The organism is Shinella sp. R2-11 (assembly GCF_055330205.1).
Map to the genome: position 1 here is coordinate 54362 of NZ_JBVAPC010000010.1, position 56482 is coordinate 110843.

The window sequence follows — 56482 nt, forward strand, 5'->3', positions numbered from 1 at the left end:
ATACCGCAGAAGCGGTTGTCGACCAGCACCTCGCCCGGGCCGGGCGACGGCGGCGCATCGACCTCCTCGATACGCAGGTCCTTGGCGGCGTGGAAGCGCAGAGCTTTCATTGAGTTCCTCCTGTCGTTCTTGCGCAGGAGGATCAGCAAGCACCGTGCCAGAACGGCCGATGGAAGAATTTCCAATTATTATCAACGGCTTCCATCAAGGGAAGCCGGATGGCGGCGCGGGATGCAACAGGTGGCGTGCGACAGGTGTTGCAGCTGTTGCGTCAGTTGAGGCGCTTGAGGCGGCGGTGGATGGTGGAGCGGTTGACGCCGAGCTTGCGGGCGAGCGCGGAAACATTGTTGCCGCAGTCCGTGAGAGCCTGGCGCAGGGCGTCCTCGTCGCCGGGCCGGGCGGCGGCCGGTTCGGCGAAAAGGTGATCCGGCAGGCTGTCGGTGCCGATCACGCCGCCCTCCGACAGCGCCGCCGCCACGCGCAACGCATTGGAAAGTTCCCGCAGGTTGCCCGGCCAGTCGTGGGCGAGCAGCACGGCCCGCGCCGCCCTGTCTAGCCGGTAGGATGCGCCGTTCTCCTTCTCGATGCGGGCGAGGAGCTGGTCGACGAGCCAGCCGAGATCCTGCCGCTCCCGCAGCGCCGGCAGGCTGAGCGTCGCCGCGTTGAGGCGATAATAGAGGTCCTGCCGGAAACGGCCCTCCCGCACCAGTTCGGCAAGGTCGCGATGCGAGGCGGAGAGAACCCTGAGGCGCACCGCGCGCGCCTTGAGCGCCCCGACCGGCTGCACCTCGTTCTCCGAGAGCACGCGCAGGAGCCGGCTTTGCAGGGCAAGCGGCATATCGCCGATCTCGTCGAGGAACAGCGTGCCGCCGCTCGCCTCCTCGATCAGGCCGCGCTTGCCCTTCTGGCTGGCGCCGGTAAAGGCGCCCGGCGCATAGCCGAAGAGCTCGGATTCGATGAGGTGCTCGGGGATCGCCGCGCAATTGACCGCGACGAAGGCCCCGCTGCCGCCGCAACCGTCATGGATCGCCCGCGCCAGGAACTCCTTGCCGCTGCCCGTCTCCCCCTGGATGAGGATCGGGATATCACGCGCGGCGAGCTTTGCCGCGCGCGCCTGCACCCGCTCCATCGCGGCATCGCCGTTGCTGAGGTCCCGGAGCGCCCGCGGCAGGCGCGGCTGCGCCGGCACGGCCGAACGAAGATTGACCGCCGGCGCGACGGCGCTCGCAAACAGCACCAGCCCGTTGCGCGCCTGAAGCAGCCGCTCGCCGTTCGACCGACCGCGCATGAAGCGCGGCAGGTCGTCGACGTCGATGTCGAAGACCTGCGAGATCGGCTGGCCGAGGAAATCGCGGGTGGAAAGACCGGCGAGGTTCATCGAACGGGCGAGCGCGCCGAAGCCGCCATGGGTGAGGCCGGTGATGCGGCCGCTACCGTCGAGGGCGATGGCGGCATCGGGATCGACATCGAGGAATTCCGGCGAGCGGGCAAGGCGCAGCACCCAGTCGTTGCGGGTGCGGGTCATGAGATTGGCAAGCTCGATGCGCCGCGCGGTGGAGGCGACGAGATGCAGCGCGAGCTGCTGGCTCGTCTTCACCGTCGGCGAGCGGAGCTGCGAGATGTCGAGCACGGCCGTCAGGCTGCCCAGCGTGTCGAAGACCGGCGCGGCGGTGCAGGTAAGGCCGATATGGCTGGTATCGAAATGGTCGTCCTGATGGATGATGACAGGCTCGCCGGAGACCATGCAGGCCCCGACCGCGCAGGTGCCCGCCCGGCTCTCCGACCATTCCGAGCCGAGATAGAGCCCCGCCTTGCGCAACTGGTTGTCGAAGGTCGGGTCGCCCATGAAATCGACCGTGACGCCGCGCGCATCGGAAAGCAGCAGCACGTAGTTCTGCCCGGCCACCTGATTGAACAGTGCTTCCAGGCCCGAACGGCCGATGCGGATCAGCTCCTCGGCCTGCTCGCGGTGCTCGCGCAGCTTCAGTTCGGGAACGATATAGGCTTCCTGCGCGACGGCCGGATCGAGCTTGTAGTCGTTGAGGCAGCGCAGCCAGGACTGGATGACGGGCGCATCGCGCGGGCTGACCGCGCCCATGCCGACGCGTTCGATCTCCCGTATGTGCGACAGCGTCGACACCATCCAGACATCCTCCCGCGCGCATGGTCGCACAGGAGGGCCCGTCCGGCAATCGCCTCGCTGTCCGTCCTTAGTCGGCCTTCCAGTGCGGATAGGTCGGCGGGAACATCGTCTCGACGGAAGGATGGCCCCAGCTGCGCTCGGGATATTTGGCGACCAGCCCGTCGAACTGCGCCTGCGCCTGTCTCCGCGCCGCCTTGATGTCGATGCCGGCCACCTCGCCGTCGCGCATGGAAAGGCGACCGTCGACGAAGACGGCGCGGGTCACCCGGCCGGTCGCGCCGAAGATCAGCGTTTGCACGGGATCGACGGTCGGCGCGAAGCGTGGATCGGAGAGGTCGAAGATGGCGATATCCGCCTTGGAGCCCGACTGCAGGCGGCCGATATCCGAGCGGCCGAGTGCATCGGCCCCGCCGAGTGTCGCCGCATCGAAGACCTCCGCCGTCGAAAGGCCCGCCTCGCCCGCCGCGATGCGGCCGGTCATCAGCGCGACGGCCATGTTCAGCACCATGTCGGGCGGCGTCGTGTCCGTGCCCATGCCGATGCGGATGCCGAGATCGCGACAGCGGCGGAAGGAGTTGAGATATTCGCCGCCGCGCGCATAGACCAGCGGGCAATGGGCGATGGTCACGCCATGCTTCGCATAAAGGTCGAGGTCCTCCGGCTCGGCCTGCACCGCATGCGGCGCGATCAGCCGCTCGTTGAGAAGGCCGTGGCGCGCCATCCATTGCGGCGCGGTGGTGCCGTGCAGACGGGCGACGGTCTGGCGCTCCATCTTGCCCTGCGCCATATGCAGGCGCACCGGCAGGTTCATCTCGGCGGAAGCCGCCATGGTGCGCTGGAGAAGCGCCAGCGTCGAGGTCTCCACCCGGTCCGGCGCGAGCATGCCCTGCACCAGCCCCTCGTGGCGGCCGGCGATGCGGCCGGCAAAGGCGATGGCGTCCTCCAGCCCCTTGAGCCCGCGCGCCTCGTCGAAGACCGGCTCCAGCACGCCGGGCGCCTCGCAGACCATGCCGCCGGAACGATAGGCCGGGCCGAGCCAGACGCGCAGGCCGAGATCGCCGGCGGCATCCGCCGCGCCCTCGAATTCGGCGACGGTCTCCGCCCATTCGCGATAGAACAGCGAGGCGATGGGCAGCGCTGAGGTGACGCCGCTCAGGAGCAGCTGCGCGAAGGCGAAGCGCTTCTGGAAGACGAGCTGTTCCGGGGTGTACATCTCGTAGGGGCCGCGCTCGACATAGCTGCGCGGCCAGACGCGGCCCGTCGCCCAGCCGGGACCGTAGTCGATGGTCAGGACCGTGGTGTCGATGTCCGACAGGGCGTCGAGATCGACGAAGCCGGGCGAGACCAGCGCATCGCCAAGCGCGATGCGCCGCGCCACCTCGCCGGGAAAGCGCGGGCCGACATAGACGACCTCCTGCCCCTCGATGACGATCTCGCCGTCGGTCAGAAGCCGGTGGCGGCCGTTTTCATGGGCGACGATCCAGCGGGCGGAAAGCGCGGTGCGGCCTTCCGGGCGGCGGCCGAGGACGAGGTCGGAAAGGGTCATGGATCTATCCAGTCTGGCAATCGGATTTCGGACTATTCGATAAGGTCGAGGTCGCGACTGTGCCCCCAGAACATGCGGGGCGTCTCCAGCGCATGGCGCAGGCCGAGGCGGTCGATCATCAGGTCGGCCTCGCGCTGGGCGGCGTCCAGCACCGCGTCCTGGTCGACATGGACCGGCTTGCGGTCACGCAGCAGCACCCTGCCGCCGACGAGGACGGTGTGCACGTCGTTGCCGTTGGCGAAACAGGTGACGCGGTATTCCGGCATATGGGCCGGATAGAGATGCGGCCGGCGCAGGTCGACGAGGATGACGTCGGCCTTCTTGCCCGGCTCCAGCGAGCCGATCTCGCTTTCGAGGCCGACCACACGGGCGGCATCGATGGTGCACATTTCCAGTGCCTTGCCCGGCGGCAGCCAGCTCGGATCGTGGAAATGGGTGCGGTGGTAGTGCATGCATTGCTGCATGTGGCGGAACATGTCGGCCGAGCGGTCCGGCGCGGTCGCATCCGAGCCGATGACCACGTTGACGCCGGCATCGAGAAGTTCCGTCACCGGGCAGCGCGCGAGGATGGCGGCGACGGCGCTCGGATTGTGCACGATGGTCGTACCGGTCTTGGCGCAGATCGCGATCTCCTCCTCGTCCAGCCCGGTCGCATGCGACAGCAGCGTGCGCGGGCCGAGAATGCCGATCTCGCTCGCGATGCGGACGCTGCCGGTGGTGTGGCCGTCCTGCGTGAAGACGAGGCCGCGCTCTTCCGCATATTGCTTGACCGCGCGCGACTGGGCGACGGCCTCTTCGGCACCCGCGGCATCCCGATAGCCGCGATGCAGCGTCGGCGTCAGCAGGGCGACGTGCAGGCGGCCGTCATGGCTGCCGTGCCAGCGATCGACGAGGGTCTTGCAGGTGGCGAACTGCCGGTCGAAGGAAACCGGATAATCCGTCCGCGTCTCACCCTCCCAGCGAGCATAGGTCAGCGGATGCGGCGGGCGCGTCGTGCCGACGGCGACCACCGAGCGCGTGCCGATGCCGAGCACGCCTTCCATATGCGCATCGCCATAGACCGGCTCGTCGGTGCGCATGACGGAATCGCCGCCGCCGAGCAGCGAGACGCCCGTCGTGACGCCGAAGCGCAGGCGCTCCAGCGCGGCGAGTTGCGCCTCCGCAAACCAGAATTCCGGCGTCGAGCCGACCGTATAGGCCCCGCGGCACGCTTGGTACCACGGGTCGCTCTTGCCGCCGCCCAGCGTCTTGATCAGGCCATGGCCCGCATGGGCGTGGGCATCGACGAAGCCCGGCATGATCGCCATGCCGCACGCGTCGATGACCTCGCGGGCCGGATGGGTGGCCTCCACCTCCGCTGTCGGGCCGACGGCGACGATGCGGTCACCGGTGATGGCGACGGCCCCGTCGGCGATGATCCGGCGTTCCGGGTCGATGGCGATGACGGTGCCATTCTTGATGAGGATATCGGCCATGGAGGGTCTCCCTTCAGTCACTCCGCGGCCGTCTGGCGCGAAAGGATACGATCGAGCGAGGGCGCGAGCCGCAGCAGCTCCTTGGTGTAGTCGTGCTGCGGCGCGGTGAACAGCGTCTCCGTATCGGCCAGCTCGACGATCTCGCCCGCCTTCATCACCGCGATGCGGTCGCACATCTGGCGGATCACCGCGAGGTCGTGGCTGATGAACAGCATGGAGAGGCCGGCAAGGTCGCGCAGGTCCTTGAGGAGGTTGAGGAGCTGCGCCTGCACCGAGACGTCGAGCGCCGAGGTCGGCTCGTCGCAGATCAGCAGCGACGGGCGCGGCCCGAGCGCGCGGGCAATGGCGATGCGCTGGCGCTGGCCGCCGGAGAAGGCATGCGAGAAACGCCCGCCCGCATCGGCGGGCAGGCCCACCGCCTCCAGCAGGGTCTTCGCATCCTGCCGCGCCTCTTCCGCATTGGAGGCGAGCTTGTAGAACAGGATCGGCTCGGCAATGGCGGAATTGATGCGCAGGCGCGGGTTCAGCGCCGAATAGGGGTCCTGGAACACCATCTGCAAGGATTGCCGGACGGATTTCTCGCGTCTGGCGCCGAGCGCCGTGCCCTGGAAATCGATGCTGCCGGAACGTTGGGTGACGAGGCCGGCAATGGTGTTGGCGACGGTGGTCTTGCCGCAGCCCGATTCGCCGACAAGGCCGAAGATCTCCCCGCGGCGGACGTCGAAGGAAACGCCCTTCACCGCCCTGAACACGGACGCCTTGCGGCCGGGGATCAGCGAACGCCCGCCATATTCGACGGCAAGGTCGCGCACGGAGAGGACGACATCGTCCCTGCTGCCCGTTTCGCTCTTCGTGCTCTTGCCGCGCACGCTGGCGCGGGCATCGAGCGTCACCTGCGTTTCCTCGCTCGGCACCGGCAGGCGCTCGAGGCGATGCTCGATCGGCGGCACGGCGGCGATCAGCATGCGGGCATAGGGCGCCTGCGGATTGGTCAGCACCTCGCGGGCCGTACCGCTCTCCACCACCGCGCCGTTCTGCATGATGGTGACGCGGTCGGCGATCTCGGCGACGACGCCCATATTGTGCGTGACGAGCAGCACGCCGACGCCGCGTTCGTCGGCAAGGTCGCGGATCAGCTTGAGGATCTGCGCCTGCACGGACACGTCGAGCGCCGTGGTCGGCTCGTCGGCGACGATAAGCTGCGGGTTGCAGGCGAGCGCCGTCGCGATGACAACGCGCTGGCGCTGGCCGCCGGAAAGCTGGTGCGGATAGGAGCCGAGCCGGCGCTCCGGCTCGGGAATGCCAACGGCCTTCATCAGCTCCAGCGCGCGTGCCCTCGCCGCCGAGCGGGAAAGCTTCAGATGGGCGAGCATGCCCTCGCAGAGCTGGCTTTCGACGGTGAAGAGCGGGTTGAGGCTCGTCATCGGGTCCTGGAAGATCGCGCCGACGTCGCGGCCGGGCACGATGCCCTCGGTGCGGCCGGTGCGCAGGTCGATCGGCTTGCCGGCGATCTCGATGGAGCCGGAGGCGATCTTGCCGGGGGCCTGCAACAGGCCCATCAGCGCATTGCCGACCGTGGTCTTGCCGGCGCCGGATTCGCCGACGAGGGCGTGGATCTCGCCCGGGCGGATGAGGAGGTCGATGTCCTTGACGGCGACGAGCGTGTCGCCGGTGGCCAGCGGATATTCGACGCGCAGCTTGCGGATGTCGAGAACGGGGGGCTTTGTTTCGGTCATCTCAGCGGGCCATCAGTTTCGGGTTGAAGCGGTCGCGCAGATAGTCGCCGATCACGTTGACGGCGAGGACGAGGACGACGAGCACCGCCGCCGGCATCACGGCGATCCACCAGAGGCCGGAGAACAGGAACTGGTTGCCGATGCGGATCAGCGTGCCGAGCGAGGGATAGGTCGGCGGCATGCCCGCACCGAGGAAGGAGAGCGTCGCCTCCGTCAGGATCGCGCCGGCAAGGTTGATCGTGGCGATGACCATGACCGAGCTCATGACGTTCGGCAGGATATGCCGGCCCATGATGCGCCCGGAGGGCAGGCCGATGACCTTGGCGGCGCGCACATAGTCGCGCGCCACTTCCACCATGGTCGAGGCGCGCACCGTGCGGGCATATTGCACCCATTCGTTGACGGCGATGGAGAAGATCAGCACCAGCGGCGCCCAGGTCAGCATCGTGTCGGCGCTGAGCTGCGCGCGGGCGATGCCGCTGATGAGGAGCGCGACGAGGATGGTCGGGAAGCTGACGAGCACGTCGGCGATACGCATGACGATGCTGTCGACGATGCCGCCGAAGAAGCCGGCGACAAGGCCGAGGATCACGCCGAGCGCGGCGGAAAACAGCACCGCGCCGAGGCCGATGACCACGGAGATGCGCAGGCCGAACAGGATGACCGAGACGAGGTCGCGGCCCTGGTTGTCCGTGCCGAGCAGGAAGCGCGGATCGCCGCCGTCCATGAAGGAGGGCGGGATCTCCATGTCGATGAGCGAGTAGGAGGAGACATCGCGCGGGTCCATTGGCGCGATCATCGGCGCGAAGAGGACGAGCACGAGCATGACGGCGAGCACGAGGCCGGCGATCATCACGGAAACCGGCGGAAGCCGGCGCATCAGGGATTGCGTGGCCATTATCGTGTCCTCAGGCGCGGATCGATGAAGGTGTAGAGAATGTCGACGATCATGTTGATCATGACGAAGAGGAAGCCGACGAAGAGCAGGTAGGCGGCGAGCACCGGCATGTCGGGATAGCCGACGGCATTGGTAAAGAGCAGGCCCATGCCCGGCCACTGGAACACCGTCTCGGTGACGATGGCGAAGGCGATGAGCTGGCCGATCTGAAGGCCGGTGACGGTGACGACCGGCATCAGCGCGTTGCGCAGCGCAAGGCGGCCGTAGATATAGGCGCGCGGCAGGCCGCGGGCGAAGGCGAAGCGGATATAGTCCGACGACAGCACGTCGATCATCTCCGAGCGCACCAGCCGCATGATCAGCGTGAGCTGGAAGAGCGCCAGCGTGATCGACGGCAGGATCAGCGACTTCAGGCCCGAAAGGGTGAGGAAGCCCGTCTGCCAGAAACCGAGATCGACGAGGTCGCCGCGGCCGGACGAAGGCAGCCAGCGCAGGTTGACCGCGAAGACGAGGATCAGCAGCAGGCCGGTGACGAAGGTGGGCATGGAGATGCCGACGAGCGTTGCCGACTGGGTGAACCGCGACAGGAAGGAATGCGGCTTCAGCGCGCAGAGCACGCCGAGCGGAATGCCGATGCACAGCGCCAGCAGCGTGGCGACGATGACGAGTTCCAGCGTCGCCGGCAGGCGGCTCATCAGGAGGCCGACGACCGGCTGCTGGTAGCGGAAGCTCGTGCCGAGATTGCCGGTCAGCACCTGGCCGACGAAATCGAGGAACTGCGTGACGATGGGCTTGTCGAGGCCGAGCGCCATGCGCAGGGCGTCCTTTTCCGCCTGGGTCGCGCCTTCGCGCACCATGGAGGCGACGGGATCGCCGACGAAGCGGAACATGACGAAGGCGACGGCCGTCACGGCGAGCATCACGAGGATGGCCTGCAGAAGCCTCACGGAAAGAAGTCTGAGCATCGGAATGGTCCTTGAGGGAGCGATCATGCCCTGGGGGCGGAAACCGGGCCGTTGCGCTCCCGCGTCCTCCCGGCCTGTGGCCTGCGGAAAATGGAGCCCGGATGCCGATCGGCCCCGGCCTGCTTTCGCCTGCCGGGACCAGCCTTGGGAGAAGCCGTTACTTCCTGACCTGCGCGAACCACGGGCGAACGTATTCGTCCGGGAACTGCGGGATGTCGACCTTGTCGCTCATGGCCCAGGCGACCGGCTGCTGGTGCAGCGGAATGAACAGCGCCTCGTCATGGGTGATGCGGAAGGCTTCCTTCAGCATGTCGATGCGCTTGGCCTCGTCGAGCTCCACCGAGGCCGAGCGGGCGAGCGCGTCGATGCGCGGGTCCGAAAGGCCGTTCGGATTGGAGCCGCCATAGGTGCCGTCATTGGTGGCGAGCAGCGCCTGGAGAACGCTGTAGCCGTCCATCGCCGGCAGCGAGGCCCAGCCGAGCAGGTAGACATCGAGTTCGCCGTTGTCCATGCGCGGGAAATAGGTCGTCTTGCTTTCGACGTTGAGGTCGACCTTCACGCCGATCTTCGCCCACATGGAGGAGATCGCAAGGCAGATCTGCTCGTCGGCGATATAGCGGTCGTTCGAGCAGGAAAGGCCCGTCTTGAAGCCGTCCGGATAACCGGCCTCGGCCATCAGCGCCTTCGCCTTGTCGACATCGTATTCCAGCGGCACGTCGATGGCGTCGTCATGGCCGGTGACGGCCGGGGCGACCAGCATGGCCGCGACGCGCGACTTGCCGCGCATCAGGCGCTTCTGGATCGTGTTGAGGTCGATGGCGTGCCAGAGCGCCTGCCGCACCTTCTCGTTCAGCATGGGATTCGGCACGCCCGGATCGGCATGTAGTTCCTTCTTGAAGTTCAGCGCCAGCATGATGGTGCGCAGCGAGGGATTCTCCACGACCTTCAGCCCGTCGGTGGAGGCGATGTGGTCGATATCCTGCAGCGGAACCGGCGCGATCATGTCGACCTCGCCGGAAAGCAGCGCGGCGACGCGCGTCGCGTCGGAGGCGATCGGACGGAATTCCACTTCCGTCAGGTTATGCTCGGGCTTGTCCCACCAGTCCTTGTTGACCTCGAAGACCGAGCGGGAATCCGGCTCGTAGCTCTTCAGCCTGAAGGAGCCGGTGCCGTTGGCATGGGCGCTGGCATAGGTGACGACGCCGGTCGCCGTGTTGCCCGGCTTCAGCGCGTCGTGCTCGGCCATCCACGGCTTGCTCATGATGTAGATGGCGGCAAGCTCGTTGAGCAGCAGCGGATAGGGACCGCGCAGGATGAGGTCGACCGTATAGTCGTCCACCTTCTCGACGCCGGTGACGGCGGAGAGGTTCTCGCGGTTGCGCGCGCCGGGATCGATCTGGCGCTCGATGGTGGCCACCACGTCGTCGGCATTGAAGGGCTGGCCTTCATGGAACTTCACGCCCTGGCGCAGCTTGAAGCGCCAGCGGGTCGGCTCGACGATTTCCCAGGACGTGGCGAGCGCCGGCTCGAGCTTCAGGTCCTTGTTGCGGCGGACCAGCGGGTCGAAGACCATGTGCTGGACGCTCTGCGTGAAGCTGTCGACCTGCGCGTTCGGATCGTAGGAGATGACATCGCCCGAGGCCGACCAGCGCAGCGTTTCGGCAAGGGCGGACGTGGAAAGCGGCGCCAGCACGGCAAGCCCCGCCAAAAGGGTCTTCAGATAGGTCTTCACCAGGGTCTCCCGAGTTTGTATGCTTGTTCCCAAAAAATTTGCATACGATTATTCTCAATATGACTGTACATAATATGCGCGCAATATCAAGATACGAAGGTTAGGCTTTGCGCACATGACATGGCGAAATTCGCATGCAATCACTGCGGGAGGAAATTCGATGACGAAGGCTCTGCTGATCGAGAACGGTGTGATCATCACCATGGATGCCGATCGGCGCCTATTCGAGCGCGGCCACGTGCTGGTGGAGGACGGGCGCATAGCCGCGGTCGGCGCGGGCACGGCGGACGGCATGGCGGATGCGCAGCGCATCGACGCCAGGGGCATGGTGGTCATGCCCGGCCTGATCGATACCCACGCCCATGCCGGCCACATGCTGACCAAGAGTCTCGGCGGCGATTCCGAGGACTGGATGACGATCACCGGACGCATCTATGCGGAGGCTACGGACCCGGAATTCTGGGCGGCGGAGGCGGCCCTGTCGGCAGCCGAACGCATAAAGTGCGGCACCACCACCGCCGCGCTGCTCTTCGGCGGCGGCCCGGACATCATGCGCACGGAGGCCCCCGAGGCGGCCGAAGCCCATCTGGCCGAAATCCTTGCCATGGGCGTGCGCGAAGTGCTCGCCGTCGGCCCCAACCGGCCGTCCGCCGCAAGCGTATACCGCGCCTGGCGCGGCGAGGACCATGACGATGTCGTCGTCTCCCCGGATGCGCAGCTCGACGTCAGCGCCGGGCTGATCGACGCCTGGGCCGGCCGCAGCGACCGCATACAACTGGCGGTGTCGCTCCCGGTCTTCAATGCGGCGGAACTGGAAGACGGCGCGGCAATCGACCTTTCGAAAAAAGCGCAATGGCTCGCGCGGGAAAAAGGCGTCCTGCTCGTCCAGGACGGCCACCGCGACGGTTCGATCGCCGCCGCCGACGAGAAAATGGCCCTCTTCGACGGCCGCTCGCTGCTTGCCCATTGCGTCGACCTCACCGATGGGGACAGGGCCGCGCTAAAGCGCACCGGCGCCAAGGTCGCGCACAATCCGAGCGCGCTGATGTCGGTCTCCGGCCGCTGCCCTGCGCCGGAACTGCGGGCGGAAGGCGTCACCGTCTCGCTCGGCACCGACGCCGCCGCGCCGGACCGTTCCTTCGACATGTTCCGCAACATGTTCCAGGCGCACCGCTACCATGCGCGCCATTTCCGCGACGATGCCGTGCTGCCGCCGTCCGAGCTTCTCGAAATGGCGACCATCGAGGGCGCCCGCGCCCTCTCCATGGAAAGCGAGATCGGCTCGCTGGAAGTGGGCAAGCGCGCCGACATCCTGCTCGTCAACATGCGCCAGCCGCATCTCTGGCCGCCGGTCGATCCTGTTCAGCGCCTCGCGCGCTTCGCCAACGGCGCGGACGTGGACACGACCATCGTCGGCGGGCGCATCCTGATGCGCGGGCGCAAACTGGTCGGTCAGGATGAGGACGCCATCCTCGACCGGGCGGAAAAGGCCTTCCGGCTCGCCATGCGGCGCGCCGGCATCGCGTGAAGAAAGGAAACCGGACATGACCGAAGACATCCTCATCCGCAACGCCCGCCCGATGGGCGCCGCGCCGGTGGACCTCCTCATCCGCGGCGGGCGTTTCAGCGCCGCGGGCGATGGCCGTCCCGCCCGGGAAATCGACGCCACGGGCTTCATCGCCCTGCCCGGCCTTGTCGAGGCGCACACCCATCTCGACAAAACGCTGATCGGCATGGACTGGTTCGAAAACCGCATCGGCCCGACCCGCAACGACCGCATCCTCGCCGACCGCAAGGCAAAGCGCGAACTCGGCATCGACGCCCGAAGGCAGTCCGCCCGGCAGATCTTCCAGACGCTGAAGCTCGGCGTCCTTCACATCCGCAGCCATGTCGACGTCGACACGGAAATCGGCATCGCCAATATCGAGGGCGTGCTGGAAACCCGCGAGGCGCTGCGCGATCTCGTGGATGTGCAGATCGTCGCCTTCCCGCAGAGCGGCATGCTGCCGCGCGAGGGCACGTTCGAGCTGATGGACGAAGCGATGAAGGCCGGCGCCGATATCGTCGGCGGCATCGACCCCGCCACCATCGAGCGCGATCCGGTGCGCCATCTCGATGCGATCTTCTCGCTCGCCGAGCGCCACGGGAAGCCCATCGACATCCATCTGCACGAACTCGGCGAACTCGGCGCCTTCTGCCTGGAGCTCATCATCGAGCGCACGCGCGCCCTTTCCATGCAGGGCAAGGTCATGGTCAGCCACGGCTACTGCCTCGGCATGCTGGACGCCGCGCGGCAGAAGGCCCTGATCGAGGCGCTGGCGGCCGAGCGCATCGCGGTGATGACGGTCGGCAGCCCCTCGGCTCCTGCCCTGCCGCTCCGGCTGATGCGGCAGAGCGGCCTCGTCGTCGCCTCCGGCTCGGACGGCATCCAGGGCACCTGGGAACCGTGGGGCAATGGCGACATGCTGGAGCGGGCGAAGTACCTCGCCCAGCGCAACGGCATGACCAACGACGCCGACCTTGCGGAGACCATGCGCATCTGCACCTTCGGCGGCGCCGAGGGCATCAGCCTTTCCGGCTACGGCTTTGCCGAAGGCGACCATGGCGACCTCGTTCTCGTGCCCGCCAGCACCCTTGCCGAGGCCGTGGCCCTGACACCGCACAAGCGCACCGTCATCCGCCGCGGCCGCGTCGTCGTGCGCGACGGCGAGCCGGCCGCGGACCTGCCGGACATCGCCTGACGCGCCCTGCCGCCGCCGATCACGTTTCCGTGCATTCGCCCGCGCCACCGGCCGGGCGGGCGCAAATGGGTGGACATCCCGCTGCGGAAGATGTTTTACGGTGTTTTCCCCAGCGCGGCGGCGGCCCGATTCACGAAACCGGCGGCTGCATACGCCCATCTCAGACCGGACAGCACCATGAACGAGGCACGTCACCCGTACGGAACGTCGGCAACGACTCCCGCCCTTTCGGAGCAGGAAAAGAACGTCATCATCGGCGGCGTCCTTCTCTCCATGCTCCTTGCCGCGCTCGACCAGACGATCGTCGCGCCCGCCATGCCGACCATCGGCCACGCGCTCGGCCATGCGGACTACCTCCCCTGGGTGGTCACGGGCTATCTCCTGACCGCAACGGCCATGGCGCCGCTCTACGGCAAGATCTCGGACGTGCACGGCCGCCGCACGACGATCTTCGCCGCCATCGTCATCTTCCTCATCGGCTCGCTGGTGAGTGCGCTCGCGCCCAATATGCTGACCCTGATCGTCGGCCGCGCCGTGCAGGGCCTTGGCGGCGGCGGCCTCTTCGCGCTCTCGCAGACGGTGATCGGCGACCTCGTGCCGCCGCGCGAGCGCGCCCGCTACGCCGCCTGGATCTCTGGCACCTGGGCGGTCGCCAGCATTGCCGGCCCGCTCCTCGGCGGCACCTTCGCCGAACATCTCCACTGGTCGCTGATCTTCTGGATCAACATTCCGCTCGGCATCGTGGCGCTGGCGATCATCAACAATCCGCTGAAGAAGCTGCCGCGGGTGGCGCGCACGCACAGCATCGACGCGGCGGGCGCGACGCTCCTCGTCGCGGCGACCTCACTGCTCCTTCTGGCGCTCAACTGGGGCGGCAGCACCTATCCCTGGCTTTCGCCTGAAATCCTCGGGCTTCTCGCCTGCTCGGTCGTGCTCTGGGCCCTCTTCGCGCTGCGCCTGCGCCATGCCGCCGAGCCGCTGATCTCGCTGGAGGTCCTTGCCGATCCCGTCGTGCGCTGGGGCACGATCGCCATCTTCCTCGTGCAGGCCGCCAATGTCGGCCTCTCTGTCTACCTTCCGGTCTATGTGCAGTCGGCCCACGGGCTGACGGCCGGCGGCTCGGGCATGGCGATGCTCGGCCTGCTGCTCGGCACCGTCTTCGGCGCCACGACGAGCGGCCGGGCGATCCCGCGCTTTACCCATTACAAGCGGATCGCCCTTGTCGGCGGCGTGCTCAGCCTGATCTGCCTTGCCGTCCTTGCGGCCGTCGCCGGCCGGTCGTCGCTGGTCGTGCTGGAACTGCTGACCATCGGTGTCGGCTTCGGCACCGGCATGACGTTCCCGGTCACCACGGTTTCCGTGCAGAACGCGGTCGACCAGGCGCATCTCGGCGTCGCCACCGGCCTCCTGACCTTCCTGCGCTCGCTCGGCGGCGCCCTCGGCGTCGCGGCGCTGGGCGCCATTGCGCTCGGCAACGGCCTGCCGCTCGGCGGCGAGGGCGTGCAGGCGGCAGCAGCCGGCGCGGCCTCCGCCATGCCCTTCGCCTATATCTTCATCGCCTGCGCCCTTGCCATGGCGCTGTCGCTGGTCGTCTACCACCTCATGCCGGAACGCCCCCTGCGCGGCCGCGCCGAGAGCGAGATAGCCGCGGTCGTCGAATAGGCCCGGCCTCTGACGCTACGCCGGCCGGCCGTCGATGGCCTGCCGGTAGCCGGCGACCAGCCCGGCGGCCGCCCGGCGAAAGGCCTCGGCATCCCCTTGCCCGCGCATCGCCTCGAATCGGTCGATGAGGGCCGTCGCGACGATGACGCCATCCGCGACTTCCGCGACGGCCGCCGCCATATCGGGCGTCTTGACGCCGAAGCCGACGAGGACGGGCAGGCGGCTGACGGTCCGGCAGCGCGCCACCGCATCCGAGATTGCCTCGATGGAGGCGGAAGGCCCGCCTGTCGGCCCGACGACGGGAATGCAATAGAGAAAACCGCCGACGCCCTTGCTGGCGGAAACGAAATCCTCCACCGGCAGCGACGGGGCGGCAAGCGGGATCATCACCAGTCCATGCCTGCCAAGCGCCTTCAGCAGCGGCTCGGCCTCGCGAAGCGGCAGGTCGGCGGCAATGAGGCCGTCGACGCCCGCCGCCGCGGCGCGCGCGGCAAAGGCCTCGTAGCCCATGGCGAGAAGCGGATTGGCATAGCCCATCAGCACGATGGGCGTCGTATCGTCTTCTTCCCGGAAGGCGGCGCAGAGATCCAGCGTGCGGGAGAGATTGCCGCCCGCCGCGAGCGCCCGCCGGTTGGCGGTCTGGATCGTCGCGCCGTCGAGAATGGGGTCCGAATAGGGATGGCCGATCTCCAGGAGATCGATGCCGTTTCCGACAAGCAGCCGCAGCCGCTCGAGGCTTTCGGCAAAATCCGGATCGCAGGCGACGGTGAAGGTGACGAAGGCGCTGCGGCCCTCCGCCTTGAGGCGCCGGAACATGCGGTCGATGCGGTTGGGGGAACGCGCCATGGTCAGCTTTCCGGCCAGATGACGTCGAGGTCCTTGTCGCCGGCGGAAGCCACCATGACGACGACGGCGTCGTTGCGGTCGTAGAGCCGGGCGATCCGCTCGGCGGCCGCCACCGCATGGCCCGCCTCCAGCGAGACGAGGATCCCCTCGCTTTTCGCCAGCCGCAGCACCGCCTGGCGGGCCTCCTCGTCGGTGACGGCGACGGTCTCCACGCGGCCGCGCTCGACGAGATCGGCGATCTCCGGTGCCGAGCCGGGATAGGCAAGTCCCGGCGCAATCGAGGCGGTCGGCAGAATCTGGCCGTGTTCATCCGCCAGCACCAGCGTCTCGGCGCCGTGGAAGATGCCGCGACGCCCCTTGCCGAGCCGCGCGGAATGCGGCGCATCCCCGCCGGACCGGCCGCCGGCCTCGACCGCGACGAGCCGGATCTGCGGATCGCCGACGAAGGCGGAGAAGATGCCGATGGTCGAGGAGCCACCGCCGACCGCCGAGACGATGGCCCGCGGCAGCACGCCGGCCTCGATAAGCTGCAGCCGCGTCTCGCGGCCGATCACCGCCTGGAAGGCGCCGACCATGGCCGGATAGGGATGGGCGCCGATGGGCGCGCCGGCGAGATAGGCCGTCGTCGCGCTGTTGCCCATCCAGTGGCGGATGGCGGCGGAGGTCGCGGCACTCAAGGTCCGGTCGGCATCCTCCACGATCCGGAGATCGGCCCCGAAGGCGCGCATCTTCCGGATCGTCGCGGCGTGCCGCGCCGCATCGCTGCTGCCCATGTAGATGGTGCAGGAAAGCCCGAGCCGGGCGGCGACCGCCGCCGCCGCGACCCCGTTCTGGCCGGAGCCGGTATCCGTGACCACCGAGCCGAGCCCCATGCGCACGGCGAGGAGGCACTGGCCGAGCGCGGAATTGGCGTAGTTGCCGCCATTGAACGTCAGGTCGTCGCGCTTGAGGATGATGCGCGCCCCGCCATTGGCCGAGGCGAGCGTCACCGTCTCGAAGACCGGCGTCGGCCGGCCGACGAAACGCTCCAGCAGATCCTCAAAGGTGCGGCGGAAGGTGGGGTCCGCCCAGGCCTGGTCGAAGGCGGCTTCGAGGCGGTCGAGCACCGGCAGCAGCACCGGCGCCACGAACTGCCCGCCGAACCGGCCGTAGCGCCCCGGCCGCCCTCTTGCCGCGCCCGCCGCCGTCATGCCGTCCCCCTGCCGATGCGGCGCACCAGCACGGCGGAGAGGATGATCGTGCCGGTGATGATGTCCTGCAGGAAGGTCGAGACGCCGAGAATGGTGAGGCCGTTGCCGATGACGGCGATGATCGCCGCGCCGACGACCGTGCCCGGCAGGTTCGCCTCGCCCTCGCGGAAGGCCGTCATGCCGAGGAAGACGGCGGCATAGGCCGTCAGCAGATAGCCGCCCCCGCCCGTCGGGCTCGCGCTGCCGATGCGGGCCGTGAGCAGGATGCCGACCAGCGCCGAGAGAACCGCCGAGACGACGAAGGCCGCCGTCGTGTTGGAGACGATCCGGACGCCCGCCAGCCGCGCCGCCTCGCGGTTTCCGCCGATGGCATAGAGCCGGCGGCCGAATTCCAGCTTGTCGAGCAGGATCCAGACGGTAAGCGCGATGGCGATCAGCCACCAGGTCAGCGTCGGCAGGCCCAGCACGTGCCCGCGCGCCATGTCGCGGAAGCCGGCCGGGATATCGCCGAGCAGCGTCGCACCGTCGGAGACCCAGAAGGTGATGCCGCCGATGATCGTGCCGGTCGCAAGCGTCGCGATGAAGGAAAGCACCTGGAAGCGCGAGACCACATAGCCCGAGACCGCGCCGAAGAGCGCCGCGACCGCCAGCACGAGGAGGCAGGCGAGCGGCGCGGGCACGCCGAGCTTGAAGAGATAGACGACGAAGATGCCGCCGAAGGAGACGATGGAGGCGGTCGAGAGGTCGAACTCGCCGACGGCCATCACCACCGTCGCGCCGATGGCGACGATGGCGAGCAGCGTCATCTGCTGGGTGATATTGACGAGGTTCGACATGGAGCCGAATGCCCCCGGCGAGGCGATGGAGAAGACGACGACGATGGCGATGAGCGCGATGAGCGTTCCGTATTGTCTGACAAGGCCGGTCATGCGGCGGGTTCTCTTCTGGTCTCGTGATGGAATGCGGCGTCGATGATGCGCGGCGGCGCGATGGCCTCGTCCTCCAGCCGCGCCGTGATCTCGCCATTGGCGAAGACGGCGACGCGGTGCGAGAGTGCCAGCAATTCGTCCATGTCGCTGGTCGTCATCAGCACGGCCGCGCCCTCCTCGGCGATACGCCGGACGATGGCGTGGATTTCCGCCTTGGCGCCGACATCGACCCCGCGCGTCGGCTCATCGAGGATGAGGAGACGGATGCGCCCGCCGAACCAGCGGCCGAACAGCAGCTTCTGCTGGTTGCCGCCGGAAAGCGTCAAGGGCAGGGCGAAGGGCGAGCCCATCTTCACCGAAAGCCGCGTGCGGATATCCTCCGCCCGCGCCGCCAGCCGGCTGCGGCTGGTGACCGGCAGCGCCGGATGGGCACGCACCCGCGAAAGATCGCTGATCGCCAGGTTCTCCGCGATGGAGCGGGCCGTCACCAGCCCCTCGTGCCGGCGATCCTCCGGCACATAGGCCCCGCCGTGGCAGATGCGCGCGTGGATATCGCCCGGCTTCAGGACATGGCCGTCGAGGAGGACCGTTCCGCCCTCCGCCCGGCGCGCACCCCAGATCATCTTCATGAAGGACGACCGGCCCGCGCCGACCAGCCCGTAGAGGCCGAGGATTTCGCCTTCGCCGACCGTCAGCGACAGCGTGTTGCCGCGATGCCCGAAAGGCAGGTCGCGAACCTCCAGCACCGGCCTTCCGACGGCGGGCACGGCGGGACGACCGCCGACGATCTCCTCATGGCCGGACATCATGCGCACCAGATCGGCCCGCGTCGTGCCCTGCATAACGCCGGTCCCGGCCGTCGCCCCGTTGCGCAGTACCGTGAAGGTGTCGCAGATCTCGGCCACCTCGTCGAGCCGGTGGGAAATGTAGACGACGGCGACGCCGCGCGCCGCCAGCGCCCGCACCGCCTCGTGCAGCCGCCGCGCCTCGCCTTCGGAAAGCGAGGCCGTCGGCTCGTCCATGACGACCAGCCGCGCCGGCTCGTTCATCAGCGCGCGGATGATCTCGACGAGCTGCTTCTGCCCCGTCGTCAGCCTTCCGGCCGGCATGTTGAGCGGCAGGTCCGGCGCGATCGCCGCCGCCGTCGCCGCCACCGCGCGCCGCATGGCGGCGCGGTCGATGAACGGGCCGCTCTTCGGATAGGCCCGGCCGACGAAGGCGTTCTCGACGGCATCGAACTGCGGCACTAGGCTGAGTTCCTGGTGGATGAAGCGGAAGCCGAGCGCCTCCGCCTCCCGCACGCTGCTGATCGCGATCGCCTCGCCGTCTACGCGGATCTCGCCGGCATCCGGCCGCACGAGGCCGGAGAGCGTCTTGATCAGCGTCGACTTGCCCGCGCCGTTCTCGCCGATGAGGCCATGCACCGAGCCGGCGGCCACGGAAAGGCTCGCCCCGGCCAGCGCCCGCGCGCCGCCGAAGCGTTTTTCGAGGCCCCTGATCTCAAGCAGCATGGCCGGTTATCCCTCTTTACGGGCAGGTCACGCCGAGCGTCTCGGGCGTGATCATGACGGCCGGAACGAAGAGCTCGTCCTTGTCCGCCTTGCCGCCGCCGAGGATCTTCTCGAGCTGCTCGGCGCCGACGGCCGCCATCTTCGGGAAGTCCTGGCGGAAGGTCGCCTTGTAGCGCGTGCAGGACTTGATCATCTCGACCGCCTGCTCGCTGCCGTCGATGCCCATGATGATGAATTTGGCATCCGGCTTTTCCGATTCCGTCGCGAGCTCCGCGCCGACGCCCGGATCGTCCCAGGCCGCCCACACGCCGTTGATCTCGTCGCCGTGCTGGCGAAGGATGTTCTCCATCGCGATGCGGCCGTCGTCGACCGGCCCCGGCACCTTCACGAAATGATCGGCTATGACCTTCACGTCGGGGTTCTTCTTCAGCGCCTCGTCGAGCGCCAGCTCGCGCTGGTGCACGCCCGGATGCGCCGAATGGAAGAATTTTACGATATTGCCCTTGCCGCCGAGCGCCTTGAAGAGCGCGTCGGAAAGCTGGGTGCCGAGATCGAAATTGTTGGAAGTGACATTGACCGCGACATTCGCGTTCTTCGAGCCGTCGAGCGAGATCACCGGGATGCCGGCTTTCGCGGCGAGCGCCACCTGATCCTCGATCTGCGCCGGGTCCGTCGAGACCAGCACGATGGCCGAGGCCTTGGCGTTGATCGTGTCCTCCATGCGCGAGGCGAGCTGGCCGAAATCGCTGCGGGTGTCGATGATGGTGACGCTCCAGCCGCGCTTCTCGCCCTCGGCCTTGAAACTCTGAGCCATCTCGTTGGTCGGCACCGAACTGATATAGGGCGTCAGGATGGTGACGTCGGTGGCGAAGGCCGCCGAGGCGGATGCCATCAACGCCGCGATGGCTGCTGCGAATGCGAATTTCTTCATTGTGGTTCTCCTCTCCGGAAAGGTCGTTTCTTCATTGGGTGCCGTCCGTGCGGATCAGCCCGATGGGGCGAAGCGCGTCGATGGCGTTGCGATAGGCATGGAACATGGCGTCGTAGCGCGCAGCGCGCAGCGGATCGGGCTCGAAGACCCGCTCGACGCTGGTCATCGCCGGCACCGCCTCGGCAATCGAGCCGAAGGCGCCGATGCCGACGGCCGCGAGGATCGCCGCGCCGAGGCAGCCGACATCGACGAAGGCGAAGCGGTGCAGCGGAATGCCGAGGCAATCGGCGCGGATCTGGCTCCAGAGGTCCGAGCGCCCCCCGCCGCCGCCATAGAGCATGTGGTCCGGCCGGAAGCCCGCCGCATCGATGAGCGAGCCCATGGCATGGCGCGCCGCCAATGCCACGCCTTCCAGCACGGCGAGCGCGAAATCCGGCCCGCCGGCCCGGCTGTCGAGGCCGATGAAGGCGCCGCGGATCTCGGAATCCCAGAGCGGTGCGCGCTCGCCTTCGAGATGCGGCAGGAAGAGGATCGGCCGGTCGTCGCGGCTGGCAAGGCCGGCGAGCCGCGGCACGTCGCCCGGCTCCACGCCCGCCGTCGCCGCCCACCAGCGCAGCGAATCCGCCCCGCTCTGCGTCGGCCCGGCATTGACCACCAATCCGTCGATGGTGGCGAAGGTGACGATGCCGGACGCGCCGATGCGCTGCGATCCGGCCAGCGCCAGGATCTCGGAGGTGCCGCTGACATACATGCCCTGCCCCGGCCGGCAGACGCCGCAGCCGAAGAGATTGCCCCAGGCATCCATCGTGCCCGTCACCACCGGCACCTTGCGTCCGGAGGAGCCGAGCGCCATCTCGCCGGCGATCTCGGTGAAATGCCGGAGCGGCGGCAGCTTGCCGGCCGCGCCGGGCACTCGGGCGATCAGCGCGTCGATATAGCGGAGGTCCCGCCCGACATGGCCGAAGGCGGAGATGGGATCGGACGAGGCCTCGCCCGTCAGGTGCAGGAGGCAGAAATCGCGGGTCGAAAGAACCCGATGCGTGCGCTCCCAGAGATCGGGATGGTGCTTGGAAAACCACAACATCTTCGCCAGCACATGGCTCGCGCCAATCGGCATTTCGGCGCCCCACCAGCTCCGCTTCTCCGCAGGCGTGATCGTGGCATCGAGCGCCGCCGCCTCCGCACCGGCGCGGATATCCTGCCAGCAGATCGCCGGCGCCAGCGGCGTGCCGTCCCTGTCGACGAAGACATCCGTATTGACCTGGCTGCAAAGCCCGACCGCACGGATATCGGCCGGATCGCGGCCGGCGAGCAGGGCGTCGATCGCATCGCGGATACCGTCGAGCCAGTGCCGCGGGTCCTGCACGACCATGCCGGATGCGGGACGCTCGGTCGGATAGCCGCGGCTCCAATGATCGAGCACCGTGCCGTTCATGTCGAACAGCGCCGCCTTGATCGAGGTCGAACCGACATCGAAGCCGATCAGCATTTCGTTCTCCCACCCGCCATCCTCACGCGGCGTCCGGGCGGACATTAGGGTCCCGTCATGAAGCTGTCATGGGGAATGAGGGCCCGGCGGGGCGATCAGGCGCGAATTCTGCAGGATGTGGATAGGGCAGGCCGGGCCGGCGCCGTCAGTGATCGCGGCGGATATCCGCCGAGGGAAGCACGCCGAAGGCCTGCCTGTAGGTGGCGGAAAAGCGGCCGAGGTGATGGATGCCGACGCGCCGTGCCGCCTCGGCCGCGCAAAGGCCCTCATCGCGGATCAGCCTGCGCGCCGCCTCCATGCGGATGCGCGTCAGGATCTCATGCGGCGTGCGCTGGTAATAGGTCCGGAACCCCTCGTAGAGCGCCCGCTCGGAAACGCCGATCTCGCCCGCGATCACCGGCATCAGCAGGCGTTCGGCATAGCGGAATCGCAGCGCGTCCATCGCCTGCTTCACATGGCGGGGCGAAGCATGCAGCCGCTCGGGGACCACCGATGCGGCGCTGGTGAAGGCGACATTGCCGAGGAGCTGGTCGACGACGGAACCGAGCGCCGCGTCGACGGCCTGCGGCGCCTCCGAAAAGGCATCGTCCGCAAGCATTTCGGAAAAGGCGTAGAGGACCGAGGCGAGCTGCCGCCCATGCCGGCTGGCAAGGTCGATGACGGGATTGAACACCGGATTGCCGCCGCCGCGCCGGCGCGATATCGCCGCGAGGCGCTCCTCGACCAGCCTGCGGTCGATCTGCAGCATCCACTGGCGCGTGCCCCGCCGCCAGCGCGACTGGAACTTCGGCCCCGGCGACAGGATCAGCGCCTTGCCCGCTTCCGAGCGGATGGTCTCGGTTCCGAACGCGATGTCCACGCCGCCGGAGACCGGCATTTCGAGCATGTAGAAATCCTCGAAGCGGGAGCTGATCGTGACCTCGTGGCCATACTGCAGGAAATTGAAGCCCGAGCCGGAGAACTGCACGCAGCGATGACGGAAATCGACGGCGCCCGTCCGGTCCTGCGGCGCCAGCCGGTGGTCGCAATAGGAGGTCGAGAGGTAGGCTTCCGCCTCCCCGAGCGCCGTCGCCCTTATTTCCCTGACCTCCAACGGCAAGCGTCCGCCCTCTGCCCCCTGTTCGACGGCGCCACTATCGCAATGGCGGGCGGCAACGGCAAGGCTTCCTTGCGACGCTTTGTCCGGAACCGGTGGATGACAGGCGGACATGCAGGCAATATACAGTCAATATCCGCAGCGCATGGAATCCCCGGCATGAAGAACTGGCATCCCGATCTCGGCCAAAGTGACAGCCCCCTCTACATGGCGATCGCCGACCTGATCGCGGCGGACCTGCGCAGCGGGCTGCTGGCGGCCGGCGACAAGCTGCCGACGCACCGGGCGCTGGCCAAGCGCCTTGCCATCGACGTCACCACGGTGGCGCGCGGCTATCTGGAGGCGCAGAAGCGCGGGCTCGTGCAATCGCATGTCGGCCGCGGCACCTTCGTGACCGGCAATGCCGCGCCCCCGGCCGGCGGCCCCCTCGCCGACGCGCCTCTCGATCCGCGCCGCGCCGCCATCGTCGACCCGTCGATGAACATGCCGCCCGAGCCCGACGATCCGGCCCTTCTCGCTCGCATGCGTGGCGGGCTCGCCGCGCTTTCGGCCGATCTCGTCCCGCTCCTACGCTATCAGGGCTTCGGCGGCGCGGCCGTGGACAAGGAGGCCGCCGCGCTGTGGCTCGCGCGCCGCGGCCTGGCACCGCCGCAGGAGCGCATCTTCGTGACGCCAGGCGCGCACCCGACGCTGCTTGCGATCCTCGGCACGCTCGCCGCCGCCGGGGACACGGTGCTCTCGGAAAACATCACCTATCCCGGCATCCGTTCCATCGCCGCCCAGCTTCGCCTGCGCCTTGCCGGCCTGCCGATGGACGGCGACGGCATCCTGCCGGATGCCTTCGCGACGGCCTGCGAGCGCGACAGGCCGAAGGCGCTCTATCTCAATCCGACGCTGCACAATCCCCTGACTTTCACCATGCCCGCCCCGCGCCGCGCGGAAATCGCCGCCGTGGCGCAAAGATACCGCGTGCCGATCGTCGAGGACGACGCCTACGGCTTCCTTCCAACCGACGGGCCGGCGCCACTCGCCGCCCATGCGCCGGACCTCACCTGGCATATCGGCGGCCTTTCGAAATGCATCGGCGCGGGGCTGCGCCTTGCCTATGTCGCAGCGCCCGACGACAGCCGCGCGCTCTGGTCCTTCGCCGGCGCGATGCGGGCCGGCAGCGTCATGGCCTCGCCGCTCACCGCCGCGCTCGCGACGCGCTGGACCGAGGACGGCACGGCCGAGGCGATCCTCGCGGCCCTTCGCATCGAAACGAGAGAACGCCAGGCGCTCGCCGCAAACCTGCTGCCCGCGAGCAGTTACGCCGCCGACCCGCTGAGTTTCAACATCTGGCTGCCCCTGCCGCATGGCTGGACCCGCTCCACCTTCAGCACCTATATGCGCGGCAGCGGTCTCGGCGTCGTCGCGAGCGACGCCTTCACGGTCGACGGCACGCCGCCGGAGGCCGTGCGCGTCTGCCTCGGCGGCCCCATCGCCCGTCCGCAGCTCCGCTCCGCCCTCGAATTCATGGCCCATGCACTCGAAGGCCCGCCCGAAATGGCCGGCTCGTTCTTCTGAATAAATCCTCTTCCCGCCCTCGGGACAGCCGCGCGCGATCTCCGCCCGCGCGCCTGCGTCAGTATGTCTGCTCGACAGATTGACTGCATTCAAGCATCCATATGACAGCATTAATGATTGGATTGAATGCCATGGAAAGGATGCATGCCATGAATGACGCCTATCCCCCGCTGCCGCCCATGCAGACGGGGATCCGCGGCCGCTGCCCGCGTTGCGGCCAGGGTCATCTCTTCAAGGGGTTCCTGACCCTCGCGCCGAAATGCGAGGCCTGCGGCCTCGACTATTCCTTCGCCGATCCGGCCGACGGCCCGGCCTTCTTCGTCATCTGCTTCGCCTGCGTGCCGAGCGTCGCGCTCGCCGTCTGGCTGGAGGTCGCCTTCGGCGCCTCGCTGCTGACGCAGCTTCTGGTGACCGGTCCCTTCATGCTGCTCACCTGCATTCCGCCGCTGCGCCCGCTCAAGGGCTGGCTCGTCGCAAGCCAGTTCTTCTACAAGGCGGAAGAAGGCAAGCTGGTGCGCCGGCAGGAATGAGGGCAGCCGACCGCCTCCTGCCAAAGGACAATTGAACAGCGGCCTCGGGCCGGCTAAAGAGGCCCCGTGCCCCGCCCGTCGGGACACTTTCACCGGGCCGCAAGACACGTTAAAGCTTTTCGTGAGACCGAGAGCGACAGGATGTGACAGCGGGTCGCCCCCAACAGGATGGCCTTGCATCTCGCAAGGGCACCGCAGCGATGCTATCTCCTCCAGGATCTGACTGAAAGCGTGAACTGAACATGACACTTCCAACCGCCGCGGGCAGCGCCGCCTCGCATGAGCGAGCGGATCTTGCGCCCATGGTTACCTTCGAAGGCGTGACCAAGCGCTACGGCGGCGCCGCGGACGCCTTCCTCGCCCTCGACGGCGTCGACATGACGGTCGGGCGCGGCGCGATCACCGGCATCATCGGCCGCTCGGGCGCGGGGAAATCGACGCTCATCCGCCTCGTCAACGGGCTGGAAAAGGCGACCTCCGGCAGGGTCGTCGTTGACGGCACGGATGTCGGCGGGCTGAACGATGCCGGCCTTAGGGGCCTGCGCCGCGAAGTCGGCATGATCTTCCAACACTTCAATCTCCTGTCCTCGCGCACCGCCTTCGACAATGTCGCCCTGCCGCTCGAGATCGCCGGGCTGGACCGCGCCGCGATCCGCGCCAAGGTCGGCCCGCTCCTCGATCTCGTCGGCCTCGGCGACAAGGCGGAGCGCTACCCCTCCGAGCTTTCCGGCGGACAGAAGCAGCGCGTCGGCATTGCCCGCGCGCTCGCCACCGCGCCCAAGCTGCTGCTCTCCGACGAGGCGACCTCGGCGCTCGACCCGGAAACCACCCAGTCGATCCTCGCCCTTCTCAAGCAGATCAACGCCGATCTCGGCCTGACGGTGCTGCTGATCACGCACGAGATGGAGGTGGTGAAGACCATCGCCTCGCATGTCGCGGTCATCGACAAGGGCCGCATCGTCGAGCAGGGGCCGACCTTCGACATCTTCACAGCACCCCGGCACGAGACGACGAAAATCCTTCTTTCCTCCACGCTCGGCACCAGCCTGCCGGAATGGCTGCGCTCCGGCGTGAAGGCCGCGCCCTCGGCGGGCGACCGCGTCCTCGTGCGCCTCACCTTCTTCGGCGCGACGGCCTTCCAGCCGCTGACGGCCCGGCTCGTCACCGAGATCGGCGGCAACGTCAACATCCTCGCCGGCTCCATCGAGGAGATCGCGGGCGAGCCCTTCGGCACGCTGGTCGTCGCCTATCCGGCGACACCCGAGGTCATCGAGCGCGCCGACCGCTTCTATGCCGCAACCGGCCTTTCCACGGAGGTGCTCGGCTATGTCGCCTGACATGCTTTTCGACCTGCTCTGGAAGTCCCTGTTGCAGACCCTGCACATGGTCGCCGTCTCCGGCCTCGTCGGCTCGCTGATCGGCCTGCCGATCGGCGTCTTCCTCGCCACCAGCGGCCGGAACGAGCTCTTCCCTGCGCCGGCGCTGAACTATGCCATCGGGCTGATCGTCAACGCGGCGCGCTCGACGCCCTTCATCATCCTCGTCGTCGCGATCATTCCCTTCACCCGCCTCCTGACCGGCACGTCGATCGGCACCACGGCGGCCATCGTGCCGCTGACCATCGCCACCGTTCCCTTCTTCGCGCGTCTCGTCGAGGCCGCGATCCGGGAGATCGACAAGGGGCTGATCGAGGCGGCCCGCGCCATGGGCGCGACGCCCATGCAGATCGTCTTCAAGGTGCTTCTCGCCGAGGCCCGCCCGGCGATCCTGCTCGCCTTCACCATGACCATCGTCAGCCTGATCGGCTATTCGGCCATGGTCGGCGCGGTCGGCGGCGGCGGTCTCGGCGACCTCGGCATCCGCTACGGCTACCAGCGCTTCATGCCGGAGGTGATGCTGGCCGTGGTGATCGTGCTCATCGTCCTCGTGCAGCTCGTCCAGAGCGCGGGCGACGCGCTCGCCCGGCGCTTTGACAAGCGCAACCGCAAGAGCTGATGCTATCCCCTCCCAAATCCATGTAACATCAAGGAGATACACATGATGAAGTTCCTCGTCTCAGTGGCCCTCGCCGCCCTTATCAGCGTTCCGGCGCTCGCCGAAGACATCAAGATCGGCGTCACGCCCGGCGAGCACGCGCAAATCATGGAGAAGGTCAAGGACGTCGCCGCCAAGAAGGGCCTCAACATCGAGATCCTGGAATTCTCCGACTATGTCGTGCCGAACCAGGCGCTGGCCGATGGCGACCTCAACGCCAACTCCTTCCAGCACCAGCCCTATCTCGACAACCAGATCGCCGACCGCGGCTTCGATCTCGTCAGCGTCGGCAAGACCATCACCACGCCGATGGGCGTCTATTCCAAGAAGGTGAAGAGCCTCGGCGAGCTTGCCGAAGGCGCGACCGTCGCCATCCCGAACGACCCGACCAACGGCGGTCGCGCGCTGCTCATCCTCGCCAAGGAAGGCCTCATCAAGGTCAAGCCGGAAGCGGGCCTGAAGGCCGGCCCCGCCGACGTCATCGAGAACCCGAAGAACATTCAGTTCTCCGAACTCGACGCCGCGCAGCTTCCCCGCTCGCTGGATGACGTCGACGCCGCCGTCATCAACACAAACTACGCGATGGAGGCGGGTCTCCACCCGAAGACCGACGCCATCGCCATCGAGGGCAGCGAGTCGCCCTATGCCAACGTGATCGTCGTGCGCCGCGCCGACAAGGACGCCCCCTGGGTCAAGACCCTTGTCGAAGCCTATCACGACGACAGCATCAAGGCCTTCATCAACGACGAGTTCAAGGGCGCCCTGATCCCCTCCTGGTAAGCCAAGGCACCAGCCCGACCATGCGATGCGGCGCCCTTCCCGACGGAAGGGCGCCGCATCCGTTTCAGGCTCACCGCCGCGCGGAACAATCGCGGCCCGTCCGCATTGCACCCGCTTTGAAGCGGGAGTGCGGATGTGGCGCCGAGAGCGAACTGGAAAGGTTTCCTGAAGGTAGGCGAGCTGGTCTGCCCGGTCGCGCTCTACACCGCCGCTTCGACGAGCGAGCGCATCTCCTTCCACATGCTCAACCGCCGCACCGGCAACCGGCTGCACCGGGAATTCGTCGACAGCCAGACCGGCAAGGTGGTGGAGCGCGAGGACCAGGCGAAGGGCTATGAGGCCGGCGAGAACGACTATATCGTGCTCAACGCCGAGGAGGTCGCCTCGGCGGTGCCGCAGAGCGACAAGACGATGGATATCGAGGCCTTCATCGCCTGTGCCGATATCGACGATCTCTATTTCGACAAGCCCTATTATCTCGCGCCGTCCGACCGCCACGGCGCGGAGGCCTTCGCGCTGATCCGCGACGGCATGAAGGCGAAGAACGTGGCGGCGCTCGCCGCCACCGTGCTCTTCCGCCGCATGCGCACCCTCATCATCCGCCCGCATGGCGATGGCCTCGTCGCCACCACGCTCAACTACGACTACGAGGTGCGCCCGGCCGAGGAGGCCTTCGCGGACATTCCCGACATCAGGCTGAAGGGCGAGATGCTGGACCTCGCCGAGCACATCATCCGCACCAAGAGCGGCCGTTTCGACCCGAAGACATTCGACGACCGCTACGATGCCGCCCTGGCCGAGGTGGTGAAGGCGAAGATCGAAGGCCGCAAGATCAGGCCCGTCAGGCCAAAGGCCGAGGGCAAGGTCATCGACCTCATGGAAGCGCTACGCCAGAGCGCCGGCGAGACGGGCAAGCCCGGCAAGGCAAAACGCGCCGGCGCGAAAAAGACCGCATCGACACGCAAGCCGGCAGCGACCCGGCGAAAGGCAGGGTGACCCATGGCGACGCTGGACGTCTACCGGCAGAAACGCGACTTCACGTCCACCGCCGAGCCGAAGGGCAGGAAGGGCCGCAGAAGCGGCCACAGCTTCGTCATCCAGAAGCACGACGCCACGCGGCTGCATTACGACTTCCGCCTCGAAATGGACGGGGTGCTGAAAAGCTGGGCGGTGACGCGCGGGCCGAGCCTCGTGCCGAGCGAGAAGCGCCTCGCCGTGCATGTGGAGGACCACCCGCTGGACTATGGCGATTTCGAGGGCACGATCCCCAAGGGCGAATATGGCGGCGGCACGGTGATCGTCTGGGATCACGGCACCTGGACGCCACTCGGCGACGCCCGCAAGGCCTATGCCAAGGGCCATATGGAATTCGAGCTCGACGGAGAGAAGCTGCACGGCCGGTGGCATCTCGTGCGCATGCACGGCAGGCCGGGCGAAAAGCGCGAGAACTGGTTGCTGATCAAGGGCGACGACGAATTCGCGGTGCCCGAAGGCGAGGACGACCTCCTCGAGGAGCGGCCGGAATCGGTGAAGACCGGGAGAGACATCGCCGATGTCGCCGGCGAGGCGCCCGGCTGGTCCTCAAAGACCGGACGCATCCGCAAATCGGCAGCCAGAAAGACGGCGAAGGCAAAGAAGACGGAACCGGCGGCCGAGGAGGCCACGGCCCCCGATCCCGCCGGCCTCAAGGGCGCGCGCAAGGCGAAACTGCCCGACTTCTTGCCCCCGACGCTAGCGACGCTCGCCGCTTCCCCGCCGGTCGGCGAGCGCTGGCTGCACGAGATCAAGTTCGACGGCTACCGGCTTCAGGCCCGCATCGAGGCCGGCCGCGTCAAGCTCCTCACCCGCAGCGGGCTCGACTGGACGAAGAAATTCGGCAAGCCCGTCGTCGCGGCGCTTAAAGACCTGCCCGTCGGCACGGCGCTGATCGACGGCGAGCTCGTCGTGGAGAACGGCGCCGGAGCATCGGACTTCTCCGCGCTTCAGGCCGATCTCAGCGAGGGGCGCGACAACCGGTTCGTCTTCTACCTCTTCGACCTTCTCCATCTCGACGGCTACGACCTGACGTGCATGCCGCTGGAGGAGCGGAAATCCCTCCTCGAAAAGCTCATGCCGGGAACCGGAGGCCTCCTGCACTACAGCCAGCACTTCGACGAGAGCGGCGCGCTGGTGCTGAACCATGCCTGCCGCCTCAGCCTCGAAGGCGTCGTCTCGAAACTGCGCGACGCGCCGTACCGGGAGGGCCGCAGCAAGAGCTGGATCAAGTCGAAATGCTCGGCGCGGCAGGAATTCGTCATCGGCGGCTATGTCCCTTCCACCGTCTCGCGCCAGGCGATCGGCTCGCTGGTGCTCGGCGTCTACCGCAACGGCAAGCTGGACCCCGTCGGCCGCGTCGGCACCGGCTTCAGCGCGAGCGTCGCGGCCGATCTCTTCCGGCGGCTGAACCGCATGCGGACGGACGAGAGCCCCTTTTCCCGCAAGCTGACGGCGGAGGAAGCACGGCAGGCGCGCTATGTGCGGCCGGAACTGGTGGCGGAAGTGGAATTCCGGGCCTGGACGGCTGACGGGCATCTGCGCCATGCTGCCTTCCGCGGTCTGAGGGAAGACAAGCCAGCCACGGAGGTCGTTGCCGAAGTGCCGAAGTCGAAAGCCACCGAAAAAGCCGCGGCCGCCCCCCGGGCCGAAAAGCCGCCACGTCGCACCGTGCGCCTCACCCATCCCGACCGGGTCTACTGGCCCGCAGAGGGTGTCACCAAGGAAGGGCTTGCGGACTATTACACAGACGTCTGGCGCTATATCGCGCCGCATATCGTCGGCCGGCCGCTCGCCCTCTTGCGCGCGCCGGGCGGCATCGACGGCCAGACCTTCTTCCAGAAGCACGCCTGGAAGGGCATCAACGCCCATGTCGTCGAGGTGCAGGACCCGGCGGAGAAGGACGACGAGCCCTATGTCGCCATCGAGGATCTCGACGGCCTGATCGGGCTGGTGCAGGCGGGTACGCTGGAAATCCACCCCTGGGGCTCGACGCTGGCCGACTGGGAACGGCCGGACCGCATCATCATGGACCTCGACCCCGGCGAGGGCGTGGCGTGGCAGGCCGTCATCGACGCGGCGGAGGAGACCCGCAAGCGTCTCGAAGCGGCGGGCCTTGCAGCCTTCGTGAAGACCTCCGGCGGCAAGGGCCTGCATGTTTGCGCCCCGCTCAAGCCCTCCGCGCGCTGGCCCGCGGTCAAGGCCTTCTGCAAGGGCATCGCCGACGCCATGGCGAAGGACAGCCCCGACAAATACGTCTCCACCATCACCAAGTCGAAGCGGCGCGGCAAGATCCTCATCGACTACCTGCGCAACCAGCGCGGCATGACCGCCGTGGCGCCCTATTCCACGCGCGCCCGCCCCGGCGCGGCGGTCTCCATGCCGCTGGCATGGAGCGAGCTCAGCCCCGATATCGGCCCGGCCTATTTCACGGTCGACAACACGCCGACGCGCCTTGCGGCGCTTCGCTCCGACCCGTGGGGGGATTTCACGAAGGCGGCCAAGCCGCTGAAGGCGAAGGCGGGGGGCTGAGCTACTTGCCCTTGCCTTCCGCCTTGATGCTCTTGCGCAGCGCATCCATGATGTTGACGACATTGCCCGAGGTCGGCGGCGGCGCCTTGGCCTTCGCGGGACGCTTGCGGCCCTTCTTCTTGGCCGCGATGATGTCGAGCAACCGGTCCTGCACCGGATCGTCCGCCATCTTCGGGTCCCAGTCCTTCGTCCGCTCCTTGATGAGCGTCTTCACCAGCGAAAGGGCCTTGGATTCGGGCCTGGCGTCCTTCAGCCCCGCGAAATAATCCTTCTCGTCGCGCACCTCGTCGCCATAGCGCAGCGTCCAGAGCACGATGCCCTTGCCGCGCGGCTCCAGCATCACCGCCCGTTCGCGACGATAGAGCACGAGCCGCGATATGCCGACCGTACCGGTCGCGGCCATGGCCTCGCGGATGACGGAGAACGCCTCCTCGCCCACCGTGTCGTTCGGCACGAGATAATGCGGGGAGTCGTACCAGATCCATTCGATGCTCTCGCGCGGCACGAAGCTCTCGATATCGATAGTGCGCGTGCTTTCCAGCGCCACCGCCTCGATCTCCTCGTCCTCCAGCATCACATAGTCGTCCTCCCCGCGGGGATAGCCCTTCACCTCGTCGTCCTCGTTCACCGCCTTGCCGGTGACGGCATCGACATAGCGGCTGACGACGGGATTGCCCGTCTTCACGTTCAGCGTGCGGAAGCGGACCTTGTCCTCCGCCGAAATCGCCGGCGACATCGCCACCGGGCAGGTGACGAGCGAAAGCTTGAGATAGCCCTTCCAGAACGAGCGCGGCGCCATCAGCCCTTCCCCCCGATCGGCAGGTGGCGGGACATGGCGAAGCGCTCGGCGAATTCGATGTCCTCCTGCGTGACGATGGGAATGGGATCGGACAGGATGGCGAGAAGCGCCTCGCGGGAGATGGAATCCTCCTCCAGCGCCTCCATCAGGGCGCCGCGGGTCTCCCTCTCGGCGCGCAGCAGCGCCGCCAGCGCCAGGATCAGCCGGTCCTTGTTGTCCATGGGTTCGAACCTCCGCAAACGCGCATCGTCTCCCCTAATGCGCCATATCGCCCTGGGTTCCCGGAACATTCGGCCGGCGGCGCGGTTCGACTCGCACGGTGAAAGGAGAAGGAAGATGACGAAGAGCAGGAAGAAGAAATGGTCGCAGGACGTGACCGAAAACAGCGACGCGCTCGACCTGAAAGACGGCGTCTTCAAGCAGCGCAGCGCCAGCAGGATCGCCGATTCCCTGAAGCGCTCCGCCGAACAGAGCGACCGGCGCAAATCGAGCCCTTTCCGCTCGGCCATGTCCATGCTGACATTCTATATCAACCGAGCCGGCGACCAGCTTTCGGCGCAGCGGCGCCAAACGCTGGAAAAGGCCAAGGACGAATTGCGCAAGGATTTCGGCAAGGCGCCGAAAGGCGGCAAGTGAGGCGACATGAAGCAACCGGAAACGCTGTTCTTCCCCCCGAGCGAATGGGTGCCCAATCATCCCTTCCTGCCGGTGCTGGTCTACCGCGACCTCTTCGGCGGCAAGGAGGAGGATCCGGCCCGCGCCTTCGAAGGGATGTTCCACGACGCGGGCTGGCAGGGGCTCTGGCGCAACGGCGTCTTCTCCTACCAGCACTACCATGTCGGCGCGCATGAAGTTCTCGGCATCGCAGGCGGCAAGGCGGAGCTTCTGATCGGCGGACCGGAGGGCGCCGCCCTCGATGTCCGTTCCGGCGATTGCCTTGTGCTGCCCGCCGGCACCGGGCACAAGCGGATGTCCGCGAGCGACGATTTCCTGGTGGTCGGCGGCTATCCGCCGGGCCAGCACGCGGATATCGAAACGCAAGCCGCGACGCCCGGCGAACTGAAGATCATCGCCACCTTGCCGATCCCGGCAAGCGACCCGGTCTACGGCATCGCCGGCCCGCTTCTCTCGCTCTGGCGAGAGGGTGCCACGCGCTAGCCGAGGTCGATCAGGGCGATGCCGAGATCGCTGCGGTGCCGGCGGCGCAGCCTGGCCGGCGTTTCGCGCAGCACCACCTCCAGCGTCGGCCGCACATGGCCTTCGAGGAAATGCCCGCCCCTCGTGCTGCCGTCGGAAAAGCCGAGCACGACATGCAGGTGAAGGCTCGCCTTGCCGTCGTCGTCGAGGGCGACGTCGCCGATCAGGCTCAGCACCTCCGACTGCACCTCCACGGGTATCTTCTTGTAATTCTTCGTCTCGTATTCGAAGAAGGCGATGGTCGCGGCCCGGAAGGCGCCGATGGCGGTGATCGAGGCCGCCGTTACGCCTTCCCGCTTCGCGAACCCGGTCAGGCAGGAAAAGGCCTCGTCCCCTTCCTCGAGAACGAGGATGAAGGTGCGCTCCCCCGCATCGCTTGCCAGAAGTTTGTGCTGCATCGTTCGTCTCCCTTCGTGGAAGGGAAAGGCGCGAGAGCCGATCCGGTTCCCGGGCTCAGGACGCCGCGGCCTCCTTCCGCGCGCCCGCCGCCCCGATGGTCGCGAGCGCCGAGCGGATGGCCGAAGGCGACGAGGATTTGGCAAGGGCGCAGGTCGCCGTCGAGAGCGAGCCCACCCGGATCGACTGGCCGCCCCGCGCATTGGCAAGCGCGAACATCGATTCGTCCGTCAGGTCGTCGCCGACGGCAACCGGCAGCCGGCCGAGAAAGGGCGGCTGCTCCAGATAGGAGGCGACCGCCTCGCCCTTGTCGGCCCGCGAGGGGCGGATTTCGAAGACCATCTTGCCGGGTTGCAGCACCCAGGCCGGCCCCGCCGCCTCCGCGAAATCGCGCATGATCTTTTCGAGCGCGGTATCGTAGGCCGGCGCCATCCGGTAATGCGCCGCGACCGCCGCGCCCTTGTCCTCGATCAGCACGCCCTCCATCCAGGCGGTTTCCTCGACCAGCCGGCGCTTGAGCGCATCGAAGCCGGGCGTCTGCGCGACCACCGAGATCGCCCCGTCGGCCGCCCGGAACTCCGCGCCGTGCAAGCCGGCGATCGGAAAGCGATGCGGTGCGAAGAGCCCGTCGGCATAGGAGAGGCTGCGGCCCGTCACCAGCGCCAGCGCGCCGCCGAGGCGGCCCGAGACCGCGGCAAGGTCGGCCGGCAGCGACAGCGGAACCTGAATGGCGTCCGGCGTCGTCGCAAGGTCCAGCAACGTTCCGTCGATGTCGAGGAAGAGCGCCCAACGGTCCGGCTCGTCGATCAGGCGGCGGACGAGGTGGCGGGTCGCCGCATCGGTCGGCTGCAATTTTTCCTGTTCGCTCATGGGTCCTGCAAGTAGATCGCATTTGCCGGGCGGCAAGGGGGTGGCCGGGAACAAGTTTTACCCCGCCGCATTCTCACTTCGCAGTTTGGAACCGAGTGGGAGGCGATATGGGAAAGCAGAGCGCGAAAGCCGAGGAGTACCATCCCGCCATCGCCCACGGGGCGACCGACCTGCCCGCGGCACGGGTCAGGAGCTACAATCTGGAGCTGCGCGACCGCAACGGCTTCATCGGCGACCAGGCCAACAAATCCGCCTTCCGCGACGCCATCGACGGCTGGCGCCGGCGCGTGCGCGAAGGCGGCCAAGACCCCCTCGGCGACGTTGCCACGGAGGATCTGTCGAAGAAGGACATCGACGCCTTCCTCAAGGACGAGGCCTCGGATGCCGCCGCGCTGGTGCTCGCCGCGATAGACGATTTCGCCAAGGACCTTGCCGCCATCCTCGCCCGCTACATGAAGGAGAAGGACTGGCAGGGGACGACGAAGATCGCCGTCGGCGGCGGTTTCAGCGACAGCAGGTCCGGTCTGATGGCGATCGCCCGCACGCAGCTTCTCCTCAATGCCGAGGGCCTGAAGCTGGAACTGGTGCCGATCTCCCATCACCCGGACGAAGCCGGCCTCATCGGCGCGGTGCATCTCATTCCCTCCTGGATGCTGAAGGGTCATGACGCGATCCTCGCCGTCGATATCGGCGGCACGAACATCCGCGCCGGCGTGGTCAAGCTCAACCTCGACGACAAGCCGGATTTCTCCAAGGCGAAGGTCTGGAAATCGGAGCTGTGGCGCCATGCCGACGACGAACCCCGCCGCACCGCCACCATCGAATATCTCGTCGACATGATCGGGGCGCTGATCGGCAAGGCCGAGAAGGCCAAGCTCGCGCTCGCCCCGGTGATCGGCATCGGCTGCCCCGGCATCATCGCGCCGGACGGCGCCATCGCCCGCGGCGGGCAGAACCTTCCGGGCGGCAACTGGGAAAGCACGCATTTCAACCTGCCCGACGCGTTGCGCAAGGCAATCCCGGAGATCGCCGGCGAGCCCACCTTCATCATCATGCACAACGATGCGGTCGTGCAGGGGCTTTCGGAACTGCCGCGCATGGCGGATGTCGATAACTGGGCCGCGGTGACGATCGGCACGGGCCTCGGCAATGCGAGCTTTTCCCGCACCGACGTCTGAAACCTACATGTGCCTTGGAGGATCGTCGTTCTCGTCCGGATTGGGATTGGGCTCCTCGTCCGGCAGGCGGTCGGGCGTCGGCTTGTCGATGGGCGGAAGATCCGGCACGGGCGTCGGACCGGGATCGGGCTCGTTGGGAATGATGGCCATGGCGGTCTCCTCTATTCGTCGGCGTCGCGCGGGATATGGCTGTCGACGCCGCGCGCCAGCAGGCCCTCTGCCCGCACGTCCCGCAGCCCCTTCACCCGCCGCAGAAGCCCGATGAGATGGCGCCGGTCGTCCTCGCTGTCGACCGCCCCGTCCAGCTCGGCGACACCGTCCCGGATGGTGATCTCCAGCATGTCGAGATCGACCCGCTCGTCGTCCTCGAGCGCCTGCATGATGCGCGCCTCGAGGTCGTCATCGACGATCGCCTCCTCTCTGTCATCGGAAAACGGCATGGGCGCGCCGTCGACGTCCCGCAGGTCGGGGTCGGCCTCGACCTCCACGCCCTTGTTGTCGCGCGCGTCGAAATTGGCGCCCGGCGCGCCGTAGGGCGCGTTCTTCCCGTCGTTCAGGTCGCCGTCATTGTCCGGATAGGGCCAGCCGTCGCGGATGTCGCGCTGTTCGTAATCACGGAAGTCGTCCTCGCGGGGGGCTTGCTTGCGGCCGTTCATCGTCGTCTCCATCGCTTGTATGCCTGAAGAGGTTCGAACCGATCCGCCCGCCCATTGTTCCGCCCGTGCCGGAACCATTTGCCGCACGGCCGGTTTCTTCCGCATCGAGACAACCAGGGAGCGCATCATGCCGATCACCTATCATGTCGTGCCGCACGAGGACGGCTGGGCCTACCGGCTGGACGATGTCTTTTCCGAGACATTCCCCAACCATGCCGCCGCGCTCACGGCCGCCCGCATGGCGGCCGAGCGGCACGAAAGAAGCGACGAGGACCGCTTCATCTCCTATGAGGACGAGGACGGCCGATGGCACAACGAGGTGGCGGCGGGGCGGGACCGGCCGGAGACCGAGGTGGAGGATTCCGCCGAAACGGCGACGGACGATCCGCCGGCCTGACGCTCAGCTTTCGAGAAACGGCCTGATCTTGCGCAGCTCCGCCACGAAGCGGCCGCGCTCCTGCTCGGCATGGGGCCGGCCGCGGCTGCGCAGCAGCGCGGAAGGGTGGACGGTGATCAGCGTCGGCACGCCGCTTTCCGTCTCGACGATGCGGCCGCGATCAGCGGTGACGGCGTGGCGCTTGCCGAGAAGAGCGAAGGTCGCGGTCGCGCCCAGCGCGACGAGGAGCGCCGGCTTCACCTGCTCGATCTCGCCGCCCAGCCACCAGGCGCATTGCCGGACCTCGCCGGTATTCGGCCTTTCATGGATGCGCCTCTTGCCGAAGCGCTTGAACTTGAAATGCTTGACCGCATTGGTGAGGTAGCAGGCGGAGCGGTCGATGCCGGCCTCCTCGAGACAGCCGTCGAGGAAGCGCCCGGCCGGACCGACGAAGGGATGGCCGAGCTGGTCCTCCCGGTCGCCCGGCTGCTCGCCGACGAGAAGCACCCGCGCCCGCTTCGCGCCCTCGCCGAAAACGACCTGCGTGGCCTCGCGGTAGAGATCGCAGCGCCGGCATTCCGCCGCCGCGGCGTGCATCGCCTCGATATCGCCTTGCGCGTGTTCCTGAAAAGCCGGCGCCGGCGTGCTCGCCTTCTTCAGCATGACCGTATTCCCAGCGGATGACTGCCTCCCTTCAATCCGCAAGCCTGCCGGTTGTTCCCCTGAGGTTACGTGGGACTCAAGAGGGAAAGAGGCGGGCATATTCATGCTCGCTTTCGCCGTAGGAATTCGCCGCGAAGGCCTGCAGGGCCGCGCGGTTGCGGATGACGATGATGCCGCGCTGGGAATAGATGAAGCCGTTGCCTTCCAGCACATGCAGGGCATTCGTGACGCTCGCCCGCCGGACGGCGAGCATCACCGCCAGGAATTCGTGCGTCAGGACCAGCCGGTCGCCGTCCACCCGGTCGTGGCACATCAGGATCCAGCGGGCGAGGCGCTCGTCGACATGGTCGACGGCCTGCGAAAGCGCCGTGAAGGCGACCTGGCAGGAAAAGGCCTGCGCCCAGCACAGCATGACGGCCCGGAAGGCAGGCCGCTCCTCGACCTGCCTTTGAAAATCCTCCCGCCGGATGCGCCAACCGCGCCCGTTTACCTGCATGACCGTGCGGAACGGATTGCGGTCCGTCCCGAGGATGGCGGAGGACGGCGACATGCCTTCCCGCCCGATGAGGCCGATTTCGGCCTGCTTGCCGGTCGGCGACACCACCACCGTCGAGATGATCCCCGCGCCCGGGAAGTAGCAATGGTCGATCGGCGACTGGGGACGGGAGAGTTCCAGCCCCTGCGGCAAGGCCACGTCGGTCATCAGGGGCAGGAGGGAATCGTGCTCCTCCGGGCCGAGCGCCGCCAGAAGCCTGTTCTGCCGCGTCATCGTCCTGCCCCTTTCCGCAGCACCCTTCCGGAATGGACCCGCTCCGGCCCGGCCGGCAGCGCGCCGGCCTCCGCCGTCGCCTGCCATGCCGCCTGCAGCGCCTCGAAAAGCTGGGCATACTGGAAGGCGCTGCGGTCCCAGGAGAAGTCCGCCTTCATCGCCTGCCGCTGCAGGCTGGCCCAGGCCTCCCGGTCTTCGAACGCCTCGCAGGCGCGGCGCACCGCCTCGCGGAAACTGTGCGGCTCGATCGGGTGGAACTGGAACCCCGTGGCGACGGCCCGCGCCATCGCCGCCTCGTTGGCGTCGATGATCGTCTCGGAGAGCCCGCCCGTCCGCCCGACCAGCGGAATGGCGCCGTAGCGCATGGCGTAGAGCTGGGTGAGGCCGCAGGGCTCGAAGCGGGACGGCTGCACCAGCACGTCGCAGCCCGAGACGATGAGATGGGCGAGCTCCTCGCTGTAGCCGATATGAACGGCAACGCGTTCCGGGTGGCGCCGGGCGCAATCCCTGAGCGCGTCCTCTATCGCCGCATCGCCCTGGCCGCAGACGACGAACTGGCCGCCATGCTGCACGACCTCCTCAGCCGCGTCCGGGATCATGTCCGCGCCCTTCTGCCAGGCAAGGCGCGTCAAGGCGGCAAAGAGCGGCCCGCCGGCATCCCCGAGACCGAAATGCGACAGCATCGCCGCGCGGTTTGCCTGCCGGCGCGGCAGCGAGCGCGCATCGTAGCGGCGGGGAACGAGCGGATCGGAGGCCGGATTCCAGATATCGGAATCGATGCCGTTGACGATGCCGTAAAGCGCCGAGCGCCGCGTCTGCAGCACGCCGTCGAGCCCCATGCCGAGCTCTGGCGACAGGATTTCCCGCGCATAGGTGGGGCTGACGGTGGTCACCACGTCGGACGAGAGCAGCCCACCCTTCAGGAAGCCGACGCCGCCGTAATATTCGAGGCATTCGATGCCGAAGGCTGCGTCGGGAAGGCCGAGCCGGCCGGCGATGTCGAAGGAGAACTGCCCCTGGAAGGCGAGGTTGTGAACGGTGCAGACCACCGGAAGCGAGCTGCGGAACGCATAGCGCAGATAGACCGGCACGAGCGCCGTCTGCCAGTCGTGGACATGCACGATATCCGCCCGCACCGCCGGCACCTCCCCGAGCGCGAGCCTTGCCTCGGCGAGCGAAAAGGCCGCAAAGCGCAGCCAGTTGTCCGGGTGGTCCCGCCCTTCGCCGTCAAGATAGGGGCCGCCCGGCCTGTCGTAGAGCTCGGGGATTTCGAGCACGAGCAGGTCGAGCCCGTCGGCCTCGGCCCGCGACAGGACGGCATCATGGCCGAGCAGGCCGTCGAGCCGGGCCACCGGCGTCCGCCGGGGCAGGTGTTCCAGCACCGCGCGATAGCCCGGCACGAGCGTCGAGACCAGGATGCCATGGGACCGCAGCGCCTTGGGGAGAGCCCCCGCGACATCCGCCAATCCCCCGGTCTTGATAAGAGGAAAAACCTCGGAAACAGTCGACAGAACGTTCATGGCCCGTCAGGTGACACTCCGCGCGAAGGACGAGAAACGCATCAGCGCCCGGCATCGCTGCCGGGCGCGGGACCACAGGAGGGATCAGGCGGAAGCGCGAAGCCCGATCGCCACCGACGGCTGCGGCTTGCCACGACGCGTCGACAGCGCCACGCGCTTCAGCGGAAGGGGAACGACGGGGGCCTCGGCCCGGACCGGCGATCGTGCCTCCCTCACCCGCTCGGCCGCCATTTGCCAATGGCGGTCGTGCTGGCCATCGGGGCAACCTTCCGTTTCCCAGATGCGATAGGCTTCGCTGCGAACGAGATCTTCAAAATCGACCATGAGAGCGTCCCTTTTCTGAGCTGATGGCGTCAACGCCCGCCGACCTTCTTCTTCTGGACGGCTTGGGGCCGTCATCGTGTGGGGCGGACGTTTCCTGCAACCAATCAACCGGCAGTGCCGGCCAATTGTTCCCGGAAAAAATCGGGGCAGACGAAAATCCCGCCGCCCCGCCCGCGCGACCGGAGGCGGCCAAGCCGGGGCCGCCTCCGGGCCAAGGTCAGGCCGCCTTTTTAGCCTTTGCATTGGCCGACGTTTCGGCAAGCTTCGTCAGCTTCTTGTCGGTCGCGGCCTCTTCCTCCAGATTGGCCTGCAGGAGCGGAACCGCCTTGTCGAGGCCGATCTGCTTTGCCCAGGCGATCAGCGTGCCGTAGCGCGCAATCTCGTAATGCTCCACCGCCTGCGCGGAGGAGATGAGGCCCGCATCGAGCGCCGGGGTGGCCTTGAAGCTCTCCATGATCTCCTCGGCCTCGGCGATGATGCCCTGGATCGCCTCACAGGTCTTGCCGCGGGGCGCCTTGCCGAGGAGTTCGAAGACCTCCTCCAGCCGCTCGATCTGCCCCTGCGTCTCGTCGCGATGATGCAGGAAGCTCTGCTTGCCCTCCTCCGACTGCGCGGCCCGCGCCATCTTGGGCAGCGCCTTCAGGATCTGCTTTTCCGCATAATAGATGTCCTTGAGAGTATCGAGGAACAGGTCGTCCAGTGTCTTCTCGGTAGCCATTGATGTCTCCATGGGTATGAGGGAACGGATGCTCGAACTCAGGGGCATGCCCGAATGTTCCACGCGGGATCGGAGACGTTCAGATCGGCTTGCTGAGATAGGGAGAACCCCGCACCGCAAAGCGCCACGGCCGGTCCGCCGCCTTGCTGATGCCGATCCGCACGCCGGAGGTCGAGACGGGCGGCTCGGCCGGCAGGTCGAGGAGGAAGGGCGGTTCGAAGAGGGAAAGGCCGTTCATCCCGCCGCCGACGGCAAGCGCCTTGCAGAGATTGCCCGGCCCGGCGCAAAGCCGCCGCGTCACGGCGAGCGAGCGCCGCGCCATCATGGTCTCGACGCCCTCCGTCGGCTCCAGGGCGCGCAGCAGCACCGCGCTGCCCGGCTCGCAGACGAAATTCAGGCACCAGTGCAGCCCATAGGAGCGGTAGACATAGGCCCGCCCGGCATCGCCGAACATCGCGGCATTGGAGGGCGTCGGCCCGCGATGGCTGTGCGAGGCCTCGTCGTCGCGGCGATAGGCCTCGGTTTCCACGACGATGCCGCCGACGCCGTCGACGAGCAGCAGCACGCCGAGAAGATCGGCCGCGACATCGACGGCATCGCGCGCGAAGAAGGATCGGTTCAGGGTCATGCCATGATCCTAGAACGGCGCCGGCGCAGCGGGCAACGCCTGCGGGCGGGCGGTCCGTGGAGAAAAAAGGGCGGCCGGGACTCGGGGGAGCCCCGGCGACGGACACGCTTGAGAATCCGCCCGGCCGCAGGGCGGCCGCACCCTCCCGTTTCGGGAAGCCGGAACCTGCCACCGGAGGCGCGGTAAGGAAAGCCGCGCGCGAACCTTTCCCCGCTGCGTACGGGATCGTACAAAGCTACCATGGTTAGAGCATTTCCGCTTTTCTCCGAATCGCGAGAACGCTCTAACTCTTTGTTTCGCCGTATTTTCCGAACGCAAAACCGCTTCGCACTTTGCTGGAAATGCTCTAGAGATCGCGGGACGAGCATTCGTAGAGAACCGTCCCGCTCGACGCTGCGACGCCGGCAAGGCTGACATCATAGCCCCAGAGGCGGCGGATATGGGAAAGGGTCGCATCGCGGTCCGCCTCCTCCAGGAGAACGCCGTTCTTGACGGTATGCCTCAGCCTCAATTGCCGGTCGCCGAGGAGATCGACGTCGACCACCTCGATATCCGGCCGGTTGGCACCGAGATCGTAGCTGCGGGCGAGCGCCGTGCGCACGGCGGAATAGCCGCGTTCGTCATGGATGGAGGCGACCTCGCAGAACCGGTCGGTGGACCGGTCCGTCAGATGGAATAGGCGGAACTTGCGGATCAGCGCCGGGCTCAGATATTGCAGGATGAAGGACTCGTCCCGGTGGTTCTCCCAGGCGTCGAGCAGCGTGCCCCGCCAGTCGCCGTTGCCTGCCATGTCTGGGAACCAGTCCCTGTCCTCCGCCGTCGGCTCGGTGCAGATGCGCTCGATGTCCTGCATCATCGCAAAACCCAGCGCATAGGGATTGATGCCGCCAAAGCGCGGGTCGTGGAAGCTCGGCTGGAAGACGACATTGGCGTGGCTCGCCAGCAGCTCCAGCATGGCGCCCTCGCTCATCTTCTTCTGGTCGAAGAGCCGGTTGATGATGAAATAATGGACGAAGGTCGCGCATCCCTCGTTCATCACCTTGGTCTGGGCCTGCGGATAGAAATACTGCGCGATGACGCGGACGATGCGCAACAGTTCCCGCTGCCACGGCTCCAGGATCAGGCTGTGCTTTTCGAGGAAATAGAGCAGGTTCTCCTCCGGCAGGTTCAGCGCCTTCTTGCGCTCCAGCGCCTCCTCCTCCGCCTCTTCCATGTCGGCATTGCCGCCGGCCGTGGGCAGGGTGCGCCAGAGGTCGCTATAGGTCTGCTCCTCATATTCCAGCCGCTCGCGCGCCCGCTCGGTGATCCTTTCGGAGGAAAGCCGCGGCGGGCGGCGGTAGTGGAAGACGCCCTGGTCCATCAGCGCATGGGCCGAATCGAGAATGTCCTCCACGGCGGCGGTCCCGTGCCGCTCCTCGCAGCGCGCGACATATTTCTTGGCGAAATCCATGTAGCCTAGGATGGAGCTGGCATCCGTCCACTGGCGGAAGAGATAGTTGTTCTTGAAGAAATGGTTGTGGCCGAAGGCGGCATGCGCGGTGACCAGCGCCTGCATCGGCATCGTGTTCTCTTCCATCAGATAGGTGATGCAGGGATTGGAATTGATGACCAGCTCATAGGCGAGGCCCCGGCGCCCCTTGCGGTAGAGATGGTCCTCGAAGACGAAACGCTTGCCGAAGGACCAGTGCTGGTACATCAGCGGCATGCCGACGGAGGAATAGGCGTCGAGCATCTGCTCGGAGGAGATGACCTCGATCTGGTTGGGATAGACGTCGAGCCCCATCTCGCCGAGCGCGATGGCCTCGATGGCGTCATAGGCGCGCGAGAGCGTCGCAAAGCTCCATTCGGATCCGTCGAACAGCAGGGAAGAGGCGCCGCGTCTTGCCATATGATCCCCCTAGCGACGAAGCTGGACCGGCTGGCGGGCGAAGAGCTTGCGGAAAACCGGATAGATATCCGCCGGCCGGGCGATGCGCGTCATCTGGAAATGCGGCGCCGCACCGTCGACGGTGCGATAGGCCCGCCACAGCGAGGTGCCGTTGTCGGTCGAGCCGAAAATCTCGCTCTCCCGCTCGTCGATGATCTCGACATAGGCATAGTACTGGCAAAGCTTCATCAGCTCGTCGCGCAGGAGCTGCGCGCAGCGTTCGGAATCGCCCGCCGCATTGTCGCCGTCGGAAGCCTGCGCGGCATAGATGTTCCAGAGGTTCGAAGGATAGCGGTCGAGGATGATGCGCTGCATCTCCTCCAGCGCGGTCGAGACGATCGTGCCGCCGCTCTGGCGGCTGAAGAAGAAGGTCTCCTCGTCCACCTCCCGCGCCTCGTCGGTGTGGCGGATGAAGACGATGTCGATGCGCTCGTAGCGGCGCTTGAGGAAGAGGTGGAGCAGCACGAAGAACCGCTTGGCGAGGTCCTTCTCGCGCTCGCCCATCGAGGCGGAGACGTCCATCAGGCAGAACATCACGGCGCTGGCATTCGGCATCGGCTGGCGCTCGAAGCGGTTGAAGCGCACGTCGACGGGATCGACATAGGCGATGCGCTTGCGCCGCCGCTCCAGCCTTTCCATCTCCTCGCGCGCCAGCGCCAGCCGGCGGCGCTGCTGCTGCGTCGGATTGGCCTCGCCCTCCAGCGCGGCCATCTCGGCGGCGAGCGTCAGGAACTCCTTCTCGCTCGGCCGGCGAAGCGCGATGCGCCGCCCGAAGCTGTTGCGCATGGTGCGGCCGACATTGATGTTGCTCGGCGTGCCGCTGGTCGTGAAGCCGACGCGGTGGGGCTTGTAGGTCACCGTTTCCTTGAGGTTGAGCTTGACCATGTCGGGCAGCTCCAGATCCTCGAAGAAGAGGTCGAGCACCTCCTCGCGGGAAAGGACGAACAGGAACTCGTCGTCGCTCTCGCCGCGCCCCGCGCCGCGGCCGCCTGCCCCGCCGCCGCCATCCGGCTTTCCCAGCCGGTCGCCGGGCGAGAAGGTCTCGTTTCCGGGCAGCACATAGTCGCGCTGGCCGCTGGCGGGGGAATTCCGAAACGTCGGCTCGTCGGCGCCGCGCCGCGGCACCGGCACGCCATGGGCGGCATCGACGTCGGCGATCCGGTCCGTCTTGACCTGATCGCGGATCGAGCGCTTCAGCTCGTCATGCACCCTTTTCAGGAAACGCTGGCGATTGCCGAGGCTGCGGTCTTTGGGATTGAGCCGGCGATCGATGAAATGCGGCATGGCCCACCCCCGGGGCCGGCATCAGCCGGCCTTGTTGACGCGCATGTACCAGTCGACGAGCCGGCGGACCTGGCGCACGGTGTAGCCGCGTTCGGTCATCCGCTGCACGAATTCGGCGTGCTGCTTCTCGGTGGCGCTGTCCTTCTTCGAGCCGAAGCTGATGACCGGCAGGAGGTCCTCCACCTGGCCGAACATGCGCTTCTCGATGACCTCGCGCAGCTTCTCGTAGCTCGTCCAGGAGGGATTGCGCCCGCCGTTGCGGGCGCGGGCGCGCAGGGTGAACTTGACGACCTCGTTGCGGAAATCCTTCGGATTGGCGATGCCCGCGGGCTTCTCGATCTGCGACAGTTCGCTGTCGAGGATCTCGCGGTTGAGGATCTGCCCGGTATCGGGATCCTTGAAGTCCTGATCCTCCAGCCAGGCATCCGCATAGGCGATGTAGCGGTCGAAGAGGTTCTGGCCGTATTCGCTGTAGGATTCGAGATAGGCCTTCTGGATCTCGTGGCCGATGAACTCGGCATAGCGGGCTGCCAGTTCCGAGCGGATGAAATCGAGATAATGCGCCTCGACCTCCTTGGGGAACTGCTCGCGCCGGATCGCCTGTTCGAGGATATACATGAGATGGACGGAATCGGCCGCCACCTCCTTGGTATCGTAGTTGAAGGTCTCCGACAGCACCTTGAAGGCAAAGCGCGTGCTGATGCCCGTCATGCCCTCGTCGACGCCGGCGGCATCGCGGTATTCCTGCAGCGACTTCGCCTTGGGGTCGGTATCCTTGAGGTTCTCGCCGTCATAGACGCGCATCTTGGTGTAGATCGGCGAATTCTCGTGCGGCGCAAGGCGCGTGGCGACGGTGAAGCGGCTGAGATTGGAGAGAACCTCCGGCGCGCAGGGGCTGTCCGCCAGCTCGCTTTCCCGGAGCAGCTTCTCGTAGATCTGCCGCTCTTCCGTCACCCGCAGGCAATAGGGCACCTTCACGACGAGGATGCGGTCGAGGAAGGCCTCGTTGTTCTTGTTGTGCTTGAACTGCAGCCATTCGGATTCGTTCGAATGCGCCAGCACGATACCCTGATAGGGGAAGCCGCCGAAATTCTCCGTGCCGTTGTAGCTGCCCTCCTGCGTGGCGGTGAGCAGCGGGTGCAGCACCTTGATCGGCGCCTTGAACATCTCGACGAATTCGAGGAGGCCCTGCGTCGTGCGGTTGAGGCCGCCGCTATAGGAATAGGCGTCGGGATCGGCCTGGCTGAAGTTTTCCAGCTGCCGGATATCGACCTTGCCGACCAGCGCCGAGACGTCTTGGTTGTTCTCGTCGCCGGGCTCCGTCTTGGCGATGGCGATCTGGCGCAGGCGCGAGGGCATCAGCTTGATAACGCTGAAGCGCGAGATGTCGCCGTCGATCTCGTCCAGCCGCTTCGTCGCCCAGGGCGAGATGAGGCCGGTCAGCCGGCGCTTGGCGATGCCGTATTTTTCTTCGAGAAGGTCGCCCATGCGCTCGCGGCTGAAGAGGCCGAGCGGCGATTCGAAGACGGGGCTGACCTTGCCATCGATGGCGAGCGTATAGATGGGCTGCTCTTCCATCAGCTTCTTCAGGCGCTCGGCGAGCGACGACTTGCCGCCGCCGACCGGGCCGAGCAGGTAGAGGATCTGCTTGCGCTCCTCGAGCCCCTGCGCGGCATAGCGGAAGTAGCCGACGATCCGCTCGACCGTGTCTTCCATGCCGTAGAAATCGGAGAAGGAGGGATAGATCTTGATGGTGCGGTTGGCGAAGATCCGCCCGAGCCGCTCGTCCGCGCTGGTGTCGATGAGCTGCGGCTCGCCGATGGCGGCCACCATGCGTTCCGGGGCGGTGGCGTAGAGGCTCCGGTCCTCGCGGCACGCCAGGAGATATTCCTGGAGGCTCATCTCTTCCCGCGCATTGCTTGCGTAGGTTTCGGAAAAGAGATCGAAAACATCGCTGCCTGTGGTTCCCATGGAACCCTCCTGCACTCGCCGGACGCAATCCCTGCGATTATGCATAGCAACGAATCCGCACCGAATTTTGTTCCCGCGATGACGGACAAAACACAATTTGTTCAACGCGATGCGGATCAGTGAAAGATCAGCATCGCGCCGGCGGCCAGCGCCATCACCCCGGTAGCCGCCCAGCCAACCACAAGAAGCAGCGGAGAAGCGGTGAATTGCTTCATCTGCGCGCTGCGGCTGACGACCATCATCATCGAAACCATGATGGGCACGGCAACGAAGCCGTTGATGACGGCGCTCCAGAAAAGCGCCTTGATCGGGTCGATCGGCAGGAACTCCATGACCAGCCCTGAAAGCGTCGCCGCGACGATGACGGTATAGAAGCCGGCGGCCTGGCCCGGCTTGTTGTCGAGGCCGCATGCCCAGCCGCAGCATTCCGAGGCGCCGTAGGCGGCCGAGCCGGCCAGCACCGGAATGGAGAGCATGCCCGTGCCGATGATGCCGAGGCTGAACAGCACGAAGGCGAAGTCGCCGGCAATGGGCCGCAACGCCTCGGCGACGTCAGCCGCCGTGCCGATATCCGTCTTGCCGCTCGCATGCAGCGTGGCGGCCGTGCTCATGATGATCGCCACGGCGACGAGGGTGGAGACGGCCATGCCGACGAAGGTGTCGAAGCGGATGCGCTTCAATTCGCGCTTCGCCTGGCGCGGCGCGCGCTTCAGCGGCCGGGCATCCTCATGCTCCTCGATCTCCTCCACCTCCTGGCTGGTCTGCCAGAAGAAGAGATAGGGGCTGATCGTCGTGCCGAGGATCGCGACGATCACGGTGAAGGTGTCGCCGCTCTTGCCGATGGTCGGCACGAACAGGCCATAGGCCGCCGCACCCCAGTCGACCTTCACCACGAAGAGGACGGCGACATAGGAGAGCAGCACCATGGTCAGCCATTTCAGGTAGCTCGCATAGCGGTGATAGGACACGAAGACCTGCAGCAGCAGGGAAAGGATGGCAAAGCCTATGGCCAGCGGCCGCCCCGGCACGCCCGTCGCAAGCTCCGCCGAGGCCCCCATCGCGGCGAGATTGGCGCCGATATTGATCGTGTTGGCGGCAAACAGCAGCACGATCAGCAGGAACACGACCGGCCGGGGCCAGACCGCCCGCAGATTGGCGGCGAGGCCGCAGCCCGTGACGCGCCCGATCCGCGCGCTGACGATCTGGATGGCGCACATGAGGGGATAGGAAAGGAGCATCGTCCAGAGCAGGCTGAAGCCGAACTGCGCCCCGGCCTGCGAATAGGTGGCGATCCCGCTCGGATCGTCGTCGGCCGCGCCGGTGATGAGGCCGGGGCCGAGCTGCTTGAGAAGCGGCGGATCCTCTTTCTCTTCGGGACGTTCCGCTGGATTTTCCGTTGAATCCGCCGAGGACTTCAGGACCGTCTCGCTCATGGGAAAATGCCTTTACCGCACTGCGGCTCCAGACCGCGTGACGGCGGTAACTCCGGCCCCTGAGGGAAGTTCCGACCCCGTAACTTTCGCGGCTCTCGGCGGGAACAATGTGAGACAACGGCAGTTTGTCATGCACTTCCCGCTTGTCGTGAAGTGGTCCCTGGAGCGGCAGACGCCTATCGCGGCGCCTGCCGCTTCACCGTGGAACCTTCCCTGCCGTGAGGTGTTTCACCTCCGTCGCAATGAAAATGGCAAGGCCCGTCCTTCGGGACCGGCCGCCTTCACCCAAAAGATTGGTGCCCCGAGAATGAGCCGTCTGATCGTCGTTTCGAACCGCGTTCCCGTTCCTGACAAGCGGGGCACGGCCCCGGCCGGCGGCCTGGCGGTCGCGCTCAAGACGGCGCTGGAAGCACGCGGCGGCCTGTGGCTCGGTTGGTCCGGCCGTTCCTGCGGCGAGGACGAGATCGGGCCGCTGGCCAGCGTGAAGGAGGGCAATATCGAATATGCCCTGACGGACCTCACCCAGCAGGATGTCGAGGAATACTACCAGGGCTTTGCCAACCGCGTGCTCTGGCCGATCTGCCACTACCGGCTGGATCTCGCCGAATACGGGCGCCGCGAGATGGCGGGCTATTTCCGCGTCAACCGGTTCTTCGCCAGCCGCCTCCTGCCAATGCTGCGGGAGGACGACCTCATCTGGGTTCACGATTACCATCTGATCCCCCTTGCCGCGGAGCTGCGCCGGCAGGGCGTGCGCAACCGCATCGGCTTCTTCCTGCATATTCCCTGGCCCGCGCCGGACGTCTTCCTGACAATGCCCGTGCACGAGGAGCTGCTGAAGGGCCTGACGGAATATGACGTGATCGGCTTCCAGACCGTTCACGACCGCGAGAATTTCGCCGATTGCCTGGCACGGCAGGGCCTCGGCAAGCGGCTGGGCACGACCCGGTTCATGGTCGGCGAACAGGCCTTCACCGCAAAACCCTATCCGATCGGCATCGAGACCGACGAATTCGCCGCCATTGCGCGGCGCGCATCGGAAACCACGCTGCACAGGCGCATGCTGCAGAGCCTCGACGGCAAGGCGCTGATCATCGGCGTCGACCGGCTCGATTATTCCAAGGGCATCACCCAGCGCATCGACGCCTTCGAGACGTTCCTGACGCGTCATCCCGACAGCCAGCGCCAGGTGACGCTGCTGCAGATCACGCCGAAATCGCGCTCCGAGGTTCCGGAATACGAGGCGATGCAGCGCACCGTCGCCGAGCAGGCCGGCCGCGTCAACGGAGCCCTCGGCACCGTGGACTGGGTGCCGATCCGCTATGTCAACCGCTCCCTTCGCCGCCCGGCGCTCGCCGGCCTCTACCGCATGGCGAAGCTCGCAATGGTGACACCCCTGCGCGACGGCATGAACCTGGTGGCGAAGGAATATGTCGCCGCCCAGAACGAGGAAGACCCTGGCGTCCTCCTGCTCTCGCGCTTCGCCGGCGCGGCGCAGGAACTGAAGGAGGCCGTTCTGGTCAATCCCTACGACGTGGAAGGCACGGCCGAAGCCCTCGCGCGCGGCCTCGCCATGCCGCTCGAGGAGCGGCGCCAGCGCTGGCAGAGCATGATGGCGACCCTGCGCGAAAACGACGTCTTCGCCTGGTGCCGCGCTTTCCTCGACGACCTCTCCGGCACTGCCCGAACGACCGCGCCGCCCCCGAAGACAGCCGGCTACCGCATGGCTCTCGACCCGGAGGTCACCCGCCGGCATCGCCTCTAGAGATCGGGCAAATTGGCCTGACCGCTCTCGATCCCCGTCAAATCGCGCGCGTGATGCCGCCGTCGACGCGGATGTTCTGTCCGGTGATGTAGGCCGCTCCCTCGGAAGCGAGGAAGGCGATCGTCGCGGCGACTTCCTTGCTGGTGCCGTAGCGCCTCATCGGCACGCTGTCGCGGCGCTCGTCCGTTGCCGGCAGGCTGTCGATCCAGCCGGGCAGCACGTTGTTCATGCGGATATTGTCGCCCGCATAGGTGTCGGCGAAGATCTTCGTGAAGGAGGCGAGGCCCGCGCGGGCGACGGCGGAGGTCGGGAACATCGAGCTCGGCTCGAAGGCCCAGGCTGTCGAGATGTTGATGATGACGCCGGACTTCTGCTTCTGCATGACCGGCACCACGAGGCGCGTCGGGCGCACGGCATTGAGGAAGTAGACGTCGATTCCCGTGTGCCAGTCATCGTCCGTCAGGTCGAGGATCGGCTTGCGCGGCCCGTGGCCGGCGCTGTTGACGAGCACGTCGATGCGGCCCCAGCGCTCCAGCGCGCCGTCGACAAGGCGCTTCAGGTCGTCGTTCGACTGGTTGGAGCCGGTAACGCCGAAACCGCCGAATTCGCCCGCCAGCGCCTCGCCCTTGCCGGAGGAGGAAAGCACCCCGATCCTGAATCCGTCCGCCGCCAGCCGCCGGGCGGCCTCCGCCCCCATGCCGCTGCCGCCGGCTGTGATCAATGCGACCTTCTCGCCTGCCATGGAACTATCCTTTCATGAACCGTTGATTGCCCCATCCTGCCATGCCGCCCGCGGCAGGGCCAACCAGAAATACGCGCCGCATCCTGTAGAAAATCTATCGCCAAAGCCTCCCGCTAGGCCGTAGCGGCACCGGTCCTGTATTTCGCGCTTTCCCTCAACAGCCAGCCGCGGACCGCATCGACGGAGGCGGGATGCCGCGGCTTGCGCGGCGCGACGACGTAGAAATCGGCGCCGACGCGCATCCGCGTTTCGAAGAGCCGCACGAGATGGCCGCCGGCGATGTCGTCCCCGATGAGGAATTCGCTGGCGAGCGCCAGCCCCTGCCCGCCGCGCGCTGCCTCCAGCGCCAGCGCCGTCTGGTTGAAGCGGATGTTCTTCGGCGCCGAAACCGGCGCCGCCTTGCCCATCGCCTGCTCCAGGAAGCGCGGCCAGAAATTATGCGCATCGTGCAGTAGTGCATAGCCGGCAAGGTTTTCCGGTACCTCGGGCCTTCCGAGCTTCTCGATCAGCAGGGGGCTGCCGAGCGCCACGATGACCTGTTCGAACAGGAGGTCCGCCTGGAGGCCCGGCCCGAAGGGCGGCCGGCCGTAGCGCACGGCAAGATCCACCGCATCCGTCTGGAAATTGGAGATCCGGTCGCTGGCGAGAATGCGCAGGTCGATATGCGGATGCGCGGCGGTGAATTCCGGCAGGCGCGGGATCAGCCATTTCGAGGCGAAGGTCGGCGTCACGCTGATCGTGAGATGCTGCGGCTCCGGGCGCAAGGTCTCCGTCGCCTCGGAGATCAGTTCCAGGGCACGGCGGACGCTGCCGACATAGCTGCGCCCCGCCTCGGTGATCGCAAGCGTCCTCGGATGCCGCTCGAACAGCTTGAGGCCGAGCTCGGCCTCCAGTCCCCGGATCTGCTGGGCGACGGCGCCCTGCGTGACGCCGAGCTCCTCCGCCGCGAGCCGGAAGTTCAGATGCCGCGCGACGACTTCGAAGACGCGGACGCCGTTGAGGGATGGAAGTTTTCCGATACGGTCGGCCATGCGATCTGCTGCATCCGGTTGGCGGCGGGATACGTCGTTCTATCAGGCTTTGCGGCACCGACCTACGAGGATGCAGGAAAATTACAGTTTTCCGATGCCATCGCCCCCAACGCGGCATCGATGCTCCGCGACCTGCTGCCCGTTCCGTTTCGAAAACGTCTGGCCAAGAGCCGCCCTTGGTGCTGAAATCCTCTCGGGATACCGTACCGTAGCGTCGATGATCGGCTGGAAGACGTCTCTTTCCCCAGCCATGCAGCATTCCGAACCCTATTGACTGTTTGATTTTCTATGACACAGTGTTAAGAAATCCAAACATGCAGCGGGTGGAGCCGCTGCCGGGGGAAACACAATGACGGATGTTCCGGAGCGGGCAGACGTCGTCGTCATCGGCGGCGGCGTCGCGGGGTGCTCTGTTGCCTATCACCTGACGAAGATCGGTATCACGGATGTGGTGGTCTGCGAGCGCAAGCAGCTCACCAGCGGCACGACATGGCATGCGGCCGGGCTGGTGACGCAGCTTCGCGCCACGCGCCGCATGACGGAGCTGGCCAAATATACCGGCGAGCTCTTCGGCTCGCTGGAGGCCGAGACGGGCCAGGCGACCGGCTTCAAGCGCAACGGCTCGCTGCGCGTCGCCAACACGCCGGCCCGCTATGAGGAACTGGCGCGCGGCGCATCGATGGGCCGCAATTTCGGCCTGCCGGTCGAGCCGGTCACGCCGGGCGAGATCAAGGAGCGCTGGGGGCCGATCAGCACCGACGGCATCGTCGGCGGCTTCTGGTTCCCGCATGACGGGCAGGTCAACCCGATCGACGTGACGCAGGCCTATGCCAGGGGCGCGCGCATGCGTGGGGCGAAGGTCTTCGAGAACCTTTCCGTGACGAAGATCCTCGTCGAGAACGGCAAGGCCGCCGGCGTGATGACCGACCGGGGGCCGATCCGCGCCGGGACCGTCGTCATTTGCGGCGGCATGTGGTCGCGCGACCTCGCCGCCGAGGCCGGCGTGACGATCCCGCTGCACGCCGCCGAGCATTTCTACATCGTGACGGAACAGGTGGAGGGCCTGCCGCGCGACCTGCCGGTGCTCTTCCTCGGCGACGAATGGACCTATTACAAGGAGGATGCCGGCAAGCTGCTGGTCGGCTTCTTCGAGCCGAACGCAAAACCCTGGGGCCAGGCCGGCATTCCCGAGGACTTCAGCTTCGGCACCCTGCCGGAGGACGTCGACCATATCGCGCCCTATCTGGAACAGGCGACCCGCCGCGTGCCGGTTCTGGAGCGCACGGGCATCCAGCTCTTCTTCAACGGCCCGGAGAGTTTCACCCCCGATGACCGCTACCTTCTCGGCGAGACGCCGGAAGTGCCCGGCCTCTTCTGCGCCACTGGCTTCAACTCGGTCGGCATCCTCTCCTCGGGCGGTGTCGGCAAGGCGCTCGCCGACTGGATCCGCGACCGCCGCCCGCCGGTCGAGCTGATGGACGTCGACATCCGCCGCATGCAGACCTTCATGGGCAACCGCAAATATCTGGAGGACCGCACGACCGAGACGCTCGGCCTGCTCTTCGACATGCACTGGCCGTCCCGCCAGTTCGAGACGGCGCGCGGCATCCGCCGCAGCTCGTTCCATGACAAGCTTTCGGCCGCGGGGGCATGGATGACGGAAGCGGCCGGCTGGGAGCGGCCGGGCTTCTTCGGCGCGCCGGGCACGACACCCAAAGTGCAATATTCCTATGGCCGCCCCTCGTGGTTCGACGCAGTCGGCGAGGAATGCCGCAACACGGCGAGCAACGTCACGCTGTTCGACCATTCCTGCTTCATCAAGTATCTCGTCAGCGGGCCGGATGCCTGCGCGGCGCTCAACCATGTCTCGGCCGGCCAGATCGACGTTCCCGTCGGCAAGGTCGTCTATACGCAATGGCTGAACAAGGAGGGCGGCATCGAGGCGGACGTGACGGTCACCCGGCTTTCCGAGACCGAGTTCATGGTCGTGACCATCGCCGTCTCGCAGCGCCGCGACCTCGCCTGGCTGCGCCGGCACCTGCCGGATGGCGCGCGCGTCCATGTTCAGGACATCACCTCGGGCCTGCCGATGCTGGCGCTGATGGGGCCGAAGTCCCGCGCGCTGCTCGAGCGTCTGTCGCCGGCCGACTTCTCCAACGAGGCATTCCCCTTCGGTACCAGCCGGGAGATCGATCTCGGCTATGCCCGCGTGCGGGCAAGCCGCCTCACCTATGTCGGCGAGCTCGGCTGGGAGCTCTACATGCCGGCGGAATTCGCCGGCCATGTGCTGGAGAAGCTGATTGAAGCTGGCGCCGGTCTCGGCCTCAGGATGGGCGGCTATTTCGCCATCAATTCGCTGCGCATGGAAAAGGGCTACCGCCACTGGGGCCATGATATCGGCGAGGAGGACAGCCCCTTGCAGGCCGGCCTCGGTTTCGCCGTCGCCCTCGACAAGGCCGGCGGCTTCATCGGCCGCGACGCGCTCCTGCGCCAGAAGGAAGCCGGAACGCCCGACCGCCGCCTCGTGCAGATCCGCATCGAGGCAGAAGGCGAGCCGCCGCATCTCTATCACAACGAACCGCTGCTGAGGGACGGCGAGATCGTCGGCTCCGTCACGACGGGCGCCTACGGCCACCGCCTCGGGGCCTCGCTCGGCATGGGCTACGTCACCTGCCCCGGCGGCGTGACGCCGGACTGGCTCGCCTCCGGCACCTGGGAGGCCGAGATCGCCTGGCGGCGCCATCCGATCCGCCTGCAGCTTCGCCCCTGGTACGACCCGAAGGGGGAGCGGCTGGCCGGATAACAATCAAGGTCCGGAAGGGGAACTTCGGGCCGCATGCAACGAACGCCATATCAGGGAGGACACGGCATGGCTGAGGAGAGGCTGCAACCGGAGCTGGAGCGTCGGCTCCGGCTACTGGAGGATCCGCGCAACCAGGGAGAGGATTTCGATGGCATGGCCTGGGCCGCGCTGATCGGGCTCGGCGTTCTGCTGCCGATCCTCGCCCTTCTGATCGGGAGGATAGCATGAGCGTACAGGACGAAATCCTCATCGAGGCCGACAAGAGCGCCTGGCCGCTGCTGCCGCAGGAGCGGGTCTGGGGCCCCTGGCAGCTCGGCATTTCTCTCGCCACGGCCGCCGCCGCGACCTGGTGCTACATCATCGGCGAATATGTCGGCTATTATCTCAGCTTCAAGGAAGGTTTCTTCGCCCTCCTCGCCGGCAGCATGATCGGCATGCTCATCGTGGCGCTGGCGGCCGTGCCGGTCGCCATCCGCTTCGGCGTCGATTCCATCGCCTCGTCCAAGCCGCAATTCGGCTCGCGCGGCTGGATCATCCCCGCCGCCATGCAGTTCGTCTCCATCGTCGGCTGGAACTCGCTGCTCCTCATCTTCTTCGCCAAGTCGACGCGGCAATTGCTGCTGGCGCTCGGCTGGATCGGCGAGGACAGCCATAACTTCCTCGTGCAGGCGACGGTACTGCTGGCGGCCGGGCTGGTGTTCCTCTTCCTGCTGAAGGGCTCCTCCGGCGTCGACAGGATCGCGAAGATCCTCGTCGCCCATGTCTTCGTCGGCTTCTGGATGCTCTACATCCTCGTCACGCAGCGCTGGGAGGACCTGTCGGCGGCCGTGCCCGCCTATGCCGCGACCGACGCGCACTGGAACTACACGACGGGCGTCGAGATCGGCATCATCTCGCTGCTCTCCTGGTGGCCCTATATCGGCGCCATGGTGCGCATGGCCCCGAACGGAAGGCGGGCGGCGGCCCCGATCATGGTGGGCATGGGCCTTCCCGTGCCGCTGCTCTCGGCCATCGGCATCGCCGGCATTCTCGTGCTCCAGGTCTCCGACCCGGCCGAATGGATGCGCACGGTGGGCGGGCCGACCTATGGCGTGATCGCGCTGCTCTTCGTCGCCGCGGCCAATCTCGGCACGGCCGTCGCGGGGGTCTATTCCTCCTCGATCGGGCTGCGGCATTTCCCGGCGCTCCAGAAGCTGAGCTGGCCGATGCTGCTGCTGATCTCCATCGCCCCGGTGGGCGTGGTGGGGCTGCTGATCCCGGATCTATTCTTCGCCAATTTCGGCACCTTCATCGCCTTCATCGGCCTCGGCTTCGCCCCGCTCTGCGGCATCCAGATCGTCGACTACTACCTCCTGCGCAAGCGGCGGATCGACGTGCGCGGCCTCTTCGAGGACAGGCCGGACAGCGCCTATCGCTTCTGGAGCGGCTTCAACCCAGCCTCGCTGATCGCCATGGCCGCGGGCTTCTGCACCTATCTCTACCTCCTGAACCCGATCACCTATGAAAGCCGCTGGCCCTACGACTACCTGACGGCCGCCCTGCCGACGGCGGTGGTCGGCGGCGTGGTCTATGCGCTCATCACGCTTCTCGTGGTGAAGCCGGCCGGCAAGGGCCGTTACTGAGACCCGGGCCGGCGCTCGCGCGAGGCGGGCGCCGGCCGCATCCACAACGCCTTGATTTCCGGCGGAAAACCTATAACTCGGAGGAAAACACCCTGCCGACCGGGAGATTCCGTTCGTGAGCCGCAAACCCAAGACCTCGACCCCGAAGGCGCCGGCCATCGCCGCCGCCCCCCTGCAGGACATGCAGGGCGACCTGAAGATCGGCCAGCGGCTGAAGATGGTGCGCGAAGCCTTCGGCGTCTCTCAGCGGGAGCTTGCCAAGCGCGCGGGCGTGACGAATGCCAGCATCTCGCTGATCGAGCAGGATGCGCATGCGCCTTCGGTCGTCTCGCTGCACAAGATCCTGCGAGCCCTGCCGATGAGCCTTGCCGATTTCTTCGCCATTCCGCCGGCGGAGGAGGACGTGCTGATCGCCGCGCCGGAAGACCTCACCGTCATCACGCGCG

Annotated in this window: 52 protein-coding genes (2 of these 52 cut by a window edge); 19 read left to right on the forward strand and 33 right to left on the reverse strand. The window is 67.0% G+C overall.

Annotation, left to right across the window (positions count from 1 at the left end; genetic code table 11):
* The 8 genes from ACZ1A1_RS21895 to ACZ1A1_RS21930 form a co-directional block, all read right to left on the reverse strand.
* Positions 1-110: the 5' portion of a 2,3-butanediol dehydrogenase gene (locus ACZ1A1_RS21895; protein ID WP_463621556.1), read on the reverse strand. The gene continues 964 nt to the left of window position 1, outside the view; only the first 110 of its 1074 coding nucleotides appear in the window; its start codon is at positions 108-110; the stop codon falls past the left edge of the window.
* 161 nt (positions 111-271) lie between these two features.
* A complete protein-coding gene (locus ACZ1A1_RS21900) occupies positions 272-2143 on the reverse strand; it encodes a sigma-54-dependent Fis family transcriptional regulator (protein ID WP_463621557.1) in 1872 nt (623 codons plus the stop codon).
* A gap of 67 nt (positions 2144-2210) precedes the next feature.
* The gene (locus ACZ1A1_RS21905; protein ID WP_463621558.1) at positions 2211-3689 is read right to left on the reverse strand and encodes an amidohydrolase family protein; all 1479 of its coding nucleotides are present in this window, start codon (positions 3687-3689) and stop codon (positions 2211-2213) included.
* Between the two features lie 32 nt (positions 3690-3721).
* On the reverse strand, positions 3722-5164 hold the full coding sequence (locus tag ACZ1A1_RS21910; RefSeq protein WP_463621559.1) for an amidohydrolase family protein: 1443 nt from the start codon (positions 5162-5164) through the stop codon (positions 3722-3724).
* Positions 5165-5181: 17 nt separating this feature from the next.
* The gene (locus ACZ1A1_RS21915; protein ID WP_463621560.1) at positions 5182-6900 is read right to left on the reverse strand and encodes a dipeptide ABC transporter ATP-binding protein; all 1719 of its coding nucleotides are present in this window, start codon (positions 6898-6900) and stop codon (positions 5182-5184) included.
* Between the two features lies 1 nt (position 6901).
* Positions 6902-7798, reverse strand: coding sequence for an ABC transporter permease (locus tag ACZ1A1_RS21920; protein ID WP_415215471.1), 897 nt, complete (start codon positions 7796-7798; stop codon positions 6902-6904).
* The gene (locus ACZ1A1_RS21925) at positions 7798-8763 is read right to left on the reverse strand and encodes an ABC transporter permease (protein WP_119256493.1); all 966 of its coding nucleotides are present in this window, start codon (positions 8761-8763) and stop codon (positions 7798-7800) included. The genes ACZ1A1_RS21920 and ACZ1A1_RS21925 overlap by 1 nt, the downstream gene beginning before the upstream one ends.
* Before the next feature lie 157 nt (positions 8764-8920).
* On the reverse strand, positions 8921-10495 hold the full coding sequence (locus ACZ1A1_RS21930; RefSeq protein ID WP_463621561.1) for an ABC transporter substrate-binding protein: 1575 nt from the start codon (positions 10493-10495) through the stop codon (positions 8921-8923).
* 160 nt (positions 10496-10655) lie between these two features.
* On the opposite strand from ACZ1A1_RS21930, the gene ACZ1A1_RS21935 reads away from it, so the two are divergent.
* The 3 genes from ACZ1A1_RS21935 (at position 10656) to ACZ1A1_RS21945 (ending at position 14898) form a co-directional block, all read left to right on the forward strand.
* Entirely contained in the window at positions 10656-12023 is a 1368-nt protein-coding gene (locus ACZ1A1_RS21935; RefSeq protein WP_463621562.1) for an amidohydrolase family protein, read from the forward strand.
* 16 nt (positions 12024-12039) lie between these two features.
* Entirely contained in the window at positions 12040-13236 is a 1197-nt protein-coding gene (locus tag ACZ1A1_RS21940; protein WP_463621563.1) for an amidohydrolase, read from the forward strand.
* 177 nt (positions 13237-13413) lie between these two features.
* Positions 13414-14898: an MDR family MFS transporter gene (locus ACZ1A1_RS21945; RefSeq protein ID WP_463621564.1), complete on the forward strand. Its 1485-nt coding sequence runs from the start codon at positions 13414-13416 to the stop codon at positions 14896-14898.
* Between the two features lie 15 nt (positions 14899-14913).
* On the opposite strand, the gene trpA is transcribed toward ACZ1A1_RS21945, so the two are convergent.
* The 7 genes from trpA to ACZ1A1_RS21980 all read right to left on the reverse strand — a co-directional run bounded on the left by trpA (position 14914) and on the right by ACZ1A1_RS21980 (position 22887).
* Entirely contained in the window at positions 14914-15744 is an 831-nt protein-coding gene (gene trpA, locus ACZ1A1_RS21950) for a tryptophan synthase subunit alpha (protein WP_463621565.1), read from the reverse strand.
* Between the two features lie 2 nt (positions 15745-15746).
* On the reverse strand, positions 15747-16934 hold the full coding sequence (trpB, locus tag ACZ1A1_RS21955) for a tryptophan synthase subunit beta (RefSeq protein WP_463621567.1): 1188 nt from the start codon (positions 16932-16934) through the stop codon (positions 15747-15749).
* Positions 16931-17863 (reverse strand): ABC transporter permease, encoded by a 933-nt coding sequence (locus tag ACZ1A1_RS21960; protein ID WP_463621568.1) that lies wholly within the window; start codon positions 17861-17863, stop codon positions 16931-16933. Before ACZ1A1_RS21960 ends, trpB begins: the two co-directional genes overlap by 4 nt.
* The gene (locus ACZ1A1_RS21965; protein ID WP_463621569.1) at positions 17860-19374 is read right to left on the reverse strand and encodes a sugar ABC transporter ATP-binding protein; all 1515 of its coding nucleotides are present in this window, start codon (positions 19372-19374) and stop codon (positions 17860-17862) included. Before ACZ1A1_RS21965 ends, ACZ1A1_RS21960 begins: the two co-directional genes overlap by 4 nt.
* Before the next feature lie 16 nt (positions 19375-19390).
* Positions 19391-20305, reverse strand: a complete 915-nt coding sequence (locus ACZ1A1_RS21970; RefSeq protein WP_463621570.1) for a sugar ABC transporter substrate-binding protein — start codon at positions 20303-20305, stop codon at positions 19391-19393.
* 31 nt (positions 20306-20336) lie between these two features.
* Entirely contained in the window at positions 20337-21794 is a 1458-nt protein-coding gene (locus tag ACZ1A1_RS21975; protein ID WP_463621571.1) for a xylulokinase, read from the reverse strand.
* A 145-nt stretch (positions 21795-21939) separates the two neighbouring features.
* Entirely contained in the window at positions 21940-22887 is a 948-nt protein-coding gene (locus ACZ1A1_RS21980) for an AraC family transcriptional regulator (RefSeq protein WP_463621572.1), read from the reverse strand.
* A gap of 162 nt (positions 22888-23049) precedes the next feature.
* Between ACZ1A1_RS21980 and ACZ1A1_RS21985 the strand changes: the two genes are divergently transcribed.
* From ACZ1A1_RS21985 to ligD, 7 genes are all read left to right on the forward strand, one after another.
* Complete coding sequence (locus ACZ1A1_RS21985; protein WP_463621573.1) at positions 23050-24456, forward strand: aminotransferase-like domain-containing protein; 1407 nt, start codon at positions 23050-23052, stop codon at positions 24454-24456.
* A 149-nt stretch (positions 24457-24605) separates the two neighbouring features.
* The gene (locus tag ACZ1A1_RS21990; RefSeq protein WP_313193321.1) at positions 24606-24986 is read left to right on the forward strand and encodes a DUF983 domain-containing protein; all 381 of its coding nucleotides are present in this window, start codon (positions 24606-24608) and stop codon (positions 24984-24986) included.
* Between the two features lie 242 nt (positions 24987-25228).
* Complete coding sequence (locus ACZ1A1_RS21995) at positions 25229-26323, forward strand: methionine ABC transporter ATP-binding protein (protein WP_409529998.1); 1095 nt, start codon at positions 25229-25231, stop codon at positions 26321-26323.
* Positions 26313-26981 carry a methionine ABC transporter permease gene (locus ACZ1A1_RS22000; RefSeq protein ID WP_318910007.1) on the forward strand — a complete coding sequence of 223 codons (669 nt, stop codon included), beginning with the start codon at positions 26313-26315 and terminating at the stop codon, positions 26979-26981. Before ACZ1A1_RS21995 ends, ACZ1A1_RS22000 begins: the two co-directional genes overlap by 11 nt.
* A gap of 42 nt (positions 26982-27023) precedes the next feature.
* Positions 27024-27800, forward strand: coding sequence for a MetQ/NlpA family ABC transporter substrate-binding protein (locus tag ACZ1A1_RS22005; protein ID WP_313193323.1), 777 nt, complete (start codon positions 27024-27026; stop codon positions 27798-27800).
* 135 nt (positions 27801-27935) lie between these two features.
* On the forward strand, positions 27936-28796 hold the full coding sequence (gene ku, locus ACZ1A1_RS22010; protein ID WP_463621574.1) for a non-homologous end joining protein Ku: 861 nt from the start codon (positions 27936-27938) through the stop codon (positions 28794-28796).
* Between the two features lie 3 nt (positions 28797-28799).
* The gene (ligD, locus tag ACZ1A1_RS22015; RefSeq protein ID WP_463621575.1) at positions 28800-31364 is read left to right on the forward strand and encodes a DNA ligase D; all 2565 of its coding nucleotides are present in this window, start codon (positions 28800-28802) and stop codon (positions 31362-31364) included.
* A 1-nt stretch (position 31365) separates the two neighbouring features.
* Here ligD and ku (ACZ1A1_RS22020) read toward each other — a convergent pair whose 3' ends face one another.
* On the reverse strand, positions 31366-32163 hold the full coding sequence (gene ku, locus ACZ1A1_RS22020) for a non-homologous end joining protein Ku (RefSeq protein WP_463621576.1): 798 nt from the start codon (positions 32161-32163) through the stop codon (positions 31366-31368).
* Complete coding sequence (locus ACZ1A1_RS22025) at positions 32163-32384, reverse strand: hypothetical protein (RefSeq protein WP_119256487.1); 222 nt, start codon at positions 32382-32384, stop codon at positions 32163-32165. The genes ku (ACZ1A1_RS22020) and ACZ1A1_RS22025 overlap by 1 nt, the downstream gene beginning before the upstream one ends.
* 115 nt (positions 32385-32499) lie before the next feature.
* Here ACZ1A1_RS22025 and ACZ1A1_RS22030 point away from each other — a divergent pair, with 115 nt between their 5' ends.
* On the forward strand, positions 32500-32799 hold the full coding sequence (locus tag ACZ1A1_RS22030; RefSeq protein WP_463621577.1) for a DUF3175 domain-containing protein: 300 nt from the start codon (positions 32500-32502) through the stop codon (positions 32797-32799).
* Between the two features lie 6 nt (positions 32800-32805).
* Positions 32806-33321 carry a cupin gene (locus ACZ1A1_RS22035; protein WP_463621578.1) on the forward strand — a complete coding sequence of 172 codons (516 nt, stop codon included), beginning with the start codon at positions 32806-32808 and terminating at the stop codon, positions 33319-33321.
* Here ACZ1A1_RS22035 and ACZ1A1_RS22040 read toward each other — a convergent pair.
* Together ACZ1A1_RS22040 and otsB are read right to left on the reverse strand one after the other, a co-directional pair.
* A complete protein-coding gene (locus ACZ1A1_RS22040; protein WP_463621580.1) occupies positions 33318-33758 on the reverse strand; it encodes a PPC domain-containing DNA-binding protein in 441 nt (146 codons plus the stop codon). The two genes, ACZ1A1_RS22035 and ACZ1A1_RS22040, sit on opposite strands and share 4 nt — an antisense overlap.
* Positions 33759-33813: 55 nt before the next feature.
* Positions 33814-34626, reverse strand: coding sequence for a trehalose-phosphatase (gene otsB, locus ACZ1A1_RS22045; protein ID WP_463621581.1), 813 nt, complete (start codon positions 34624-34626; stop codon positions 33814-33816).
* A 107-nt stretch (positions 34627-34733) separates the two neighbouring features.
* Here otsB and ACZ1A1_RS22050 point away from each other — a divergent pair, with 107 nt between their 5' ends.
* Positions 34734-35804, forward strand: coding sequence for an ROK family protein (locus ACZ1A1_RS22050; protein ID WP_463621583.1), 1071 nt, complete (start codon positions 34734-34736; stop codon positions 35802-35804).
* 3 nt (positions 35805-35807) lie between these two features.
* Here the strand turns inward: ACZ1A1_RS22050 and ACZ1A1_RS22055 are convergent, their stop codons facing one another.
* On the reverse strand, positions 35808-35954 hold the full coding sequence (locus tag ACZ1A1_RS22055; RefSeq protein ID WP_463621585.1) for a hypothetical protein: 147 nt from the start codon (positions 35952-35954) through the stop codon (positions 35808-35810).
* An 11-nt stretch (positions 35955-35965) separates the two neighbouring features.
* Entirely contained in the window at positions 35966-36460 is a 495-nt protein-coding gene (locus tag ACZ1A1_RS22060) for a BON domain-containing protein (protein ID WP_463621586.1), read from the reverse strand.
* 124 nt (positions 36461-36584) lie between these two features.
* On the opposite strand from ACZ1A1_RS22060, the gene ACZ1A1_RS22065 reads away from it, so the two are divergent.
* The gene (locus ACZ1A1_RS22065) at positions 36585-36857 is read left to right on the forward strand and encodes a DUF2188 domain-containing protein (RefSeq protein WP_463621648.1); all 273 of its coding nucleotides are present in this window, start codon (positions 36585-36587) and stop codon (positions 36855-36857) included.
* Positions 36858-36860: 3 nt separating this feature from the next.
* Here ACZ1A1_RS22065 and ACZ1A1_RS22070 read toward each other — a convergent pair whose 3' ends face one another.
* The 10 genes from ACZ1A1_RS22070 to ACZ1A1_RS22115 all read right to left on the reverse strand — a co-directional run bounded on the left by ACZ1A1_RS22070 (position 36861) and on the right by ACZ1A1_RS22115 (position 48073).
* Entirely contained in the window at positions 36861-37499 is a 639-nt protein-coding gene (locus ACZ1A1_RS22070) for a UdgX family uracil-DNA binding protein (protein WP_463621588.1), read from the reverse strand.
* A 76-nt stretch (positions 37500-37575) separates the two neighbouring features.
* The gene (locus ACZ1A1_RS22075; protein WP_463621589.1) at positions 37576-38268 is read right to left on the reverse strand and encodes a Crp/Fnr family transcriptional regulator; all 693 of its coding nucleotides are present in this window, start codon (positions 38266-38268) and stop codon (positions 37576-37578) included.
* Positions 38265-39788 carry a glycogen synthase GlgA gene (gene glgA, locus ACZ1A1_RS22080; RefSeq protein WP_463621590.1) on the reverse strand — a complete coding sequence of 508 codons (1524 nt, stop codon included), beginning with the start codon at positions 39786-39788 and terminating at the stop codon, positions 38265-38267. Before glgA ends, ACZ1A1_RS22075 begins: the two co-directional genes overlap by 4 nt.
* An 84-nt stretch (positions 39789-39872) precedes the next feature.
* Positions 39873-40112 (reverse strand): DUF2934 domain-containing protein, encoded by a 240-nt coding sequence (locus ACZ1A1_RS22085; RefSeq protein ID WP_463621591.1) that lies wholly within the window; start codon positions 40110-40112, stop codon positions 39873-39875.
* A 217-nt stretch (positions 40113-40329) separates the two neighbouring features.
* Positions 40330-40830 (reverse strand): YciE/YciF ferroxidase family protein, encoded by a 501-nt coding sequence (locus ACZ1A1_RS22090; RefSeq protein WP_463621592.1) that lies wholly within the window; start codon positions 40828-40830, stop codon positions 40330-40332.
* A gap of 79 nt (positions 40831-40909) precedes the next feature.
* Positions 40910-41458 (reverse strand): DNA-3-methyladenine glycosylase, encoded by a 549-nt coding sequence (locus tag ACZ1A1_RS22095; RefSeq protein ID WP_463621593.1) that lies wholly within the window; start codon positions 41456-41458, stop codon positions 40910-40912.
* Between the two features lie 346 nt (positions 41459-41804).
* Positions 41805-43346, reverse strand: coding sequence for a SpoVR family protein (locus tag ACZ1A1_RS22100; RefSeq protein ID WP_463621594.1), 1542 nt, complete (start codon positions 43344-43346; stop codon positions 41805-41807).
* A 9-nt stretch (positions 43347-43355) separates the two neighbouring features.
* Positions 43356-44669: a YeaH/YhbH family protein gene (locus ACZ1A1_RS22105; RefSeq protein WP_415214430.1), complete on the reverse strand. Its 1314-nt coding sequence runs from the start codon at positions 44667-44669 to the stop codon at positions 43356-43358.
* Positions 44670-44690: 21 nt separating this feature from the next.
* Positions 44691-46640, reverse strand: a complete 1950-nt coding sequence (locus ACZ1A1_RS22110) for a PrkA family serine protein kinase (RefSeq protein ID WP_313193343.1) — start codon at positions 46638-46640, stop codon at positions 44691-44693.
* Positions 46641-46756: 116 nt separating this feature from the next.
* The gene (locus ACZ1A1_RS22115; RefSeq protein WP_463621595.1) at positions 46757-48073 is read right to left on the reverse strand and encodes an Nramp family divalent metal transporter; all 1317 of its coding nucleotides are present in this window, start codon (positions 48071-48073) and stop codon (positions 46757-46759) included.
* A gap of 307 nt (positions 48074-48380) precedes the next feature.
* Here ACZ1A1_RS22115 and otsA point away from each other — a divergent pair, with 307 nt between their 5' ends.
* Entirely contained in the window at positions 48381-49838 is a 1458-nt protein-coding gene (gene otsA / locus ACZ1A1_RS22120; RefSeq protein ID WP_463621596.1) for an alpha,alpha-trehalose-phosphate synthase (UDP-forming), read from the forward strand.
* A 37-nt stretch (positions 49839-49875) separates the two neighbouring features.
* Here otsA and ACZ1A1_RS22125 read toward each other — a convergent pair whose 3' ends face one another.
* Together ACZ1A1_RS22125 and ACZ1A1_RS22130 are read right to left on the reverse strand one after the other, a co-directional pair.
* Positions 49876-50580: an SDR family oxidoreductase gene (locus ACZ1A1_RS22125; RefSeq protein WP_463621598.1), complete on the reverse strand. Its 705-nt coding sequence runs from the start codon at positions 50578-50580 to the stop codon at positions 49876-49878.
* 113 nt (positions 50581-50693) lie between these two features.
* A complete protein-coding gene (locus tag ACZ1A1_RS22130) occupies positions 50694-51611 on the reverse strand; it encodes a LysR substrate-binding domain-containing protein (RefSeq protein ID WP_463621599.1) in 918 nt (305 codons plus the stop codon).
* Positions 51612-51960: 349 nt separating this feature from the next.
* Between ACZ1A1_RS22130 and ACZ1A1_RS22135 the strand changes: the two genes are divergently transcribed.
* From ACZ1A1_RS22135 to ACZ1A1_RS22150, 4 genes are all read left to right on the forward strand, one after another.
* Positions 51961-54414, forward strand: coding sequence for a GcvT family protein (locus ACZ1A1_RS22135; protein WP_463621601.1), 2454 nt, complete (start codon positions 51961-51963; stop codon positions 54412-54414).
* 66 nt (positions 54415-54480) lie between these two features.
* A complete protein-coding gene (locus ACZ1A1_RS22140) occupies positions 54481-54642 on the forward strand; it encodes a hypothetical protein (RefSeq protein ID WP_463621602.1) in 162 nt (53 codons plus the stop codon).
* Positions 54639-56036 (forward strand): purine-cytosine permease family protein, encoded by a 1398-nt coding sequence (locus tag ACZ1A1_RS22145; RefSeq protein ID WP_424546841.1) that lies wholly within the window; start codon positions 54639-54641, stop codon positions 56034-56036. Before ACZ1A1_RS22140 ends, ACZ1A1_RS22145 begins: the two co-directional genes overlap by 4 nt.
* 115 nt (positions 56037-56151) lie before the next feature.
* Positions 56152-56482 carry the 5' portion of a cupin domain-containing protein gene (locus ACZ1A1_RS22150; protein WP_119256456.1) on the forward strand. The gene runs 290 nt beyond the window's last position, so only the first 331 of its 621 coding nucleotides appear in the window; the start codon lies at positions 56152-56154; the stop codon falls past the right edge of the window.

Bases quoted from the DNA above. Each gene is read 5' to 3' on its own strand.
- ACZ1A1_RS21900 (WP_463621557.1), bottom strand. From the start codon at position 2,143: ATGGTGTCGACGCTGTCGCACATACGGGAGATCGAACGCGTCGGCATG.
- ACZ1A1_RS21905 (WP_463621558.1), bottom strand. From the start codon at position 3,689: ATGACCCTTTCCGACCTCGTCCTCGGCCGCCGCCCGGAAGGCCGCACC.
- ACZ1A1_RS21910 (WP_463621559.1), bottom strand. From the start codon at position 5,164: ATGGCCGATATCCTCATCAAGAATGGCACCGTCATCGCCATCGACCCG.
- ACZ1A1_RS21915 (WP_463621560.1), bottom strand. From the start codon at position 6,900: ATGACCGAAACAAAGCCCCCCGTTCTCGACATCCGCAAGCTGCGCGTC.
- ACZ1A1_RS21920 (WP_415215471.1), bottom strand. From the start codon at position 7,798: ATGGCCACGCAATCCCTGATGCGCCGGCTTCCGCCGGTTTCCGTGATG.
- ACZ1A1_RS21925 (WP_119256493.1), bottom strand. From the start codon at position 8,763: ATGCTCAGACTTCTTTCCGTGAGGCTTCTGCAGGCCATCCTCGTGATG.
- ACZ1A1_RS21935 (WP_463621562.1), top strand. From the start codon at position 10,656: ATGACGAAGGCTCTGCTGATCGAGAACGGTGTGATCATCACCATGGAT.
- ACZ1A1_RS21940 (WP_463621563.1), top strand. From the start codon at position 12,040: ATGACCGAAGACATCCTCATCCGCAACGCCCGCCCGATGGGCGCCGCG.
- ACZ1A1_RS21945 (WP_463621564.1), top strand. From the start codon at position 13,414: ATGAACGAGGCACGTCACCCGTACGGAACGTCGGCAACGACTCCCGCC.
- trpA (WP_463621565.1), bottom strand. From the start codon at position 15,744: ATGGCGCGTTCCCCCAACCGCATCGACCGCATGTTCCGGCGCCTCAAG.
- trpB (WP_463621567.1), bottom strand. From the start codon at position 16,934: ATGACGGCGGCGGGCGCGGCAAGAGGGCGGCCGGGGCGCTACGGCCGG.
- ACZ1A1_RS21960 (WP_463621568.1), bottom strand. From the start codon at position 17,863: ATGACCGGCCTTGTCAGACAATACGGAACGCTCATCGCGCTCATCGCC.
- ACZ1A1_RS21965 (WP_463621569.1), bottom strand. From the start codon at position 19,374: ATGCTGCTTGAGATCAGGGGCCTCGAAAAACGCTTCGGCGGCGCGCGG.
- ACZ1A1_RS21970 (WP_463621570.1), bottom strand. From the start codon at position 20,305: ATGAAGAAATTCGCATTCGCAGCAGCCATCGCGGCGTTGATGGCATCC.
- ACZ1A1_RS21975 (WP_463621571.1), bottom strand. From the start codon at position 21,794: ATGCTGATCGGCTTCGATGTCGGTTCGACCTCGATCAAGGCGGCGCTG.
- ACZ1A1_RS21985 (WP_463621573.1), top strand. From the start codon at position 23,050: ATGAAGAACTGGCATCCCGATCTCGGCCAAAGTGACAGCCCCCTCTAC.
- ACZ1A1_RS21990 (WP_313193321.1), top strand. From the start codon at position 24,606: ATGAATGACGCCTATCCCCCGCTGCCGCCCATGCAGACGGGGATCCGC.
- ACZ1A1_RS21995 (WP_409529998.1), top strand. From the start codon at position 25,229: ATGACACTTCCAACCGCCGCGGGCAGCGCCGCCTCGCATGAGCGAGCG.
- ACZ1A1_RS22000 (WP_318910007.1), top strand. From the start codon at position 26,313: ATGTCGCCTGACATGCTTTTCGACCTGCTCTGGAAGTCCCTGTTGCAG.
- ACZ1A1_RS22005 (WP_313193323.1), top strand. From the start codon at position 27,024: ATGATGAAGTTCCTCGTCTCAGTGGCCCTCGCCGCCCTTATCAGCGTT.
- ligD (WP_463621575.1), top strand. From the start codon at position 28,800: ATGGCGACGCTGGACGTCTACCGGCAGAAACGCGACTTCACGTCCACC.
- ku (WP_463621576.1), bottom strand. From the start codon at position 32,163: ATGGCGCCGCGCTCGTTCTGGAAGGGCTATCTCAAGCTTTCGCTCGTC.
- ACZ1A1_RS22025 (WP_119256487.1), bottom strand. From the start codon at position 32,384: ATGGACAACAAGGACCGGCTGATCCTGGCGCTGGCGGCGCTGCTGCGC.
- ACZ1A1_RS22030 (WP_463621577.1), top strand. From the start codon at position 32,500: ATGACGAAGAGCAGGAAGAAGAAATGGTCGCAGGACGTGACCGAAAAC.
- ACZ1A1_RS22035 (WP_463621578.1), top strand. From the start codon at position 32,806: ATGAAGCAACCGGAAACGCTGTTCTTCCCCCCGAGCGAATGGGTGCCC.
- ACZ1A1_RS22040 (WP_463621580.1), bottom strand. From the start codon at position 33,758: ATGCAGCACAAACTTCTGGCAAGCGATGCGGGGGAGCGCACCTTCATC.
- otsB (WP_463621581.1), bottom strand. From the start codon at position 34,626: ATGAGCGAACAGGAAAAATTGCAGCCGACCGATGCGGCGACCCGCCAC.
- ACZ1A1_RS22050 (WP_463621583.1), top strand. From the start codon at position 34,734: ATGGGAAAGCAGAGCGCGAAAGCCGAGGAGTACCATCCCGCCATCGCC.
- ACZ1A1_RS22055 (WP_463621585.1), bottom strand. From the start codon at position 35,954: ATGGCCATCATTCCCAACGAGCCCGATCCCGGTCCGACGCCCGTGCCG.
- ACZ1A1_RS22060 (WP_463621586.1), bottom strand. From the start codon at position 36,460: ATGAACGGCCGCAAGCAAGCCCCCCGCGAGGACGACTTCCGTGATTAC.
- ACZ1A1_RS22070 (WP_463621588.1), bottom strand. From the start codon at position 37,499: ATGCTGAAGAAGGCGAGCACGCCGGCGCCGGCTTTTCAGGAACACGCG.
- ACZ1A1_RS22075 (WP_463621589.1), bottom strand. From the start codon at position 38,268: ATGACGCGGCAGAACAGGCTTCTGGCGGCGCTCGGCCCGGAGGAGCAC.
- glgA (WP_463621590.1), bottom strand. From the start codon at position 39,788: ATGAACGTTCTGTCGACTGTTTCCGAGGTTTTTCCTCTTATCAAGACC.
- ACZ1A1_RS22085 (WP_463621591.1), bottom strand. From the start codon at position 40,112: ATGGTCGATTTTGAAGATCTCGTTCGCAGCGAAGCCTATCGCATCTGG.
- ACZ1A1_RS22090 (WP_463621592.1), bottom strand. From the start codon at position 40,830: ATGGCTACCGAGAAGACACTGGACGACCTGTTCCTCGATACTCTCAAG.
- ACZ1A1_RS22095 (WP_463621593.1), bottom strand. From the start codon at position 41,458: ATGACCCTGAACCGATCCTTCTTCGCGCGCGATGCCGTCGATGTCGCG.
- ACZ1A1_RS22100 (WP_463621594.1), bottom strand. From the start codon at position 43,346: ATGGCAAGACGCGGCGCCTCTTCCCTGCTGTTCGACGGATCCGAATGG.
- ACZ1A1_RS22105 (WP_415214430.1), bottom strand. From the start codon at position 44,669: ATGCCGCATTTCATCGATCGCCGGCTCAATCCCAAAGACCGCAGCCTC.
- ACZ1A1_RS22110 (WP_313193343.1), bottom strand. From the start codon at position 46,640: ATGGGAACCACAGGCAGCGATGTTTTCGATCTCTTTTCCGAAACCTAC.
- ACZ1A1_RS22115 (WP_463621595.1), bottom strand. From the start codon at position 48,073: ATGAGCGAGACGGTCCTGAAGTCCTCGGCGGATTCAACGGAAAATCCA.
- otsA (WP_463621596.1), top strand. From the start codon at position 48,381: ATGAGCCGTCTGATCGTCGTTTCGAACCGCGTTCCCGTTCCTGACAAG.
- ACZ1A1_RS22125 (WP_463621598.1), bottom strand. From the start codon at position 50,580: ATGGCAGGCGAGAAGGTCGCATTGATCACAGCCGGCGGCAGCGGCATG.
- ACZ1A1_RS22130 (WP_463621599.1), bottom strand. From the start codon at position 51,611: ATGGCCGACCGTATCGGAAAACTTCCATCCCTCAACGGCGTCCGCGTC.
- ACZ1A1_RS22135 (WP_463621601.1), top strand. From the start codon at position 51,961: ATGACGGATGTTCCGGAGCGGGCAGACGTCGTCGTCATCGGCGGCGGC.
- ACZ1A1_RS22140 (WP_463621602.1), top strand. From the start codon at position 54,481: ATGGCTGAGGAGAGGCTGCAACCGGAGCTGGAGCGTCGGCTCCGGCTA.
- ACZ1A1_RS22145 (WP_424546841.1), top strand. From the start codon at position 54,639: ATGAGCGTACAGGACGAAATCCTCATCGAGGCCGACAAGAGCGCCTGG.